Consider the following 57,671-nt stretch of genomic DNA (forward strand, 5'->3'; position numbering starts at 1 on the left):
CGGGACGCTTCGCTAGCTGTACAGCTGCGTACGCCGCGGCACCCGAAGAGATGCCTACCAGCAAGCCCTCTGTTTTGGCAAGCTGCCGGGTCGTTTGGAACGCATCGTCGTTTTTGACTTTATAGATCTCGTCAACGACATTCCGATTGAACACACTCGGGACGAAGCCGGCTCCCAGCCCTTGGATCTGGTGCGGTCCCCGCTTGCCCCCGGACAATACCGGAGAATCGAAAGGCTCAACCGCGACAATTTGCACGGACGGCTTCTTCTGCTTCAGCACTTCACCTACACCGGTCACCGTTCCGCCTGTCCCGACGCCGCTGACAAAAATATCTACGCCGCCTTCCGTATCGCGCCATATTTCTTCCGCTGTCGTCACTCTATGAATTTGCGGGTTCGCTGGGTTATCGAACTGCTGCGGAATGAACGAATGCGGGATTTCTGCTGCCAGCTCCTCCGCCTTTCTCATTGCGCCCGGCATGCCTTCCGAAGCCGGAGTCAGGACAAGCTCCGCTCCCAGCGCCTGCAAAATTTTTCTCCGCTCGATACTGAACGATTCGGGTAACGTAATAATGAGCTTATATCCTAAAGCAACGGCTGCAAAAGCAAGACCGATGCCCGTATTCCCACTGGTAGGCTCGATGATGACGGAATCCTTTTGCAGCAAGCCCCGCTCCTCCGCGTCTTTGATCATGGCAAATCCGATACGGTCCTTAACGCTGCCCGCCGGATTAAAATATTCCAGCTTGGCAATCAATGACGCTTTCAGTTGGTGCGTTTGGCCGAATTTGGCAAGCCGCAGCATAGGTGTATTTCCGATCAGATCGGTCAAGTTGTTGGCTATATTAGGCATGGAAACCCCTCCTGTGAAACTGCTATTATATGATTCCCTAATGTATGGTATTCAAATCTTAACACCAAAAAAATAGAAAGTAAAATCAGCTGTGCGCCAAGCCGAGTGAAAATGCGTACAAATCACCCGAAATTTCCGGGCTCATACGGTATCTACATGCCTGACAGGCATCTATCTTTCTACATCCGTCTCATCTTTTTACCGTTACCGCAAAAACACCTGCCGTCTTATGTAACATCATTCGAAGACTCTCCCCTTTCCGTTTGAATATAAAAAGCCCCGCTATGGCTGCAGAAGCCATAACAGGGCTGTTCAAACTGCTTTGCCCGCTTATTGCGGCATTAATCGGGTCGATACGCCGATCCGGTTCCATGCATTGATCGTAACGATCTGCATAATAATCTCAGCAATCTGCTTCTGATTGAAGTAGCTTTCTACTTCCTCATACACATCGTCTGGAACATGAGTCTCCGCCAGCAGGGTGATGGATTCCGTCAAAGCTAGCACTGCTCTCTCCGCATCCGTGAAGAAGGGAGTTTCCCTCCAGGCGTTCAATGCGTAAATCCGCTGCTCCGTCTCCCCGAGCTTGCGCGCTTCCTTGGTGTGCATATCGATGCAAAACGCGCAGGAGTTGATCTGGGAAGCACGGATTTTGATCAGCTCTCTCAATTTCTTGTCAATGCTTGTGCCTGATACATAAGATTCGAGCCCCAGCATCGCTTGGTATCCTTCCGGAATCACTTGATTCATGACCATTCTTGTTTTCATAAAATTGCCTCCTCGTCCCTTGTCGATAGGGGGTATTTTGTCTTTACAATTATTAAGACAATCGGGAAGCTATTTTGTGACATTGCAGCATGATCTATTCAACTTTTTATGCGCTTGCCGAATAAGCCGGTGCGGCTTTCCTGCGGCGGATCATCAGAAGGTAGCAGACGACGGAGCCCACATCCGCAACCGCTATGACAATCCCCATCGGCACGGCTGTGCCGCTGCCGCCCAATCCGACAAGAGGTGCGACAACGCCGCCGGCGATGAACGAGAGCAAGCCCAGAAGCGCTGATGCGCTGCCCGCTGCCTGCGCCTGGTTCTGCATCGCCAGCGCAAAGGAGGTTGCGCTTACGATCCCGACGCTGGACACGACGAAGAACAATGGTACCAGTATCGCGTACAAGCCTGCACCGATAAGAATCATTGCAAGCAGCGTTACGCCGCCGAGCATAGCCAGGACGAGTCCGCTAACCAGCAGCTTCTTCTCCCCGAGCTTCCCGGCAAGCCTTCCTGTAATCTGGCCGGCAATGATAATGCCAACCCCGTTAATGGCGAAAAACATGCTGTACATTTGCGGTGACGCTCCAAATATATTTTGAATGACGAACGGAGAGCCGGAGATATAAGCGAACATCGCTGAAATGACCAATCCTTGACAAAGCGCATAGCCCATGAACATCCGGTCTCCCGCCAAACTGCGGAAGGTCCTGAGCGTGTTTCCGATACCGCCCTTGGAACGGCGCTCTGCCGGCAACGTTTCGGGAAGACCGAACATCACCGCTATCAGCATTAGCAAGCCGAACAGGCTCAATACTATAAAGACGCCCGGCCATGCCGTTGCGCGGAGCAGCTGACCCCCGGCAATCGGAGCGAAGATCGGGGCCACACCGTTAATCAGCATCAGCAAGGAAAAAAACTTGGTCAGCTCCGTACCGGAGTACATATCGCGCACAATAGCACGGGATATGACGATCCCCGCCGCACCGGCAAAACCCTGAATAAAGCGAAGCACTAGCAATGCCCAGATGGAAGGGCTCCATGCGCATAGAAGCGAAGCAATCGTATAAACGAGCAATCCGACGATCAGCGGGGTGCGGCGGCCCCTGACATCGCTTAAAGGACCGGCGAGCAGCTGACCGAGCGAGAGCCCTAGCAAGCAGAAGGTAAGACTGAGCTGGGCGAGGGAAGTCGTCGTATGAAGATCGTCGGCCAGCGTCGGCAATGCCGGCAAATACATGTCGATCGATAGCGGCCCAAAGGAAGCCAGGGCCCCCAATATAAGAGCCATCCACAGCCTCCGGGCAGGCACGGATGATGATATGGCATCACTATGTTGTTCTTTCACAAAACCCAACCTTTCCAGTTCATTTTAATTAGGCATCTAATTACTTTGGTGTTCCGACTCCAAATTGCTGTGCATTTGCATCAGCAGCCGCCGGAACAGCATCTTTTCCTCCGGACGGAAATGGTCGAAGCATTTGTCTTCTATGACATGCAGCGCTTCCTTAACCTTCTCCGCGGCAAATCTCCCCTTGTCCGTAAGATACACCCTGGATATGCGCTGGTCGTCCGGATCGGGTCTTCTTTCAAGCAGGCCTACCTTCTCCATCCGGGTAATCATGACGGTAAGGGTCGCAGGCTGAATATGAATCCGGGAAGCCAGCTCCTTCTGAATCTGCCCGTCCTGCTCCGCTAGCCTTAGCAGCAGCGGCGGCTGGCCGGGATACACTTCATATTGCTGAATCAGCTTATCGACGTTTTGCCTATGAAGCTTCAGCACATGCTTCATCAAATGCGTCAATGCATCGGTATGTTGAAAGCTCAAGGACGCCCCTCCTCTTATAATTAGCCAGCTAACCAAATGTTAGTGTAGACCGAAGGAGACGTTTCCGTCAACCTTTTTCAAGCCGTTATTTATTAGTTTTCGCGAAATTCATGTGAGTTTTAGCTATGTTGGGACAGGTCTAAATTCGCTAAGCTTAGGGAGAAGACGCATGAACCCGACTAAAATCCCCCATCCGGCGTCTTACATCCTACCGGGAGGTGAGCTGTACTCGCACCACGCATTGCGGCAGTCCAAATTATTTTTTTAAGGAGGATGCTTAATGATGAAAAGCAATAAGAGAGTACTTGGCTGGCTCAGAAGCCGCGCGATATCGGTATCGGTTCTGTTCCTGCTGTGCTTCACACTGGTTCCGTTCTTCGCCGTCTCTACCGCTTTTGCAGCGACCAAAACCGTCCCTGCAGGCGATGTCGCAACGCTTCGCAGTTATCTGGCCAGCGCGCAGCCGGGTGATATTATTGAGGTTTCCGGTACCTACAATATTTCGAACGGTACGCTCAGCACTTCTGTAAGCGGTACCAACGGAAACTACATTACCCTTCGCGGGACAGGAGGAGGCGCTATGTTCAACTTCACCGCGTCAGCCGGCAACTCCGCTGTGTACATCAAACACAACTATTACAAGCTGGAGAACCTGACGATCAACTCCAACTCCAATTCCAACAAAGGACTTCTGATTGAAGCCTCCCACGGTTATGTAACGAATGTCACCGTGAAGAACACGCTGGCGGAGGGCTTCAAAATCCGTAAAAACAGCCAATATTGGCTGTTCGAGAATTGCTCCTCCCAATATACGGGACAAAGCGGCAAATTCGGCGAAGGCTTCTACGTCGGAGATGCGGATCAGAACTGGACCACTGCCCCCAACGCCGACCAAAGCGGCTATATTACCTTCCTGAATTGCAGCGCCATCCAAACGAAGAACGACGGCTTCGACTTCAAAGAAGGCACTCATGACATTAAAGTCATCGGCGCAACCATCGATTTCCAGAACACCATTCCTGAGAGTTCGGTAGGCAATAACGGCTTGTTCATCCGGGCCAATAACGTGCAGGTCATCAATACGACGATCAAAAATAACGCAGGTCCGGGACAGGGCATCCGCGCTAATAAAATGACCGCCTCGGACAACAATTCCTATGGCAGCAACCTGGAAATGAAGGCGCTGACCGGAATCAATTTAACGGGCTCTCTGATCTACAGCAGCTTCACCAACAACACCCTGTACACCGATTATACGACCACCAATGTAGCAGGCGGACTGTACGCCTCCGGCTCCAAAACCGCCACAACCGCGAGTCCGTCTTCGTTCGTCGAGAAAACCTGGAGCGGTGAAGGCGGCGGAACATACAGCAGCGGCACGACACCAACGCCTGCCAATCTGGCCTTGAATAAAACTGCCTCCGCTTCGACGGAATGGAGCACCACCTATGCGGCATCCAAAGCCGTTGACGGCACGACAAGCACCCGCTGGGCGTCCGCTTCCGGAACCAATGCAGGACAATGGTTGAGGGTCGACCTTGGGTCCAGTCAAACCTACAGCAGGGTCATCATCAAGGAAACCGACTTCGCCAATATTACCTCCTTCAAGCTGCAATCGTCCAATGACGGCACTACCTTCACGGATATAACCAGCGGCACTACTATCGGCTCTTCCAAAACAGTCACTTTTTCTCCTGTAACGTCCCGCTACATCCGCTTATATGTCGTATCCGCTTCCGACGAAGCGAACGTGAATGAATTTGAAGTATACGCTAATTAACCTTGCTGTAAAATGATTGAAGGCCGGTATTCCAAGGAGATTTCCTTGAGAGGATCGGCCTTCTTTTAGCTGCTGGTTCCGCATTTGCCCTTATAGACAGCGGTAGAAACCTTCGTCCGTGTGACTTCAGGCATAATTTCTCCATGCGGTAAGGCAATTACTTGCCGAAAATTCGGTCCAATCAAACTTTTTACTATTTATTACTGTAATCAAGTCAACTATAACTCTGCATTAAATACAATAATCAAGAATATTTATGCCCGAAAAACCCAAAAAAATAAGACATCCTCTATCTATGGCCCTCTGAAAAAACACATTTTTTCAGACAAGCATCAAATTGCACGATACTCCCGAAACACCTTCTGAGGCAAAGACACGGCCTGATTCAAGTTCAATTAACGATTATATATATGCTGACAGGGCAAACAGAGCGATGGTGATCACGTCCTCGAGATCTTCACGGCTGGCCCCGTTCACAGCTTGGACCGTCATGCCGGCCACGAGGGTTGCGACATACCGGGCCAGGGCGACAGGATCAGCGTGATCAGGCAAATCTCCATCTTTCTTTGCTTGCTCCAACCGGGTACTTAGCGCTTTTTCGATTTGAACGCGTAGATCGGTCAACAATTTTTTGATCGGATCGGATTCCTCGCTGCATACAAGGGCTCCTTTGATCATTAAACAGCCCGGAGAATGATCGGGATTGACCACCGAATCCGCCGTTGCACGAAGAAGTTTCTCGATGACTGATCGAGCTGTCGGTTCGTTCAGAGCAGCCACTGAAGCTTGAATCGGCCCTTCGTTCATGTATAAATCAAACGCCATGTGAAACAGTTTCTCTTTGCTACCGAAGGTCGCATAAAAGCTTGAACGGTTGATCTTCATTGCTTCGGTCAGATCGGACCACGAAGTCCCCTCATACCCCTTTTGCCGAAAAATCTCCAGGGCACTCTCTAGTGCTTGTTTAATGTCAAACGCCCGAGGACGTCCGGCTGCCATAACTATCCCCCCCTTTTCATAAATCAGATAAGTGATATTTTACTACACGGCTTAGAATTTGTAATGTTTTTCGATATGAAAAAGATCCAAAGTGCCCGGAAAGATCGTCGGCAATCCGACCTCCTGACAGTTTGGATCATTAACCTTGCATAAACCGTTCTTCTTTTATCCGGCCCTCGTTGAGACACCGTCGTTGTTAAACGCTCCCGCCTCCGTCAATATTCAGGCTTGCCCCGGTAATATATCCGGCTTCAGGCGAAGCGATATAAGCCACCATACTTGCAATTTCGGATGCCCTTCCGTATCTCCCCAGCGGAATCATTTGTGCGGCCGAAGCATAGGGGCCGTTCTCCGGATTCATATCCGTATCGATCATTCCAGGTTGAATGTTATTGACTGTAATACCTTGAGGTGCTAGATCGCGCGCCAGCGCCCGTGTCAATCCGGCTACCGCAGCTTTTGTCGAGACATACAGGCTGTTTCCAGGGAATGGATTAAATTCGGCTGCAACACTACCAATATTGATGACGCGACCGCCTTGTTTCATTTGCGGAGCGGCCGCTTGAACGGCAACGAATACTGCCTTCAAATTAATTGCAATCAATTGATCGAATTCTTCAAGGGTAAAGTGGTCGTAAGGCTTTAAGTTTGTAATGCCTGCATTATTTACAAGAATATCAATACCGCCAAATGCTTGGATCGTCTCTTCGATGGCGCCTTTCAATGCCCCGACATCGGCGCTGTCCGCGCGAATCGCCAAAGCTTGTCCGCCTGCGCTTTTTATTTCTTGTGCCAGTTCCTCTGCCTTGCTTTGTGAACTGACATAAGTAAAAGCAACCGATGCACCGTCTCCTGCGAGCCTTTTCACGATTGCCGCACCAATGCTGCGAGCTCCTCCGGTGACAAATGCTTTTCTGCCGGCTAAGGGTTTATTCATTGTGCTTGTCGTATTCAAATGTAAAACTCCTCTCATTTTAATTTTGAACTTTTTGGTTCAAAATTAAGTATGGGGCTATTATAAACCTTTTGGTTCAAAATTACAAGAAGCAATTTTATTCTCGTTAGTGGTCAATATGTATTCATGGAGGGCTTGGATGTTTTTGAGCCACTCGAGCGTCGCCCCGGAACCAGCTACGTGTTAGGTCAGCCTGATTGTCTTCTTCAGCTAGCCGCAGGCGGAGACTAGACAACGTATAAGAGTGAGCCCCTATCTCGGCACATGGGTGATGCTGAGCAGGAGCACGCTAGCAGGTTATTAAACTGCTACGCGTAGTTAGATGTACAGTTACCATTTAAAATGCATATTTATGCCGTACCTAAAATCATGCATATGCTTGCCAAAGCGGCATAATTATGATTAATTTTTCAATCCGGTATAATCCGATAAGTATCACCGCGGCCGTGTACCCCAGCATGAAACGTTTCCATGGGTTGCGTTTCGGGATGCTCTCTTGTTTTCCCCAAACCATACAGTTTCACGTCACTGCGTCCATAGTCCCAATCTGCGAAATAGGCCTTGGAAAAATGCAACATTTCGTCTAAGTGTGAGTCTAATAACATGTACTCTGTCGAAAAGGAGGTTATTGGATCTACATATTATTGCAAGTTTTACGTTAAGCGCTGTCAGCCGTTAAAGAGCTGCAGGGCAAAATTTCCACATGCTGCTTAAGGTCATAACGATTATTTTTATTTTAGAGGTGAATGATGAAGTTAAGGTTCATTACTACATTGCTATCGCTGCTGCTTATTGCCCTTCTGATACCTGCCTTCGCCTCTGCCGCTCCGCAAGGTTCGGCCGCTGGCATCCCGTTATACTTCAACGGGAAACAATTGAAGCCCGAGGTTGCGCCGCGAATTATTAAAGACGTGACCATGGTGCCTGTCCGCATCATTGCCGAGGAGCTGGGCTCCAAGGTGACCTGGGACCAGGCACAGCAACAAGTTACGATCACGAAGGATTCGCTGAACATACAAATGGTTATCGACAAGCCGTCAGCTACCGTGAACGGGGTCAAGCTTCCGCTGGATGCCGCTCCGCTGCTGATTGACGGAAACACCCTGCTTCCTGTCCGTTTTATTGCCGAGAACATGGGGATCGAGGTCAACTGGAACGACGTCGCCCGTGCGGTTTATTTGAAAGACAAGTCCGGAGAGACGGAAACCGTTCTGCCGCCTGGAGGCCAGCCTGCACCGGACAAGCCTGCCATCGATGCCAACGGCAACCCGCTGCCTGTCATTCAATCGATTGAAATGACTCCGAACCAGCTGTTAATTAAAGCCGACAAGGGCGCGCTTCAGCCTAGCTCATTTTGGCTGCGTGATCCGAATCGCATCGTTATCGATATTCCGAATGCCTCCTTGAACCCTTCCCTTTACAAAAATGAAGCGTCCAAAAGCGGGGACACGGTCTCGAATAACGTCTATGTATCGAATGTCCGCTATTCTTTATATAATAATAATCCGTATACCGTTCGCATCGTATTGGATATGAAGGAACCGGTCGATCTCAAATGGGAATCCGGCCTTAACACGGCCGCACTCGTCGGTGTTCTTAACAAGTCCAAATATAAAGTCGTCATTGATCCGGGTCACGGCGATCATGATCCGGGCGCTAAGGGCGCCAACGGCCGCAACGAGAAAGAATTCAACCTGATGATGGGGCTCAAAGTGTACAACCTGCTTCAGAAGGAGCCACAGATACAGCCATCCATGACGCGCAGCGACGATACCTTCATTCCTCTGGACGATCGCGGCAAATTCGCCAACGACCTGAATGCCGATGTATTTGTTTCTATTCACGGGAATAGTTATGTAGCAACATCGACGGGAACAGAAACGTATTATTATAAGGCGGATAGCGTTGAGTTCGCCAACATCATGCACAAGCATTTAGCGGCTGCGACCGGATTGCCAGACCGCGGGGTGCGTCAAGAAGCGTTCCGCGTGGTAAAAATAACAAACATGCCGGCTGTGCTGCTGGAAGTGGGTTACCTGTCCAACCCGGGGGAATCCGCGCTCATGTTTGACGAATCATTCCAGAATCGGGTCGCCGAAGCTATTGTGGCCGGCATCAAAGAGCAGCTCAACATTCAGTAAGGAATAAGGCGGTGAACGAAATGAACAAAAACATAGTAAACGGTTTGCTCCTTACGGGAGCAGTCGTATTGGCTTTATCCGGCTGCGGCCAAAAGCCTCTGGCCAATGGTGGAACAACCCAGGGCTCCGATAATCCGCCTGTCAATAATCAGGCGACACCGGCGCCGACTCCACAACCAACTCAGCAGCCCGCGAAGAAAGAGCCCATGACCAGCAAAATCAAGGTATACTATGGGGACGATCAAGCAACGAAGCTGGTGGAGAAGGAAGTCACCATCAGCTATAACGAGGATAAGGATAAGTACAAGGCGGCGCTGGAAGCTTTGAAGAAAGCGCCGGAAAACGGCAATGCAGTTCCTCTGGCTAAGGCTCTCGGCTATAAATCCGTAGTCTTTAAAGACGGTGCGCTGACCGTGGATGTGAGCCTTTCGGACGAAGGACGCCTTGGCTCCGGAGGCGAATCTATGCTTCTGCAGGCAATCCGGCAAACCGTGTTCCAATTCCCGGAAGTCAACTCCATTGATATTCTGGTGGATGGCCAAGCCGCAGAATCGCTGATGGGTCATATGGATTTGCCTCATCCGATCAAACGATAGCCGCTTGGGTTTCGGATTTCCAGGACAGTAATGAAAGCAGATTGCCTCGGCAATCTGCTTTTTTTTGGGCTGCAGCGGATCTGTGGATGAAAAAAGCTGGGGATAACCAATGCTGTGGATATGTTCATAAGTACATACCGATTTATGCACAGTCTGGCTTTGAGTATTGTTGATAATGTGGATAATGATGTTGATAACTGCATTTTCCTCCATACAGACGAGGTTCCATTATAGTACAAAAACGCTCCGTTTGAAAAGTAAAAATTTGCTGTGCACAGCCTGGGGAGGAATGTCGAAAAAGCGCGAATGACAGGCCTATTTATGTTAAAATAAATGTACTTCATCGCGAGGGTGATTGTATGACTATTCTGCTTATTGTGCTCATGATTGCTGCTATCGTTCTGTTCATTACGAAATCGCACAATCCGTCCGCCTATTGGATGGGCTTCGTTCTGGTCGGCTGGTTTCTCAGCATGGCCGGCTTGATCCTGTTCATAGCCAAGTACGGGGGATTTTACTATAAAGTCAATATCGTACTGTTCTTCAATGACAGCATCCGCAACTTTCTGCTTGATTTGCCTATCAAGATTGAAGGCATCAGCCGTATGATCACGATTGGACGATCTTTATTCGTCTTCAGCCTGATCGGGCTTTCCGTGACGCTTTTCTACTACCGTCCGTTTCAGCAGCTATGGAAAATATTCGCCCTCAACACGCTTCTTCCCATCGCGAATATTATTTTTTACGATCCTATCATTTATAAATGGGCTCTATCCGTCCTGGACCGCAATGTTACTTACATGATCGGCTGGGTCACTCGCGGCTGGCTCGTTGTCTCCCTTCTCGTTGCGTTGGCGCTCATGATAGGCAAGTACAGGAAAATGACCATTCCCTGGGTCAAGAAGCAGAGCAAGCACATTCTGTACGGTGTGGTCTCTCTGGTACTGTTTTACTTTTATCTCGGCTTTATGGGACCTCTTCAGGTGTTCGATGTACGCACGTATTATGTGCTTTATTCGGACTTTTCCAACTTTAATCCCCCTCTTACTTTGTTCGGCTGGTATGCCAGCATCGGCTTTACCGGTGTTCTTTCCGTCATCAGTATCCTTTCGATTTGGCGTTATACTGAAGTGGAGAAAACGATGGGCAAAAGCGATCTGCAGCTGCAGCGCAAGCTCAATACCGCCAATATGGGTGCCCGTGTCTTCACGCACGCTATCAAAAATCAGCTGCTCATGATTCAGCTGCTAATCCGGCAGGCTCAAGAACAGGCTGCGGCTCAAGGAGCTTCACCTGCAAACAGCTCCATGCAACCGCTTACGAAGGCAAGCGATATCGTCTCACACACTCTCGGCAGATTGGATCAGCTCTATGACTCGTTCAAGACGAACCAGCTTCATCTGAGACCCGTTGCGGTTCAATCGCTCATGCAGCAAACGCTCGAACGGCTGAAGGTCATCCCGGAGCATGTCGAGTTTGAGGCTGTCATGCCCGATGACGGCTGCATGGTATTGGCGGATGCCGAACACTTGTCGGAGGCTCTCTACAATTTGGTGATTAACGCCATAGAAGCGATTGACGAAGATAGCGGGGGTCTGGTACAGCTGAACAGCTATGTGGAGGAGAATTGGGTTATTATCCAGATTATCGATAACGGACCGGGGATTGAAGCCGAGCTGCAAGAAACGATCTTCGATCCGTTCTATACCAATAAGAATACGACCAAGAACTGGGGAGTCGGGCTCTCCTTCAGCAAGCATATCGTGCTGGGCCACTACGGCCGCATCCATCTGGACAGCAAGCCTGGCGAGGGAAGCACCTTTCAAATTATTGTTCCGCTCTATGTGTTGAAATCCGAGCAGAAAGAGAGTTGAGAATTCATGAATCCGATACGAATCCTTGTCGCGGAGGATCTCGATGTGCTGCGCGAGCATTTTTGCGAGCTGATCAGCCGCGAGACCGATATGACCGTTGTCGCGCATGCCTCCAGCGGAAAGCAGGTGCTCCAGCGCTTGCTAGAGCATCAAGCGGATATCGTCGTTATGGATATTGAAATGGATATGAAAAACGACGGAATCCTGACTGCCGAGAAGGTTCTTGCGCTGTATCCGCACATGAAAATTATTTTTCTGACGGTGCATGAGGATGATGAGACCGTATTTAATGCCTTTGAAACCGGGGCTGTCGATTATGTGCTGAAGACGAGCTCTCCCGAGGTCATCATCTCAAGCATACGCAATTCGTACGACGGGATTGTGCAGATCCGGCCCGAATTTTCATATAAAATCAAAAATGAATTCTCACGCATCCGCCGCAACGAGGAAAGCTTGCTGAAAGCCACTATCATTTTGTCGCAAATGACCCCTACCGAGCTGGAGATCCTGGAGCTCCTTCTTAAGGATATGAAAATCGCGGAAATCGCCAAGCACCGCCAGGTGGAGCTGTCTACGATCAAAACGCAAATGAATGTGATCCTGAAGAAGTTCAACAAAAAAAGGTCCAAGGAAGTCACTGCGATGCTGCGGGAGTTAAATGTACAGCACCTGATCCACAAAGTTAGAGGCCACAGCTAGCCAGCCTTAACGCAGCCGGGTACGGCTGCGATCTTTTTTATCCAAAAGCATTGACCCCAAATAAGGTTCAGTGATAAGATTGAAAAAATTTACCTATCATCCCCACCAAAATAATCCGAGGAGGAATGAATGAAGTGGCCACGTATTACTTGGAACCATCCCGCACCTTCAGCGAATTTCTGTTAATTCCGAATCTGACGACCAAGGACTGTACCCCGGCGAACGTTCGCCTGAGAACACCGCTCGTCAAATTCAAGGAAGGCGAGGAGCCGGCGATATCGCTGAATATCCCGTTCTCATCCGCCGTTATGCAAGCCGTATCCGACCACGGGATGGCGATCGCTTTAGCCCGGTGCGGAGGCATTTCCTTCATCTTTGGTTCGCAATCTATTGAGGAAGAAGCCGAAATGGTTCGCAAGGTCAAAAGCTATAAGGCCGGCTTTGTTGTCAGCCGCTCCAATTTGACACCGGACCATACACTCCAGGATGTGCTCGATTTGAAGGAAAAAACCGGTCATTCCACCGTGGCCATTACCGAGGACGGCACAGCCAGCGGCAAGCTGCTCGGGATCGTCACGAGCCGCGACTATCGTGTCAGCCGCGACCCTCTCACCAAGCCTATCCGTGATTTTATGACACCCTTCTCGACGTTAATTTACGGCCAATCCGGCATTTCGCTATCCGAAGCCAACGATTTGATCTGGGAGCATAAGCTGAACTGCTTGCCTATAGTCGATGAACAGCAAAAGCTGGAGTATCTCGTATTTCGCAAGGATTATGACGCGCACAAGGAAAATCCGCTGGAGCTGCTGGACAACAACAAAAGCTATATTGTAGGAGCAGGAATTAACACCAAGGATTATACGGAACGCGTCCCTGCCCTGGTTGAAGCCGGAGTGGACGTTCTGGTCATCGATTCCTCCGACGGCTACAGCGAGTGGCAGCGGGAGACGATTCAATATGTGAAAGCGAATTTCGATGTCAAAATCGGCGCAGGGAATGTCGTCGACCGGGAAGGCTTTATGTACCTGGTTGAATCTGGCGCGGACTTCGTCAAGGTCGGAATCGGCGGCGGCTCCATCTGTATCACCCGGGAGCAAAAGGGGATCGGCCGCGGACAAGCCTCCGCCATTATGGAGGTCGTAGAAGCAAGAGATCAATATTTCAAGGAAACCGGCATTTATATTCCTATTTGTTCTGACGGCGGTATCGTTCATGATTACCATATTACGCTGGCATTAGCCATGGGGGCCGACTTTGTCATGATGGGAAGATATTTTGCCCGTTTCGACGAAAGCCCGACCCGCAAGCTGAGAGTCGGTAACAACTTTGTTAAGGAATTCTGGGGAGAAGGCTCCAATCGCGCGCGCAACTGGCAGCGGTATGATACAGGCGGCAAAAGCAACCTCTTGTTCGAGGAAGGTGTCGATTCGTACGTCCCTTATGCAGGCAGCCTGCAGGAAAATCTGGACAAAACGATCGGCAAAATCAAATCGACCATGTGCAACTGCGGAGCCACCAGTATTAAGGAGCTGCAGCGTGTAGCTCGAATTACGCTTGTTTCGGCGACAAGTCTCGTAGAAGGCGGCGCTCACGATGTCATTCTGAAGGAAAGCAGCCTTTCCGAAGATAGCCATTGAGGAATGGAATAGCAAGAAGGAGGGGAGCTGTCCCCTCCTTTTTTTGACATGATGGAATTTCGTGCCCTGCGCAAAAGCACCTGAATCTGCTCGAAGCCAAGGTCCCGCTTTGTGGGGTTATTTTACGTTCAATCCTACTGTCCTACGGCTTTAAGAAACGGATTCGCCATCAGGAACTTGTCGGCTGGTGTAACTTCCTTCAAATTGCCGTTTTGCACGAACAGCTTCTCCAGGTTTTCATACCATTTTTTTGCGGTCCCGTCCTTGAATGCATCCGCAACACGTTTGTTATCGAGCCACTCCAATGCATCGAGCTGCATTCTCAAAGATTCCTCCGGCACTTGCGTATAAGCCGCCGTCATTTTTACCGCTTCGTCTTTATTTTTGAGCTTGTAATCGGTGGTTTTGGCAATCGCTTTCAGAAAGCTCTCCACTAGCTCAGGCTTCTCCTGCAAAAACTTCGGATTCACAACCCAGCTTGCCGGGAAAATATAATCCGGGAAGAAGTCGCTGTTATCCCCGAGCTTCACCATATTTTCCTTGCCTACCTGCTTCTCGATTTCCAGCGTGTAGGGAGACCAGATGGCAACGGCATCCACTTTGCCTGCAACATAGGCAGATACGGCTCCCGCTACATCCATGTTGACGATATTGACGTCGCTAGGCTTAAGACCGCCTCTTTCCAGTCCCAAATTCAGCACCATTTCGCCGGATGTACCTTTGGGGACACCGATCGTTTTGCCCTTCAAGTCCTTCCATTCCTTGATGCCGGACTTTTTGGTCGCGAATACCATATCGCTCTTGCCGAGGCTCACGATATCGATGATATGCCCTTTGCCCTGCGCTGCAAGGAAGGTGGCGCCGGGTCCGATGTAGGCGATATCAATATCGCCTGAAGCCATGGCCTGAAATTCCGGAGGTCCGCTCAAAAATTTGACCGCATTAACGTTAATGCCTGCTTCCTTGAAGAAGCCCTTCTCCTCCCCGATCACGATAGGCGTAGCACCGTTCATATCCGGCATATAAGCCACGTTGATGGTTGGCGTCTTCCCGGTTGGCTTATTAGGCTCAGGGGCCTGAGCCGGGGACGTACCGCCTCCGCCGCCCGAAGAGCAAGCGCCGAGCAGTAGCGTCAAACCGAGAACAGCAGACAGAACAGGAATGGATTTCCGTTTCAAAAGCATTGGAATCTCTCCTTTATAAGGTTATTTTGCCACTTCCAGATATTCGCGATACACCTTGGACCAAATCTCGTTCTTGATCTGAACAAAACGTTCATCGAGCTTTGTCGCTTGATCTCTCGGATAAGGAATGTCCACATCGATAATTTCCTTGATTCGGCCCGGACGCGCGCTCATAATAATGACCTTCTGAGCGAGAATGACGGCTTCCTCGACGTCGTGAGTGATGAAGAAGCAGGTCTTTTTCTCCGTCTGCCATGTTTTGAGCAGCTCCTCCTGCAGCTGTGCTCTCGTCTGCGCGTCCAGAGCGCCGAACGGTTCATCCATCAGCAGTACTTCCGGCTGCACCGCGTATGCCCGGGCAATAGCGACCCGCTGCTTCATTCCGCCGGACAGCTCCTTCGGATAAGCGTGGGCAAAATCCTTCAAGCCGACGATTTCCAAATATTTTTCAGCCGTTTCTCTCCGTTCCTGCTTGTTAAGGCCGCGAAGCTTCAAGCCGAACTCGACATTTTTCAGAACCGTCTTCCAAGGGAATAACGCATATTGCTGAAACACGACGCCGCGTTCCTTGCCCGGTCCCTTGACTTCCACGCCGTCTACCTTAACCGAACCGGATGTAGCATCCTCCAGGCCGGCGATAATATTGAGCAGGGTCGTTTTGCCGCAGCCGCTCGGGCCTACTACACAAACGAATTCATTTTGATCAATGGTTAAATCGGTGTTTTGCAGGGCCGTGACATCCCCCGTTCTCCCTTTATATACTTTCGACAGCTGGCTTATTTCGATTTTGGGAGGCACCGACGCTGCTCCATTGCTTTGCTTTTCTAGGTGTTGCGTACTTCCTGCCATCCGGTTAGCCTCCTCTCTAAAAAGAGCACCAATTTATCCATCGCCAAGCCGATAATGCCAATGACAATGATGCCTAAAATTACGACTTCCATGCGGAAGTACAAGCTCGCCTCCATAATCATGTTGCCCAGCCCCTTGTTCGCTCCCGTTAACTCGGCAGCTACCAGCGTTGTCCAGGCGGCGGCGAGACCGAGCCGGACACCGACCAATATATAAGGAAACGAGGCTGGCACGATGACCTCAAAGAAAATGTCCTTATCTCTCGCTCCCAATACCCGGGAGGCCCGAATTAAGGTCGGATCGACGTTGCGCACGCCCTGAAAAATCGAAATGACCATAACCAGAAAGGTCGATACGAAAATAACGGTGACTTTGGCGGACTCGCCGACGCCCTGGGCCACGATAACCAATGGAATCAAGGCGATGGGAGGAATGGTACGGAAAAATTGGATCCATGGCTCCACGACCGAGCGAACGACACCATACCAGCCCATCAGGAAGGCTACGGGTATCGCTACGATAAGACCGAGCGAGAAGCCTCCAAGCACCCGGAACAGGCTGGCTCCCACGTTCGTCCACATTCTTCCGCTGGCCGCTTCGGACACGAAGGTCTCGATGACGACGGTCGGATTGGTAATGATGGCGCCTATGGCCGGAATCGCCGACAGCAGATACCAGACGGCTATCCCCACTACGATGGAGATGACGGTAAGCATCCAGTGCGGTAATTTTTTCATGATGTGACCTCCTAAGAGCTTTCGTAGAAAGCTCGACTTCTGTAAGCATATCGGAAAATTTTTATTGTCATTTGCTTTATCGGGGTCATTTTCCAATAACAAAAGCTCTCGCTCCTACAGGGCTTACCCCACCTGCCGATATATAACTAATTTCCCGCGAAGACGGTTTTCTCAAAAGAGATAGCTTTCTTCGAAGCCCAGTTTCATTAATCAAAAGCTTAAAGCTTTCAACGGAAAGCTCTGCTGTGTTATTTAAAAGTCCTAGCCGTCGTAAGCCGGCCGAATGGCTTCCCTGCAGTAAGTGGCGCGCAGCTCATTAGCCGCCTCGCGCCAGCCCTTCTGGTCCAGTCTTCGTACCCAATCGTCGACGGTCAAGTATTTCCATGGGCCGGTCTCGATGACCTTTTGAAGCGGATCGGCCTTATAGCCCGGCTTGCGGGCCTGCTCATGCTGCCACTGGGACAAGCGATGATCCATCTCCTTGACGATCTCGGGATATTGCTCCGCTACATTCCTGGTTTGGTTAGGATCATTCACCATGTCGTACAAAGTGACTTCCTCAAAATGAAGATACAGGCCAGGATGGTAGGTGCGGATAAAGTACCAGCGATCATCGCGCACGGCTCTTTGACAAACATACAGCGCATGATCCATCACCAGGTAGTCTCGGCCCTGCCAATGCTCTCCCTGGAGTGCAGGGAGAAAGGACTTGCCGTCCCAGCCGGAAGGCACCTTCAGACCGACCATATCGGCAATTGTTGCGATGACATCCACATTGTAGACAAACCCGTCAATCGCCTTGCCAGGGCTCGGCATGCCGGGAGCCTTGATGATCAGCGGCAGATGGTGCACCGCTTCGGTAGCGCTTGCATGTTCGATGTAAATCCCCTGCTCACCCATCGATTCGCCGTGATCGGCACTTATAATGAAGCAGACCTCATCTTCGATGCCTAATTCGCGCAGCGTATCCAATAGCTGCCCGACATGCTTATCCATATAGCTGATCCCGCCGTCATAGCCGTCTACGGCATGCTTGAAATCGCTGCGGTTCGCGATTTGGCCGGGCATGGTTGCCGGGTATTTGTCCCCCCAGTGCAGGAACGGAGCCGACCGCGGGAAGCTGTGCTGCTGCTGGGAAGCTATCGTGGCTTCATCAGGAAAAGCTTTAACCGGGGCATCCTTCCACTGCTCCATATATTCGATAGGATAGGTATAGAACGTATGCGGATCCCAGTATTGAATGTGCAGGAAGTAGTTGTCTTCCTTCCCGAACTGCTTCAGCCATGGAATGACGGACGCATTGACTTCATCGGCATTCTCATTGCCTTCCTTAAGCGAATGGGTATGCACTTCGTTCCAGCCGGCAAAATACCACCAGGCATGGTGACGGTCTCCGAAGGAGGAGAACGTAACCGTTTTCATTCCTGCTTCACGCAAATACCGGGTAAAGAACGGAATTTCCCTGCTGTGCCCGTCCCCTTCGGGATATTGGAACTCCCCTCCCGGTCCCCAATGGGTTAAAGCCCCATGATGGATCCCGAAGCGTCCGGAAATGAAGCTGCCCCGTGAAGGAACGCAAGGAGAAGAGGCACAGTAGCAGCTGTTAAACCTTACCCCTTCCGACGCGATTTTATCGATATTAGGGGTCGTATTCCGATGATAGCCATAACAGCCCATATGATCCGGTCTAAGCGAATCGATATCCAAATAGATGATTCTCATGAATGCGCTTACCTCCTGTCTATGTTTCGTTCGTGAGATACTGTTATTATAGGGGAGGGAAGCCGCTCTCAAAAGGTTGAACTATTTTCAACCTTTTTTATGCATAACAAATAAGCTAACCGGGTTGTCCGAACGGTTAGCTTATAAAACCAGCGCTGCCCACAGCCATATGCTGTGGGCAGCGATCTATGTTAAGGGGGGTCGATTTCTATAGTAAAGCACAATTATTAAAAGAACCTGAACGTAAGATTATGTTAACATTAAATTTCCAGCCTGTAGGTCCCCTTTTTCCGCCATTGAATGAAAGCTGCCTGCTATTGGGAAGGTATTGAGCCCCTTCCGTGTTCATAATGAGCACAGCACACTACTCGCTAAACAGCTCGCCCAGCACCGCCTTTCTGTTCTCCATAAATCGTCGGGTGACGATATAATGCAGCGTCTCTTCATAGCGGATCGGCGCTACCGGAGTATGATCAAAATTCAATATTTGAGCATCCGGGTAGCCCAGTAAAATCGGGGAGTGTGTCGCTACGATAAATTGCGCCTCCTTCTCCAAATCCTTCATGATCCGCAGGAGCGCCAATTGCCGGGCGGGCGACAACGCGGCCTCAGGCTCATCCAGCAGATAGATAGCCCGTTTGCCGAAGCGGTGCCGGAATAGTGACAGGAATGCCTCTCCATGGGACTGCGCGTGCAGCGAGCGGCCGCCATAATACTTCAAGCTTTCCGGCATCTGGTCAATATGGCTTGCGAACTGGTAGAACGTCTCCGCCCGCAAGAAAAAACCGTTCGTTATCTTAGGCATCCAGGATAACCGGATATAATTGCCCAGGGAGGAGTCGGACGCATCGACCTCATAAACATTATTCCTCCCTCCTCCTGCGGTATTAAACCCGCATTGGTAAGCGATAGCCTCCAGCATCGTGGATTTGCCGGAGCCGTTCTCCCCGACAAAGAAGGTGACGTTGCCTTGGAAAGCAATCGACTTTGCTCCACGCAAGGCCGGGATACAAAATGGATAGGCTGCTTCATTCGGGAACTTCTCTTTCATGATTTCAACGCTTTTCAGAAACAAGAGATAATCCTCCTCCCATCATCTATGCTCAATCGAACAAGAACGTATGTTCCATATTATACCGCATCTAGGTTCATTTGGAAAGAAGCATCCGAGCTAATGTGTAGTCGGCATACCCTATATCCGAGTGGCCATTCCTTGTTCACGATCACAGAAAGTCTAGTTTAGATCCGAAATTGAGACCTGTCAGAGAATATGAATAGAAAACCGCTCCTGGAGGCCTCTTCCAATTTAAAGGCTCAAGTTCTTGTCCTTTGTCCAGAACAAAAGGCCATTTTCAAATTGATCGGGCATAATCAATATCTTTCCTCTCAGTAAACAATGTCTTGAATTCGTCTTAATCTTTACAGTAAACTCTAGATCTAGAGGCTATTGAACCCCGCTATTACATTAGGGTTATCCCTTAATAATCAATTATTCAAGCCACTAATATGGATATGAACGACGGAAAAAGTTAGAGTTTACTTTAATGACAGGAGGAGAAAGAAATGTCCACGATTAAAGAAATTTCGAAGGAAACCGGAATTTCCCCCTATACTCTTCGTTATTATGAACGGGAAGGTATCCTGCCGCACGTCAAGCGAGATTCGAGTGGCAATCGATCGTATGACGAAGAGAGTATGGAATGGTTGAATTTTATTTTGGCTCTGCGGGCGACGGGCATGCCGCTTGCCGAAATCAAGCGATATGTGGATTTGTACCAAGAAGGCGAGAGCACGCTTAAGATACGTAAACAAATGATGCTTAAGCATAAGGAAGAAGTGGAGAAGGACCTCTCGGAAACGATTAAATATTTGGAGCAAATCAATTACAAGCTGGCGTTATACGATCTGCAGGAAAAAGGATTAACCAAGATGCTGCCCTAGATCGATCGTTTTGCAATATTTCTCTCTAAGTGGAGCGCGTTCACTGGTTGGTAGGCGCGCTTTTTTGGGTGTATCCATTAGAGTAAACTATAAATAATTTTGTCTTATTCTTTTCCATATCACTCCACTTTGTGTGAATAACCACGGAATTATAGGATTTTCCGCCTGCACAAATGATTTATTAGCCAGGGCTTGACTTATAGTAAACTCTAATTGATAACCTAGAATCAAGCCAGCGACGAATGGCTAATAAATGAACAAAGGGGAAGTACACATGAATACAAAAGTAGCAATCATCACAGGCGCAAGCAGCGGAATGGGGGCGGCTACGGCCAAGCTTCTCGCTCAACACGACATTAAAGTCATGCTTGCCGCTCGCCGGGAAGAGCGATTGCAGCAGCTGCAGGATGAAATCCGCAATGCTGGAGGCGAAGCCAGTTACAAGGTGACTGACGTCACTTCGCGTGCCGACGTTGAAGCATTGGCGGATGAAACCATTCAAACCTATGGACAAATCGACATCTTGATTAATAATGCCGGGATCATGCCGCTCTCGTTTTTCAGGAATTTAAAGGTCGATGAATGGGAACGAATGATTGATGTGAACATTAAAGGTGTCCTCTATGGGATGGCAGCAGTGTACAAACATATGGAAGAACGCAATGAGGGACATATTATTAATTTCTCCTCCATTGCAGGGCACATCCTCTTCCCGTCGAGCTCTATTTATAGTGCTACCAAGCATGCCGTTCGGGTGTTAACGGAAGGCATGCGAACCGAACTGGGGGCTAAACAAAATATTCGGACGACCCTCATTTCCCCTGGGGCAGTAGAAACCGAGCTGTATGATACCATTACGGATAACTCGATTTATCCCGCGCTCGAGAAATTGGGGAGTCAGGAATGGAACCAACTTGACCCTAACGACATTGCCAAAACGATATTGTTTGCAATCCAGCAGCCGACTAACGTGACAATTAACGAGTTGATTGTCCGCCCCACATCGCAAAGCTTATAAAACGGTGCCGCCCAACTTCCATTAGTGGTGAAGTTGGGCGGCGATTTCATTACTACATAATTTTTAATTACGTGAAACAAAAAAAGGCATCCATGGCAGGATGCCTTCCTTCTACGTTTCCCCCTATAAATCAACTGCTCAAGCTTCTCCCCCGCGGCATGTCGGGAAGCTCATTTACAGAGACAATAGCCTCTGATTTTTTCTTGGGCCGCTTCCAATACTGCTCGTTTCCGGGCAAATCATCGAACCAGGCTGCATCCTTGGGGCAGTCCATTATCATGAATTTGCCGTATTGATCCTCGCGGGACTGATGATATTTTAAATAAGCCTTGCCGTTCTCTATCGCCAAAATCTCGATTTTTCCGGACGTGTGGCTCATGGATAACCGGATTCTTTTTCCCAAGCCGGAGGTTCTTGCTTTAGCCTGCTCGACAATCCGGTACACCTCCTGCAGCGAGAGGACAAAATCGCGATTCCCGGCAACGGGACGATTAATAAAGAAATAATAAGGAGTCACGCCTGCCCACGAGAGCTTGTCAAGCAGCTCGGCCAAGACGGCCGGGTTATCATTGATTCCTTTAAGAATCGGCGTTTGATTGACGACGATAGCGCCCGCCTGATGCAGCGCCTCGAAGCCCCGCTTGGCTTCAGGTGTGATCTCGCGAGGATGGTTAATATGAGCCATAACATAAATGCGCTTGTCGGCTGTGGAATATTGGCGAATGGTATCAAGCAACGCCTCATCCTCATAAATTCGCATCGGATTAAACACGGGGATTTTGGAGCCCAGCCGTATAATTTGCACATGCTCGATGGCTCTTAGCCGTTCCAGGATAGAGGCAAGCTTAGGCGTAGCAAGAATCAAGCTGTCGCCGCCCGTTAGCAGCACATTGTTGATTTCGGGGTGGGCGGCGATATAGTCCAGGCCCGGATTGACGTCGGACAGCGCTTCCTTGACATCGTTGCGAAACAACCGTTTGCGGAAGCAGTACCGGCAATAGGCACCGCACACCTCCGATACGATGAGCAGCGCCGTCGTCTTATACTTATGCTGGCACCCGGGGACCACATAGTTCGTATCCTCGTCGGATGCATCCCAACGGCCGTATTCGGACAATTCCCCTTCATTCGGAATGACCAGCTTTTTGATAGGATCGCTCGGGTCGCTCCAGTCTATCAGCTTCAGGTAATAATCGTTCACGCGAAACACGAACTTATCCGTTATTTGCTGCAGTTTCTTTCTATCCTGCTCCGGGATTTCCGTGATTTTGTTAATATCGGTAATATATTTCGGTTGCGGCATGGGGGATCCTCCTTGAATTGACAGATTGTTTAGGCTGCAGTGCACCTGCTTTCCTGCGGGCTTGGCTTCCTCCTTACTCTTTTCCCTGTACTAACTGAATGTCTGGCAGCATCCCTCCCTCGCTCTTAATATGAAAATTGTTTTTTTGCCATAATAAGTAAAATTTTATAATTATTGGTTTAGATAACAACAAAAAGACCCGAGCAGCAACAGGGCCTTTGTACTTTAGACTGCTTGCATGCAGTCCGGTACAACGCCGACTATCGCTCAATTCGGGTCCATTCAGCCAAAATAAAAAGACCCGAAACCACGGGTCAATGAATGCAATACAGCATGCATAAAAATTCAATTTGACCCATCCACTGCTGACGAGGTTAGCTGCCGGGCTCGGGAAAGATGGTTCCCTACATGCAAATCATGATTCGCCCCAAAAAGTGGTTCCCCCGCTTTCCGATGAATAAACCGGAAATTAAGCGTATTCTTATCATACACTACGGTCAAGGTTGAGTCAAATTGTATCAGGAGAATTTTGGGATCCCAACGGCTTCATTGCTCTCTCAGTACAATACCCCACAGGGTACATTGCCCTAATGAAAAGAGGCAGCCCCGGCGATCGGGACTACCTCTAATGTACCGTTTAGTTCAACGTCTTCAAAAACCGCTTGGCCTGGCCGCCCGGCGTTTCGAATAACTCATACACATTGACCGATATCGGGAATTCGAACTGCTCGCTCTGAATATTATTCGTTACAATATTTTGAATGCCGCTGACCAGCCTCTGCGCTCCGGTAAAGCTTCCATCCGCCGTTCCCAGCACACGGCCCAGCTTGTCGACGACCTCAAAATGCAGCTTGGAGAAATTGGAATCGACCACCACATTTTCCGCCTGCTTGATCTCCAGCTCCAGCTTCATTTTATAGGAGTATGAGCTGTTGGTAGCCAGGTAGTTCGTGCCTACCGTGGAATTAACCAGCCTGATGTCAAAAGGATACAGCTGCATCGTATCGGAATCCGTCTCCTTCTGCAGCGCCGTTTGTACGGAAGCGACAGCGACTTTGTACGGAGCCGCCGTCTGGCTGTCGAGCAGCCTCAAGACAAGCCCCTCTCCCGCTTCGGTTTGCGGCACGTTAAACGCATAGCTTACGACATAGCTCAACCCCGGATTCATTGAAGCGGATACCTCCGTCTGGCGAACACCGGAATAGGCTGCACCGCCGCTGCCCACAAGCTCCGCATCAAAGGCGGGTGTCGGTATCGGCTTATCGCTTGTGCTGGTAAGGATAAACTTACCGACCGCCGTTTTGTAGCCTTCTCCCGGATTCTGGGTCATATGAAGCTCCATCAGCGACACCTGCGTATGATCCAGAATTTTGGAGAGAGGATCTACCGCGATCGGCGTCCCCATAGCATAAGCCGATGACACAGCGGAACCGGCTTGATTCCCGTAAGGCAGCGAGACGGCCACTCTGCCGATGTCGATAGCGACTCCCGCTTTCCCGCTTGTTCCGGAAGCTTGAGAGCCGCTTGCCTGAGAGCTTGCAGGCAGGAACAGGTCGGTTGTCATCACGAGCAGCCGGGCCGGATTTACATTGCTTTCGAGCGGAATCGCAAAATGAATATATTGCTTCTCCCCGGGCTCCAGCCCGACCGCATCCTTTTCCGTCCTTACGCCGGTGTACGTCTTCTCTGCACGCGCATCGATTCGAAAATCAGGAATCGTTTCCCGCCCTCCGGCTGGATTCTCAGCCAAAAGCGTAACGACCGCTACGGGCCCTTTCTCCGTATTCTGTCTCTCATAACCGACCGGCGTATAGGTCAGGTCGGAGTTGATTCCAGGGATAGAGAAGGCTGTTCCCCACGCTAGTTCCTTGCCGGGAAGCGCGCTCCCGGTTGACGGGTACCATACTTCCGAGCCAAGCGGAAGACTCAGTAAGACGGTCTCCGCCTTAGGATAAGCATAAGGATCGACCTTCACAAAGGACAGTCCGGCAAGCTTCATTGAAGCCTTGCTGTCCACCGTGCTCATGTAGACCAGCTCGCCAATCTCCATAGGCTTGAGCGCCTTCTTGTTATCCGAGCTGGCATCCAGCGTGTATTCGACGCCATCCTGCGTCTGTACCCGAAGCTCGTAATCCGGTATACGCTGCTTCGCGGAGGCTCCGTTATACAGCCGCACGGTAACGGCAATACGGCTGCCGTCCGGCGTAGACTCTACGGAGACGCTTTTTACAGCAGCCTGGATCGCCTCCGTCAAATGGTTGCTTACCGCCTCCTCGGCAGATGCGGCAGAAGCCGCAGGAAGCTGGATGCCTCCCTGCATGAGGAGTGCTGTTCCCAGCACGACAGACGCCAGCGTCTTTTTCCATCGTTTGCTCATATGTCATGACCCTCGCTTTCTGATTATTTCGCCTTCTGCTGCTCTTGAGGAGCCGCTCCTGAAGGGGCAGGCGTTGCCTGGGTTGCAGCTTCGACTTTTTGCCCGTCCTTAAGCTGATGCTGTCCGGTCGTGACGAGCTTTTCGCCTTCCTTCACGCCTTCCAGCACTTCCTGATACGAGCCGTTGATTCTGCCGAGCTTTATTTGGCGCTTCTGGTACGTATCTCCTTGAAGGACGAACACATAGGTTCCGCCCTCTTCGCGGATAATGCTCAGCGTCGGCACAACAACGACCTTCTCTTCATCCTCTGTCGTCAATTGAACCATGACGCGCGTTCCCGGGGTGATGCGATGGTCCGGATTCGGTACCTCAAGCTCCAGCGTGTACGTTTTTGTCTGGGCGCTCATCACCGGAGCCAAGTAACTGATCTTGGCCTTCCCTTTATGATCAGGGTCGTTCGGACTGTAGAACACAAGCTCTTGTTTATTTTTGACAAGCTGCATATTCGTCTCGCTCAACTCGGTCTTAATCTTAACCGGATCGATTTGGAGCACCTGTCCCAGCTTGGAGGCCGAGTTGACGGTTTGGCCCGTTTCCGGCGTGAAATCCGTCAAAATGCCGCTGACCGGAGCCTTGACATTGTAATTGTCCAGCGAGCGGATCGAATCCTCCAGAGCCAGCTGATTGGTTTCGGCCTGCGTTTCAACAGAAGCAATCGTATTGTTATTATCGTTGGCGGCAAGCTTATTCTTGGCCGAATTCAGGGCCATTCGCGCATTATCTACCTGCTGCTGCGCTTGCTCCAGCTGATGGTCCGTCGCATTGCCGGAATCGTAATCATTACGCATCTTGTTATAATCCTGCTCGGCATTTTTCAAAGCGACCTCCGCTTTTTGCACCGCATCCGCCAAATCCTTCCGATTATTGACCTGATCGTCCTTGGCCTTTTGCAGAGATTCCTGGGAGCTCCTTACCGCGAGCTCGTTTTTCCGCTTGACGGATTCCGCATCCCTGCTGTCGATTCGGAACAGCACATCGCCCTTCTCCACGTAATCGCCGCGTTTTTTCAGCACCTCGATCACTTCGCCGCTGGCTTTGCTCACGATATCAATAGCCGTTGCGGCGGAAATATCCGCAACCTGCTCGGTCGGGCTGGCTATCCGCTGCTTCGTGATCGCCTCGGTCTTCACCGCTCTGACCTTAAGCTGCGCTTCCGCCATTCCCTTAGGTCCCCCGGGAGCCGAACAGCCGGCGGCCATTGCCGCCACAACTGCAGCCAATGTCATTACAGCCAGCACGCGTATAGGGCGAATCTTTGATTTTCTACTGCCCGCACTGATCCTTTTCATTGCTTTGCCTCCTCCATGCTTTTGCAAATCTCTATCTGATCTATAAGAATCACGCTTTTTGGATTTCTCAGAAGATCTATCCTTCCAGAGTCCCCTCATGGTTCATCGGAGGGTTCCCTCTATGGATTTTCCTCGAAATATACGCCTTAACTTCCTCTATAAGCTCATAAACGATCGGAACGACAATCAGCGTAAGAATCGTCGATGTCGTCAGACCGCCGATAACAACGACCCCGAGGCCCTTGCCGATCAGGGCTCCTTCTCCGGACAGCCCCATTGCCAGCGGGATCAGCGCCATAATCGTGGCCCCCGCCGTCATGATAATCGGCCGGAAACGAACCTTACCCGCTTCAATCAAGGCATGGCGCACCGTATAGCCTTCCTCGCGCAGCTGCTGGGCGCGGTCGATCAATACGATGGCGTTCGTCACGACGATCCCGATAAGCATCATAAAGCCGATCATGGAGGTGACATTGAGAGCCTGTCGGGTTATGACCAGCCCGATCAGACCGCCGATTGCGGCCAACGGAAGCGAGAACAAGATCGCGAAAGGCGCTGCGGCATTCCCGAAGGCAAGGACCATAACCAGATAGACCATAAAGACGGCAACGGCCATTGCCATGAATAATTGCGTGAAGCTCTCGTTAATGTCCTCATTAACCCCTCTGACTTCCGGGGTTACGCCGTCAGGAAGCTCAACCGAGCGCAATGCTGCAGATACCTTGGCGCTGACAGCATTTTTGTTTTCCGCCTTAATCTTTGCGGTTACTCTTACGAGCTGCTTCTGATCGTCGCGCCCTAAGGAAACGGCGCCCGGTACAAGGTTGATCTTGGCTACCTCTTTCAAATAGACGACAGACCCGTTCGTTCCGGTTAACGGAATATTGCCGAGCTTCTCGAGCGAGTTTTTATCGGATTTATCCATGGAGATCGTAGTCGTGTAAGTCACTCCGTCCAGCTTTAAGTCGCCGAGCCTTTGCTTCTGTATCCAGTTGCTCGCCGTTTCACGGACCGTAGCTGCCGTCAGGCCGAAGGCGCGGGCTTTCTTCTGGTCGACGGCAATTTCAACCTCTGTTTTCCCGTCGCTCAGGCTATCCTCAATCTCGCTTAGCTCCTCGAACTCCTGCAGCTTTGCTTTGACGATAGCTGCCGCCTGCTCCAGCCGGTCCTGATCCTCCCCTTTCAGGTTATAGGAGAAGTCGGTTCCGGATACGCCGTTACCTCCGCCTACACCCCGTGGCTGCACTTCCGAGCCTGCTGGAAGCTCAGAGAGAAGGAACTGCTTTACCTGCTGCATCACTTTGTCGGGATCCACATGCTCGTTCACCTCGACGTAGATTTGGGAAGCATACGTCACCCGGTCGGTGCCGCTGCCGTTATATCCGGCCAAGCCTTCTACGTAGGTGAACAACGGATTCCCCTGGCTGTCCTTCTCATCCATCAGCAGCTGCTCAAGCTCCTGTGTCTTCGCATTCGTAGCCTCGAACGCCGTTTCATTAGGCAGCTTCAACACGAAATACATCGTCCGGGAAGGCTTGCCGTCCGGAAGGAAGGAGACCCCAAGAGCCGGAATCGTTGCAGCCAGGGTGACGATGAATAGCACCGCAGCCATTAACAGCGATTTGATCCGGTGCTTCAAGGACCAATGCAAAATGTTCTCATAGGTTTGCATAAACTTGCCTTGCGGTGCTTCCTCATGGGAATGACCCTTACCGATCTTACTTCTCAATACCAGCAGCTTGGCCAGCATCGGGATGACGGTTAGGGCTACCAGCAAGGAGGACAGCAGAGCACAGGCAAGCGTGATCGCAAACGGACGGAAAAATCCGCCCACCACCCCACTGACCATCCCGATCGGAGCGAAGACACCGACTGTAGCCAGCGTCGACGATGTGATGGCCATCGATACCTGCTTGGTCGCAAGCATTATCACGGATTCATTTCGTTTCTGCGCTTTTTCCAGGGAGGTGTATATGTTCTCGATAACAACGATCGAGTCGTCCACAACCCGTCCGACGGCTATGAACATCCCGCCGAGCGTCATCGTATTGAGTGTTAAACCAAGCTGCCACATCAGCAGAAGCGTGATAAGAATGGACAGCGGAATCGACACAAGCACGATTAGCGTCATCCGCACATTGCGCAGGAACAGCAAAATCATGAACGAAGCAAGCAGCGCTCCGACCACGCCTTCACGAAGCATGCCGTTGATCGATTCTCTGATTTCATCTGCGCTATCATAGGTTGTTTTGAAAACCGCGTTAGGTATGGTTGTCTTCCATTGTTCCTTCAGCTTCTCAACGGAATCGGAGAAATCAACCGCGTTGGCATTTCCTGTTTTGTACAAAATCATGGAAATGGCCGGTTTGCCGTTGAAGCGCCCGACAAAATCCGACTCGGTGATCGATTTCACCTTGGCGACCCGGTCCAGCGTAATGATGTTACCCTTGCCGCCTGTAATTTCAATTTGCTCGATATCGTACACACTCTTAATATCGCCTGTAACCCGGGCGCTTTTATCGTTGCCGCTTACTTCCACGGTACCGATCGGACTTTTGGTCACAGCTGCCCGTATGGCCGAGGTGACTTGGTTCGGAGTCAGGCTGTAGGCGTTCATGGCATCGGCATCCAATTCGATATCCAGACTGGTATCCCGAACCCCGATGGAATCCAGGTGGTCGATGCCTTTGATCGATTCCAAATCCGGCTTGATCGTATCTTCATAGAGCTTATCCAGCTCGGTCTGACTCATTCCATTCTCCGCATTGGCTACCAAATAAATGGAAGGCATCGATGCCGCACCAAAGGTTGACGCCTTCGGCGTGCCTGCTGAATCCGGAAGCATGACCTCCTGCAGCAGACTCTCGATATCCTGTTTCTTTTTATCGGTGTCCACGTTCTGCTTGAACTGGAGCAAAATTCTGGCGTTATTCTCGCTCGAGGTCGATCTCATCGAATCCAGATCCTCGATATTGGCCAGCTTTTTCTCCAGAGGCTCGGTCACCTGCTCCATAACGTCCTTCGGCGAACCCGTGTAGGTTGCGCTTACCATGACGATAGGGAACGATACATTCGGCATGTTCTCTACCTTGAGCTTGCTTGTCGCAAAAACGCCGCTTCCGAACAAGAGAATCATGATGATGAACAAGGCCGATACATTTTTCATGGAAAACTGGGTTAATCGGTTCATTTCAGCACTCCCCTCGGTCCTTTCCTGGTTTCTTATTTCTATTTTTTTGCGTACGAATTCTAGCATAATATGGCAATATGAACTCAATATGAATTAACTCAAAATATCCCCACAAAGTGGGGCCTTGGCTTCGAAGCCCATTCAGGTACTTTGCGGGGAGCCCCGAAATTTATAAACCCTATAATGTTAAAAAAAGCACGTACTGCCCTTTTTTGGAAAAAATAAAAGGCCGTCCGTTGGGACGACCTGTACTTTTTTACCCGTCAAAGCCTCGAATAACCTCTATTGGAATAGGCGGTAATAACCTAGGAGAAGGCCTTCTTCTTCATCACGCCGGGCAGCATTACTTTAAATACAGAACCTTTGCCCGGCTTGCTGTCTACAGTAATTGCACCTTGATGCAGCTCAACGATCTTCCTGACGATCGATAAGCCCAGTCCGTTGCCGCCTACTTCCCTCTGCCTGGCCCGATCGGCCTTATAGAACCGGTCGAAAATATGATGGATTTCTCCCTGCGATATGCCGATTCCCGAATCGTGCACCGTCACCTGCACCCGATCGACCAGCAGCTCCAGCTTCACCTTGATTTTGCCGCCTTGCGGTGTAAATTTGATCGCATTGCTGAGCAGGTTGATCCATACCTGACTGAGCTGGTCCTCGTCCGCAATCAGCATGACGGGGGGAAGAGCCAGCTCCATCTGCAGCTGCTTGGCGCTCCAAATCGGCTCCTGTGATACGATGATCCGGCGAATTTGCTCGTCAAGACGATAAGCTATGGGGTGAAACGGATGATGCTCCGATTCCAAGGACGCCAGGCTGAGCAGATTGTCGCTTAACCGGGACAGCCGTTCCGATTCCTTCATAATGATCTCCAAATATTGATTGCGCTCCTCTTCGGGCAGCTCGGTATAGCGAATGAGCTTGGAGAACCCGGCGATCGACGTTAACGGCGACTGAATCTCGTGGGACACGCTGGAGACAAAATCCTGCCGCATCAGCTCAAGCTGCTTCAGCTCTCCAGCCATATGGCTGAAGCTTCGGGCCAAGTCGCCGACCTCGTCCTTGCGGTCCAGCCAGCTGAAGGTAATGTCGAAATCCCCTTTCGATATACGCTGAGTAGCCTGTGTCAGCAATTTCAGGGGTTTTACCAAATAACGCGCTGCAATAAGCACACATACGCTTCCTATAATTAAAGTAACGGCGAGCACGGTAATCAGAATGAATCTGAAATTGTCCTCCGTATTTCGCACGACCGGACGAACGAAGATCGCATAGCTATTGCCGTTGATTTTAAACGGATAGCCTACGTACTGCTCGGAGGGCTCCCCGGATTGTCTGGCAGCCTGACCGTTCAATACTTGCTGCACCACTGATTCCGGCAGGCTTACCCGGTCCTGTCGGGTACCGAACTCGCTCTTATTCAGCTTCGAATCATATAGCGTGACGAAGTACCTCTTGGCCCAGTGAAGGTTATGTAAATAAGCCTCCATATCCGTGCCCCTCATTTCCTGGAAAATAGCGACCATATCCTCCGACGCATTGTATAAATCCTTCTGCATTTCCGATTCGAACAGGTCTCTAAACCAGTAATTCGATGCGTAAAAAGCGATGCATAATCCCAGGATGACCGACACAATGAAGGTCAGTGCGACTCGAACATAAAGGGACCGGATCATATGGTAAGCTCCAGTTTGTAACCTAATCCGCGCACCGTCACAATCGAAAAGTCGGAAGCCTCATCGGCAAACCGTTCCCTAAGTCTCCTGATGTGAACGTCCACCGTACGTTCTTCCCCTTCATAATCCATCCCCCAGATTTGATCCAGCAGCTGCTGCCTTGTAAACACCCGGTTCGGCTGACCCGCCAGCGTGAACAGCAGCTCGAACTCCTTCAGGGGCAGGGTCTGCCTTTTGCCGTGCCGGTTCACCTCGAGATTTTTGCGGTTCAATTCCGTCTCTCCGATCACCATGACTTGGGAGGTGTTTATCCGGTACCGCTTCATCAGCGCTTTGACCCGCATGGCGAGCTCCATCGGATCAAACGGTTTGACCACATAATCGTCGGTACCGAGCTGGAAGCCCTTCACCTTATGGGCGGGCTCGCTCTTGGCCGTGACCATCAGCAGCGGCAGATCGGGATACCGGCTTCGTATTTCCCTGCACAGCTCCCATCCGTCCATCAAGGGCATCATAATATCAAGAATGACCAGATCGACTCTTGTCCTCTCCAGCAGCTCAAGCGCCTCCAGGCCATTGCCGCTGTCCAGCAGCTGCATCTCTTCGTTGCGCAGAGCCACTTTGATCAGCTGTCTAATAAAAGGATCATCATCCACAATTAACACTTTAGTCATCATCGTTCCCTCTTTCATGGATACACAGGACTGAAGCGCTTCGACTTTCTATATTCAATGACACCCCGCTTCTTAAATTCAAAAGACGGATGCCGTAGTTTCCACGTATGTAAGTTTGAGGCGCATTCCTATCCTATTGTATCATATCGGACGAATATGAACTGAATATGAACAAAATGGGGGTATGTGGCGATCTGTTTCCTCTTGTGTCCGGGAATTCAATCCACATGGTTCTTGTATTCGGTCGGTGAGAAGCCGGTATATTTCTTGAAGCATTGACTGAAATATTGCGGGTTGCTGTATCCGACCTTTTCCGCCACCTCGTAGGATTTCAAACCGCTGATTCTCAACAGCTCGGTGGCTGCTTTCATACGGGTTTGCAACAAAAAATCACTGAACGTAATATTTTTTTCCTTTTTAAACAGAATGCTTAAGTAGGTCGGACTGATGTGCACGTAACGTGCTACCTCCTGAAGAGATAATCCTTCTATCGCATAGTGACGTTCTATATAATCGGTTGCCTTATGAACCATGCTTTTCGTTTGAATCTCCCGTTCGCGGTTCGTAATATCTATGAAGCGATTGGCCAGCTGACGTATGGAGTCAAATATCTCCTGCACCGTTTGAAGCCGCTCCAGCTCATGATAGTACGAGTGGAAGGAATCGAAGCCTTCCAAATATTTGGCATTTCGTTTGACGATTTCCTCCAATTCCTTGAACATAAGAAGACTGATTTCGATGCCTATCAGCCGGACCTGGACCAGCGAGACGAACTTGATGTCCAGCACCCTTTGCTCAATGCTGTCCAGAATGGAGTGAGCCTCTCTTTCCAGCCCCAGCTTCACCTTCATAACAAGCTCGCTCTCAATGCCGTTTAACAGGATCTCAGTGGAGCAGGACGGAGGCAAGCCCGTATCGCCAACGGTTAATACTCTGTTCGTGCCGATCATATGACGGAATTCAATAGCTGCTTTCGCATCGCGATAAGACCTGGTCACGTCACGGGGGTGATCATAGACAAAGCCTATGCCGACCGTTACCGTTGTTTTCAAATATTTTTCTACATTTACCCGAATCGTTTCCGCAATTTGCAGCGCATGCTGTTCAAGCAGATCCGGCTCCCCATCCCCGTAATAAATGATGACAATCTCGCCTTCCTCCGAATCAAACAGGATGCCTTCATCCTCATACCCGCTTATCGTTTCTTCGGCGACGTTCAATATGCAGTATTTCAGCATTTCCTTCCCGAACCGGTTTTGATAATCGGGGTAGCTGTAATCGTCGGCCGCCAATAAAATTACGACATAACGGGCAGCCGGCAGCCGGCATTGGAGAAAGTCGCTATGGGAACGGATTTCATCCTCGGACAAGTTCTCCTTGATTAATTTCTCCAGAAATCTTTGCCGCAGCAGCGGCATGCCTTCGATGACCTTCCGCTTCATTTCGTTCTCGTATTCCAGCTCAGCCATTGCCCTTTTGGCCGTTTCCATAAGATGCCGTGAGTCGACGGGCTTCAATAAATAGTCGAACACCTTTAATTTGAGCGCGCGGTGAGCCAGCTCGAACTCGTCAAAGCTTGTGAGCATAATAATTTTCGTCTCGGGGAATCTTTCCTTGACCGCCTCCGTCAGCTGGAATCCGTCCATAAAAGGCATTCGGATATCGGTTAACAGAAGATGCGGCCGTACCTCGGCTATAAGACTTAGGGCTTCTTCCCCGTCTCTAGCCGTACCCGCAACAGTAAACCCGTTCTGCTCCCACGGAATCGTTCGTGTTAAGCCCCTTCTAATTATACTGTCGTCATCTACTATGACTACCTTCATCATCCCAGCACCCCCATGCTCATGATCCGTAAAACGGGATCCTTACCGTCACGATGATCCCTTCACCAAGCCGTTTTTCGTAAAGCAAGCCGTAAGATGCCCCGTAGTTCAATTTCAGACGTTTATTGACATTTTGGATGCCGAAGCCAAGCATGCTCTCCCCGCCCGACTCCTCCGTCAAGCTGCGATTAATCGCCTCGATCTCTCCTTCCGTCAGCCCCTTCCCGTTATCCTCGACATATAATCGTATTTCCTGATTGGATAACTGGCCCCAGATACGGATCAAGCCTTGGCCCCGTTGCTCCTTCATCCCGTGATAGATAGCGTTTTCAACAAGAGGCTGCAGAGTCAGCTTCACAATATTGCAATTCATAATCTCCGGCACCACATCGATTTCATAAGTGAAATCCTCCCCATACCGCATCTGCTGGATGTACAAATAATTGCGGATATGCTCGATTTCCAATGAGATAGGGATAATTTCATTGCCCTTATTTATGCTGATTCGATAAAAGCTCGATAATGCAGCGACCATTTCGGCGGCTTCCTTATGCTCCTCCATCTCGCAAAGCTGTTTAATCGAAAACAGGGTGTTATACAAAAAATGCGGCTTTATCTGCGACTGCAGCACAGCCAGCTCCGCTGAACGCTTTTTTTCCTGCTCTTCCTTGACTTCATCTAGCAAATTCCTGATTCTAAGCGTCATCTCCTGAATCCCTCTGCTCAAAATGCCGATTTCATTAGAGGGGAAGGTTTTGAACTTAATATCCAGATTCCCGTCTTCAATGCGATTCACTTTATGACTCAACTTAATCAGAGGCTTTGTAATGATATGAACGACAATATTGGAGAGTATGGCAGCAAACCCAATGATCAGAAGCATCGCCGTTATAATGACCAGGCCGATTGAATTAACCTTGTTAAACAGCTCGCTTTCCGGCACAATCGCAGCAATCTTCCATTTGTTGAGGCTCAGCGTATCATAGACGATCAGCATTTTCTCGCCGTACTTGTTTGTGATGTTAATCTGTCCTGAAGGCTCTTCAGCAGTCATCAGTTGTTTTTGCAGCATCGAATCCTCCACATCATAGCGCTGCTCCACATGTTTAAAGCTCATCACCCCGTCATTGCTTACGATGCATAAATAACCGTTGGTGCTGATCTTGGCATTGTTCAATAAATCACTGAAAAACCGGCTCTTCAAATTCATCATGAAGATGCCTTTGGTGTGCGCTTTGTCCTTTCCAAACATGCGGTACACACTAACGACCTGGGGGGTTGCCAAAGTAAATTCATCATGTATGTTAAGCCATTTGATTACGGATAGGCGATCATTTTCTAATTTGCGGGCATAGTCATCCAATGAAATGGTAACGGTTGTTGCTAAGGAATTTTGCTTGAACAACGACACCCGGCCGCCATTGTAATAGAACAATACGGAATCGAGCATGGAATAACGTTCAAAGTACGAATCCAGCGCTTTATTCATAAAAATGTAATCCTCCGGCTCTAGCGAGCTTTCCGGATCATCCGTCTTGTTCATAATGGCAACCCATTCGGATTTGTTCTCGAGGCCGATCAATTCTGCGATAAAGGCGGTTAATTTGTCGTTCAGCAAACTTTTGGTTTGAGCGATCGTGTCATTTAAATTGGTAAAAGAGTTCTCCTCCAGCTGCTGCGAGGCAAGAATAAAAGATATGGTTCCTGTGACCACTACGAAAAAAATAATGATAGGGATAAACAACCAAAGGATCGTTGATTTTAATGAGCGAAATACCGGCATGTAGATCCTCCCTTTAGAAGGCATTTAGGGGGAACTAAGCATCGTTCTCCCCAAATGCAATGGACGCTTGCTTATTTTTTCATTGCCGCATCATAATCCGCTTTTGCCTTCTCCATCGAAGTCGCCCAGCCTTTAACGAACTCATCGACTGTCATTTTGCCTGTAAGCACTTTTTGGAAATCAGGCTCGAGCTGCTGCGTCGTAATCTTCGTATAATCCGGAAGATGCGTAGGCAGGCTTAACGAAACCGTATCCTTATCCGCCAACACTTCCGCGCCTTGCTGGATATGCTGCGTATTTTTTACGTAGTCGCTTTTCAGTGAATCGGTGTTGGTCGGCATTTGGCCGATGCTTTGGTTCCAATACGTTTGGCTATCCGCGCTCATCAAGAAGCTGATGAATTTCCAAGCTTCCTCAGGATGCTTCGAATTTTTAAACATAACCAGCCCGTTGGCAACGGGAACGACAACTCTTTTGCCGTTAGCGGCTTTTGGCGGAATGACTCCTGCAAACTTGTCGTTACCCAGGTTGGTTAAGTGATCGTTATAGGAGCCGAAGTTATGCTGAATAATAGCGGATGTGCCTGTATCGAACGTGGCGTTCATTTCCTTGTTGCTGTTCGTTACGTCGCTGACAGGCGTGTTCTTTTTATATAGAGCGACATACTTGTTCAAAAATTCCGTGATTCTAGGATCTCTCACGGTTGCCTTACCGTCAGGCGTAAAGTACTCTGTGATACCGGAATAGGCATAAATCATGGAGGTCAGCTGATTGATGCTGCCCGAACCTCCGCGAATACTGAATCCGTAACGGTTATTTTTGATATCGGTCAGCTTCTCCACATCGGTGAAGAAATCATCCCAGGTCGCAGGCGGGTTCAGCCCTGCGCTCTTCACCCAGTCCGTACGATACCAGAGAATGTCCAGAAACATCGTATGCGGCAAATAATACAGCTTCTTATCCGCAGTCAGCCCCCGGTCGAATTGAATAATGTTGGAAGCAATTTTGTCTTTGTCGCTCCACTTGTCAAAATAAGGGTCCAGCTGCTGAACAGCGCCCTTGGCTACAAAATCGGATAACCAAACCATATTGATACCTGCTACGTCCGGGGTATCATTAGCCGCGATGGACACATCGTATTTTTGTTTGGCACCGCTGGCCGGGATCCCCACATACTCTACCTGAATGTTAGGGTTTTTCGCCTGAAAGCGCTTAATTAGCTCTTCATAGAAAGGAGTTCGGTTCGGTCCGGGGTTCTCATCCCAGAAAGTAATCTTCACGGTGTCCGACGCTTTGGCGGCCGGTTCCGATTTCGTCTCTGCGCTTGGCGCATCTCCCCCGGTCCCGCAGCCAGATAAGGTCAACGATAAGGCAGAACCCATGAGTAAGAGCAGCTTTAGACCCTTTTTGTGCACGTTAACATCTCCTTAGTATTATTAATATATGCTAAATCCCCTTTTGAATAAAGGTCCAAAAAGAGAATTAGTTCGCGAAATTTATCCTTTCACAGCTCCTGCGCTCATGCCCTGCACCAAAAATTTTTGAACGTAAGCAAATAAGATGGAGGCCGGCAATAAAGCGATAACGCTTCCGGCAGCCAAGGCGCCGTATTGAATGTCATATTCGCCCTGCATGTAGCGGAGTCCAACCGGCAAGGTGAATAGTGCTTTTTTGCTGATCAGCATGAGCGCGAATAGGAACTCGTTCCACGATCCGATAAAGGTGTATACCATGGTTGCAACGATCCCCGGCAGCAGAATCGGGAAGATAACCAGGAAGACAGATTTTAATCGGCTGCAGCCGTCCACCATCGCCGCTTCTTCCAGCTGCTCGGGAATGTTGGTAATAAAGCCGCTCATTAATATGGCGTTGAATGGAAGCTGGAACGTGCTGTTAATGATGACTAATGCCATTAAATTACTGGTGAGATGTAAGGTTCTGAAAATCTCGAACATAGGAATTAACAGCATTGCCCCCGGTATAAATTGCGTACATAACAGCAGCAGCATGAACAGCTTCTTGCCTTGAAACTTGAATCGGCTAATCGCATAGCCTACCAGAATGGAGCAGACAAGCACGATCACTACCGTCAGCGCCGCCACGATCAAGCTGTTGAAGAAATACTTGGAGAATCCTACGTTATTCCACGCGATCAGAAAGTTGTTGAATGTGGCCGGCATGGGCCAATACTTGATCGGGAGCTTCGTAATGTCGCTCTCTCTCTTAAACGCCGTGACCAGCGCCCAGAATAACGGAAATAAGGTGAACACCATCGCCAGAAGCATCGGGATATACAATAGTCCGGCTCTCTCCAGCAGTCTAGGGAGAATGGGGGGTGATTTCATACTTTGTGCACTTCTCATGCTACTCTTCCTTTCCATATCCGCTTATTTTCAGGTAGAACACCGCAAACAGCAGCAGGATAATAAAGCCGATCACGGTTAAAGCCGAGCCGTAACCAAAGTCTTGGGCAACCACCGCTTGCTTGACAATGTACATCGGGAGTGTTGTAGTCAGATCTATCGGTCCGCCTGTCCCATTAGTCATGACAAAGATTAAATCGACGTTGTTAAACTCCCACACCGCACGAAGCAATGTCGTTAAGATGATGGTTGTTTTCAAAAACGGGAGCGTAATATGGATAAACGATTTCCATCTTCCGGCCCCGTCCACCACAGCGGACTCGTACAAGTCGCCAGGGATCGTCTGCAAACCGGCAAGCAGTGCGATAGTGAAGAAAGGTATCCCTCTCCATAATTCGGCGGTTACGATAGAAGGGAATGCCGTATGCACCTCAGAGAGCCAAGCAATCTTGTGATCGATAAGGCCCAGCTTCATAAATAGATCGTTGATCGGCCCTATTTGCTCATTGAAGAGTATTTGCCACAAGGTGGAGGTTACTACCCCTGAGATCGCCCAGGGCAGAATCGCTGCCGATCGGAATATGCCGCGGAATTTGAAGGTTTGATTCAGCATGAGCGCAATCCCCAGTCCGCATGCGAGCTGCAGAACTACCTCGACAAATACCCATTTGGCCGATACCCATAAGGTTGAAAAAAACAGCCGGTCCGACGTAAAAATAGCTTTAAAATTGTCCAGCCCCACAAATCCGTTCTCGTAGGCTTTCGCAGGATTGAACTTCTGCAAGCTGTAGTAAAATACATTTCCGACAGGATAGAATAAAAAAACGACAATAAGAATAATGGCCGGCGCGATCAAAATGTAAGGCAACCACGGAATGCGCTGCTTTTGTTTTCTTGCGACCGATCGGTTTACAACGGTTGATGAGTTGGTAATCACTGGGTTTCCTCCGCTTCAGACTTTTATGATTCGTGTTGCTCGCTCCATACTTGAATTGTAAAATAGTTAGCCTGAACGGAGAATCAAATATCATTATCATAGTGTTTAAGTTCATTAACAAAATAATGTCTTAAAGCTTGAAGCTGATTCAGTTGCTTTGGAGAAGATACGGCTATTTTTAAATAAACAAGAGAAGCAGGGATTGCTCCCGCTCCTCTTGTTTGCAATGGGCTTTAACAATAGCTCTGTATTAGTTTGTTTTGGCAAGGCCAATAAAATCGAAGGATTGACCGCTTGCGGCGCCTGCAACCGTAAATCTGAAGGTGTGGCTGCCTGCAGCCAGTGCTGCGCTTCCGACTTTGGCCAGGTACATCCCTTGAGCGGCCGACGAACTTACCGTCTCACTTACTGAGCCCACATTGGTGCCATCGACAGTTAGCTGCATAGCAGCTCTATTGCCATTACTATTCTTGGAGCCGAACAGCACATCGTAAGTGCCGCTTGCCGCAACGTTTATCGTAAACTCGATGTATTGATTGGCAGCCCCAAAATTCACCTGCAAATGTGTACTATTCCATGCGCTGTTGCGGTCATGATTGCCGGCCGTATCATCGGCGCCAGTAGATTTGGTGTTATTGTTAGAAGTAGTATAGCTGCCTGCCGGGTCGATATCGTAAAGCACATCGACTATTTGGACCTTATAATAGGCGTTCGCTGACGCGTCCTGTGACGTTACTTTCAAGAGATCTCCCGTAACCAGAGGCGTGCTGCCTGTCTTGACCGTATAGACGGCGTCTGTGACGGAATAGGTCTGGTTCAGCCCGTCTGAGGATTCTATCTCCGCCAGCAGCTGGGCTGCGGTTATGCCCGCATTGGCAATAACCGACCGACTCGAATTATACACCGTTGCTACATGAGGATGTCCTGCTGCCCTCGCCTGCACATACGTGCTGGAAGGCAGAGCATTAATAGTTAGAACATACGCAGCTGTTGTGCCGTCCTCAGCCGTTACAATGAGTCTATCCCCATTTATGACGTTAGTTTTGGGTGCTCCTCCCGCCGCATTCGTAATGGTATAGGTTTGGGCGGTTCCATCCGTAGATTTCAACTGACCTGGAATGGAAGCAACCGGCGTTGCGGTCCCAGAGGTTGCAATTCTGCGGTCTGTGTTATGAATGGCAGCTATGGTCGTGCTGCCTGCGTTCAGCGCAATATTCGTATTGCTGCCGGCTGCTTGAGCGGCTTGGATTGCATAGGTCATACGCGTCTTTCCGTCCATAGCCGTTATAACCAATGTATCGCCTGCGGCCAGCAGCCCCGATACCTTCTCGGCACTGGCGGCATCATTGACGGAATAAGTCTGCACCGAGCCGTCGGAGGATACGATTTGAGCCTTGAGATCCGCTACGGTTGTGTTAGAAGCAACTTTAACTATCATGGCGTCATTATCAATGGCTGTCACATTAGGATGATTAGCCGCCAACTGAATATTCGTGTTGGATGATGGCCCTGCTTCAGATTCCTTGGCAAATTTGATGTAATCGATAACTATAGACCCTGCACTGGTGGCAACGAATCGCACCGGATAGCTGCCTGCAGCCCCAAAGGTCACTTGGCCAAGATCGGCCGGAGTAAACACATTGGCTGTCGCACTATTCTGATTGACCGGCGATCCGGCTGCATTGCCGTTGACATAAGCCTGAACGGTAGCCCTTCCCGCCGTATTCGTCTTGTATTGGTAGGACACACGATAGGTGCCTGCTGCTGGCACAGGGATGCTGAATTCGATCCACTCACCAACCGGTACGGCATTGGTTTGCAGATAAGTGATCCCATTCGTTGAAGACGTAGATAATGAAATGCCTGCAATGCTCTTTTTGACTGAATTGAGCTGCGTCTCGCCTCGAACCGTAATTTCGAGCGGAACCACAATACTGTATTTTTTCACGGTTGTTCCGTCTTGAGCAGTTACGACGAGGAAATCTCCCGTTTCCAGCATTCCGGAAGGTTTAGCTTTGTTCGAAGAGTCAACAACTGCATAAGTCTGTGTTGTCTCGTCCGTCGATTCAACTTGAGCCACAATGTCAGCCACTGTCGTTCCAAGCGCTGCCGTAATCGAATTATTTATTTTGTCCAAGCTTGTCAAATTCGGATGACCCGCCAGCTTTAATTGGATCGAAGTATTGTGCGGATCCTGCACCCTCGTATTTGGATAGGTTTGCTTAGTCGAAACCGTTACATTGTTTACATCTGCAAGAGCCGTCAGATTATTACCCCAAACATCCTTATAGTAGGAAGAATTCGTAATTGATATATTGCTTGCATTTTTCAATTGAATGACATTCGGGTTGCCAGTGCCGCTTACCATTTTCGTCTGGTCTATGGCGGCATTTTTCACGTCATCCAGTACGATGGCATACCGGTCATCATTTTTCTCAAAGTTGGTTGTGACATTGGTCAAGGTGAGCCCGTCTACATGTCTTGCCCAGAAGCCGTATGATGGTTGTTCACCAATATCAGCAACGTTATATTTGCCGACGCCCAGCTCCGGAGGACTGATCTCCGAATCGGCCAAGCTGTTGCCGCCCTTCACCAGAAGGGTAACATTCTCAAAATGCAGATTCTCAATGTAGCCTATATTGCGCCCGTCCGGCAGCACCGGTCCGCCTTCACCCACCTTGTAGCCCGCAATGATCGGCGTCGCCTTGTTCTGGTTCGTATATTTAACCCAGCGCTTGGAAGGATCGCCATATTGGCTTCCACCATAAACCTCTTCAATGTTAACATCCTTGATAAATACGTTCCTTACCTGCCCGATATTGACGTTCGTGCTCAGCAGTTCGTCTCTTTGAACACCGTTCTCCATAAATTTCATTCGTTTGGCATCGCCGCCGATCACGCGTCCTCTATTGGAAATAGAGATAAAGAACGGTGCCCGCGTACGTCTCATCTCGGACTTATGATGCACCGGACCTGTCATGCCGTAGTTCAAATAAATATTTTCAATATGACCGCCGTCGTTAGTGGATATGGAGAATCCGGCCTTATTGCCAGCGAGCACATAAATATTGTCCACGTAGACGTTTTTAATATCATCTACGGTTTCACTGCCGATTTGGAACAGGTTGCAGTTGGTGTCGCCAATGATATTGCGAACATAGAACGTCGTTGCCGGTCTGGTAAAGCCTAGCGAAGAGTCGCTGCCCGGCTTGACAATGTCATCGGAGGTGCCTTTAGCATAAATATTTTTTGCCGTTACGTAGCTAGATTGCATATAATCAAACACATCCCGAGCTCCGCCACCGCTTCCTTTATCATAATAAAAGTCATGCGTATTGATATAATCCGTACCGGTAGCCAGCATGGCAAAGTGGCCTGCTCTATCGACTCTGAGCATATTGCTGATATCCGTTAGTCTGACTTCATTGGTGCCGTCAGGATTAATGCTTTGAATATAGTAGGGCTCATCCTTCGTAGGGTTATTCGTTTCTTCATACCAAAGGTCCAGCCCGTTATCCAAACCGCCGAACTCGAAGTTCGTGCACAGCTTGACGGTCACCATTTTATCCGTGCGGTTATCCGGAGCATTATCCATAACGCCGTCACCGGTTACCAGATTTCCGTTGCCTGTGATTTTGCCGTTGCCGATGATTTTGATATTGTCCAGCCGTTCCCCGAAAAACATGCTGTTTCTAAAGTAATGATGCCCTACATCCTGCTTGGTCAAATAATTTTCAGGGTCCTTGTACGGCCCTGTTGCGGTTGGAGAAGTGCCTGACCGATATCCTTTATCCGAAAAGTACGTGGTCTCAGGAGCGTCCCCGCCCTTCAAGGCCGCAATAGTCGCATCCTTATGGATGTACAGGTACACATTGCTTTGGAGATGAACGGTTCTCACGTTAAACGTGCCGTTCTCAAAGAGCAGCGTTCCTCCGCCTAAAGAATTCAAATACATAATGGCATCGTTAATGGCTTGGGTATCGTCCGCTTTGCCATCGCCCTTGGCTCCCATGAGCTTGGCATTGAATTTGCCGGTATAAAACTTGGCAATATTCGAGTCTCCCGTATTCTCTCCGCCGTTAACGGCAAGCTTGAAGTAGTACTCGGTATTCGGAGTGAGGTTCGTTACCTCCACTTCTTCACCTTGCGCATTGACTGCAAACGGGCTCTCGGTCCATGTAGTTCCCTTATCCGTCGATTGCATCAGCTTAATGGAAGAAGCGTGTTTGGCCGCGCTCCAGCTGAACTTGGCCTTCGTATACGTATCGCTGGTCTCTTTGTAGGTAAGACTCTTATCCAATACCCGGTTAAAATTGCTGATGGTGCTGACCACGGTTAAGCTTACCGTACCGGTCGGGCTTTTTAACACTTCCGGCTCCGATGTTGTGTAAGAGGCTTCAAATGTATAGCCGCCCTGCTTCAAGTTCACGCCCTCGAATGTAATTTCGAGATCCGCTCCGTTGGCCGGTCTAAAGTCAAGCCCCTTGAAGTTGAGAACCTGGCTTCCGTCCTCTTGATGATCAATGGTCACCGTACCCACCTGCTGAAACCGGTATCCCGCTCCCGTTCGGCCTATGGATTGCGTTGCAAGCTCGGATAGCTTAACTTTCCCTCTTCCGATCACGTTTACGGAGGTGTTATCCATCGTGACTCCAACTCCCTGCGGAACCTTAAGCACAACCTCCGTTGCCGGACTTCTCATCCCTGCAAAAAAATTCAACACCACATCGGACGGCGTATCGGCCGTTATCGTGTTTTGGACAAGCTCCATCTTTCCTCTTAACGCGCCTTTGATGAAGTTAACCGTGTAGTCGCGGGCTGCCTGGCCTGCGGTTACCGTTAACACATCCCCTTGTGCCACAGGATCTGTCATTGATTTGGCTTGACCATTCGCTCCCTTGACTGCGTAGGATTGGGCGGCAGAGGTCTTGGCGGTGATTTGGTTCAGCAATTCTTCTACGGTATTGACTGTCAGCGTAGTAAGACCCGCCCCTTCAGCCGTATCCACTGTATAAATATAAGTATTGCCGGAGGTAATATGGATCACGCCATCGGTAATATCGTTAATATAGTTGTAATCCCCTCCTTTTAGTTGAATATCTGTCGGCGCGCTTTTCACTGGGACGACAACCTCCAAACTTGCCGTATCGGCTTTCGTATTGTCGGACAATCTCGTTACTTCCAGTACGAGATTTACCATAGTCTGAGCTGCCGGCGGCATGACCGTTCCATCAAGAGCTATGACGTTCGGGTCACTTGATGATTTGATCGCAACAGCGAACCCCGGCGGTACGGTCGGCAGCGTCAGTACCGCAGCATCCTGCGGTGGCGCGGCAATCGAGGTTATCGACTTTGCCACATCGGCTGCTGTTTGCTGCACTATACTTTTGGCAGGGACGACAACCTCTAGGCTTGCCGTGTCGGCTTTCGTGTTGTCGGACAATCTCGTTACTTCCAGTACAAGATTTACCGTAGTCTGGGCTGCCGGCGGCACGATCGTTCCGTCTAGAGCTATGACGCTCGGGTCACTTGTTGATTTGACCGCAACAGCGAACCCCGGCGGTACGATCGGCAGCGTCAGTACCGCAGCATCCTGCGCCGGCGCGGCAATCGAGGTTATCGACTTTGCCACTTCAGCTGCTGTTTGCTGCACTACACTTTTGGCAGGGACGACAACCTCTAGGCTTGCCGTGTCAGCTTTCGTGTTATCCAATAGTCTTGTGACCTCCAATACTAGACGGACTGTTGTCTCCTCCTTAGGCGGAACAATCGATCCGTCAAGTGCAATTACGCCTGGGTTGCTTGACGTCTTGATCGCCACAGCGAACCCTGGCGGTACAGTAGGCAGCGCCAGAGCAGTGACATCCTTCAACGGAGGGGTTATCGCGGTAATGCTCTCCGCAACCATTGCCGCCGTCCTGCTGAGAATGGGATTGCCCGAGCTTCTCCGTGAGGAGGTACCGCCTGCTGCTGCCGGTGTGTTAAGATCCGTCTTAACCCCATCTGCCACGACCACGTTAGTTGGTTTAGATTCTATTTTCACGTCATCCGCATTAATTAAAGCGGTTTCAATTTTACCCGGTCCTTTAATTTCCACCGGCGCATCGATCTGGAATTTCGTCACGGTCGAACCTGAGGCCATTTGTACGGATGTGCCAGCCGCCGATTTTTGTATGCCGATACCCGTCACTTTTCCACCCAAAAGCTCAATCAGTGCCTTTGTCCAAACGTTAAGCTGGCCCACATTTCCGTCCAGCATCCTCACGCTGGAGCCGACCGCTTTCTCTTGCACATCGATCGTATCGATGGAGCCCTTCGTCAGCTGTACCGTCACTCCAGGAGCTTCAATGGCAACCTGGTTAAATTGTCCACTTAGTTTAACGGGCTGCTCGGCCGTCTTCGTACCGACTACTTGAACAGTGCCGAAGCCTTTTCCATTTGTATCTGCCGTTTCCAAGATCGCCCCGGAAATCAGCTCTACGTAAGGTATTTCCGATGTTCCTTGCATAAGGATACGAACCTTGCCGTCGTACTTCTGAACGAGCAATGTCCCTGCCAGCTTGGAATTATCAATGACAATGCTGTGCTCGCCTCCGCCCCGGACGACCGTACGGCCTTTGACGGTGACATGCTCCAGGGACACATTGCCCTCTCCGACACCTGGAGTAATAAACAAATCGCCTGAGATATTCATGTCTTTCAAGGTTACGTCTTTGGTGTTAATAACCAGATTCGAGCTCACGTCTCCGGTATAAGTCCCCGCTGCGGACTTCAATTCGCCGGCCACACTGTCCATCATCTTCACGAATTCCGCTCTTGTAATGCTGGCCAACGGATCGAATCGGCCATTCTCGCGACCAGTGACGTACCCGCCTTCTGTCAATGCATTGACATATTCCTTGCTCCAGCTCGCTATAGCCCCGGCATCGGAAAAACGGTCCGACGCCTTCGGATCCTTCGCCTTCAAATCGAATGCCCGGGCAAGGACCACCGCCGCTTCCTGCCGGCTAATCTGAGCATCCGGATTGAAGTTCCCCTTATCATCCCCAGCCACGATTCCGGCAGCTGCGGCTCTGGATAGATCCTTTGCATACCAGGCGCTGGAGGCTACGTCAGGAAACCTTTGAGCCGATTCGCTTGAATACGCGAAAACCCGATTTACTACAGAGACAAATTCCGCCCTCGAAATAGGCACATCCGGCTTGAACGTCCCATCCTCATAGCCGTTAATAACGCCTTTCTGAGACCAGCTACCAATCTCTCTCGACGCCCAATGATTGGAATCATCCGAGAATGATACTTTGACTGTGGAGTCCGCTAAGTCTGCAGTCTCAGCATAGGCCGTCATTCCTGTCGTCGCCATTGAGAACACCATCGATAATGACAGGAACGAAGCGAGCGTTTTCTTCGTCTTGCATAGCATGACTAATCCCCCTTTATCCGTAATAGTTTCATTATAAGGATTAGCCCGTTCTTTTAACGTTTAATATTTTTATATGATTGTATAATTTCTTTTTTAGTTATGATCCCTTGGACTCGGGAAACGTTAAAGCTGTCCAAATTCAAAAGGACAGGTCCCAACGACCTGCCCCTGCTTTTCTAGACTAGTTTAAATTTCAACACTAATTCCTGCAGCTCTGCTGCCATTGTGCTTAAAGACTCTGAGGCGGCCGAAATTTCGCCCATGGATTCATGCTGGTCTGCAGCGCGCTTGGTAATTTGCTGCATCTCTCCAAGTGAGTGTCTGGCAATGCCGACAATCTCATTCATGGTCGCCGAAACCTCCTGCGTACTGGCGGACAGCTCCTCGGTAGCTGCTGAGACCTCTTCGATTTGTGCCGTGACCCCTTCCACAGCATTTACAACGGAGACGAATACCTCACCCACCTTTTCAACCTGGCTGACACTCGTTTGAACCTCAATGATTCCCTCTGCGATAGCTTTGGACGTTTCGGAAGTGGATGCCTGAATTTCGAGAAGCATACCTGCAATCGATCCGGTTGCTTGCGTTGTCTGCTCTGCCAGCTTTTTGACTTCCCCTGCCACTACGGCGAAGCCTCTTCCGTGTTCACCGGCTCTGGCCGCTTCAATCGACGCGTTCAGGGCCAAAAGATTCGTTTGATTAGCGATCTCCGAGATATAGCTGACAATCTGATTGATTTCATTCGATCTCGCTTCCAAAGTCTGTACGGTCTGGGCCGTTCTTTGTACAGCAGTACTTACATTTGTAATCTGATGAACCGCTTCTTGAACGATCGTTGACCCCTGTACGACTTGTTTGCTTACATGCTGGGCGTTTTCATTGACGATGCCGGAGGATTCGGCTATTCTCTGGATGCCGGCCGCCATCTCTTCCATAGCCAATGCAGACTGCGCTGACCCCTCATATTGCGTTTGAACACCATGCGTTACCTCCTCAGCCGATCTTGCTGTGCTTTGTGAAGCGCTTACGGAGCTGGAGGCGATAGCTGTTAACTGCTCTGACGATGCTGCTGTATGCTGTACTGCCTCAGAAAGCTTCATCAATGTAAACTTGAACGACTCCATCATCTCATCCATATGGCGCATCAGCTGCTGCAGTTCATCATGGCCTTTGGGATTCAAGCGATTCGTCAGATCGCCGCCAGCCGCTTTTTTCATCAGTTTCGTCATGAGGAAGATGGGCTTAAGCACATAGGAAGCTGCGAAGTAAGCCAATACGGCTACTGCCAGCAGGCATATGACGGTCACTATAAACACGGTTGTGTTGGACTGTTTAATTCCGCTCATGAGATCCGCTTCATCATTGGCAACGACTACCCTCCAGCCGGTTAACTCCACTTCAGCGAAGGAGGCCGCCTGCTGCTTTCCGTCCGTCCCGGAATAATGAACTTCCCCCGACTTATTCTTCAATACGTTCTCGTTGAATACTTGTGCGGTTGACTCGTTCTCATAGCTCTTAAGCTCCTTGCCGATTCGTTCCTGGGATGGATGGGCAAGGTAATTGCCGGTTTTTGAAAGCAAAAAGGCTGTGCTGGTCGTACCAATTTTGTTGCGGTTCAAATCCTCCAGAATGTTTCCCGGCGCCACAACCGCTTGAATAAGACCGCGAAATTCTCCGTTGCTGCCTGTCAGCGGAAAGTCCATGAGAATAATATTTTCCTTCGTATTGCCATCCGGTAAAATATCGGATATCCCTAACGATTTTTCCTGTCTGATCCGCTTGAAGTTATCAAAACCGGACAGATCGAGTTCATTTCCTTTATCATCGAAGGACTTCCCTGATTCGGAGGCATAGGTAAAGGATTTGACATCCGGACTCATCGCCTTCATTCCCTGGAGAAGCTCTAATATCCTCTTTCTATCCCCTTCCAAAAAGTCCTTGCGATATGTATTGACCATGCTTTCCATGGCCTTAGCCTTCCAGTCAAGAAAGGAGTTTAGTTGAACCGCATTCGCGGAAGCCACTGCCTGCTGCTGATGCTCCAGACCCGCTCTTACCACCTGCGTATACAAAATCATCATAATTCCAGCCACAACGATTACCGGTATAGCCGTTAACAGCAATAAAAATACTGTGAATTTCGTTTTTAAAGAAATGATACGGTTGCTTTTTCTCATGCTGTCGCTCCCTCCGAAACCTTCCCGTTTTGTATCCGATATTTCCTTTTTCATTCGACATCACAAGATCTTAACCTCTTAAATTCGACAGCAATTTCTAAAAAACTTATATGCATGACCCACAAAAGGGGTCTAGCTTCGAAGCTGGTTCAGGTACTTTGCGAACAACAGGCACGAAATTTTTGAAAACTGTACTGTCAAAATATCTTAATCCAATTTTCTTCAGGATACTCCCTCTTCCGAGACAGGAATATCCCCTCCGCAGTAGAATAGAATATTCAAAACTCTCTTAAAAACAGAAAGGAGATTATTCATGCCGCAAGAGCAAAATTACCATAATCACAAAAGAGTTCATCCGCTGTTCCACTTCATCGGCGCGCCCTTGGCCCTTATTACCCTTATCGGCAGCGTGGTGTATCTCATTACTTCGTTCTCCTGGGTTTCTGTACTTACCGTTCTCGCTTCGATTGGTCTATTGGTTACCGTTATCCTGACCAGAACCTATGCTGCGAAGCTGCAGGACCGCATCATCCGCGGCGAAGAGAACTTCCGCCATTATCTGCTGACAGGCAAGCCGCTGAATCCGCGTCTTACCATCAGACAAATCGTAGCGCTGCGCTTTGCCGGTGACGAACAGTTCCCCGCGCTATGTGAGCAGGCGGTCAATAAGAGCCTAACGCCAGTCGATATTAAGAAGGCAGTCACCCAGTGGAGAGGCGATTTTTACCGGGTATAAAGACGGTTGAACTTCGGATCGCTGAATGGTTCTTATGCCTTAGCCAAAATGAAAAGCATCCCATGAACGCCTTGGCGTGTACGAGATGCTTTTTTTTATGCGCTGCTTGTCTCATTGAAAATTACCGTGCCTTCTCCATTTCAACAATAGCATCGACGGCATTAATGGGGTGCAGCGTCCCCTTGAATGCAAACGAGGTTTTACCCGTTTCCTCCGATACGACAAGAACGAGCGCATCCGTGACTTCCGTAAGGCCTATCGCTGCCCTATGGCGGGTGCCGAGTTTTTTTTCTACGGCAATATGGGATACGGGGAGAACGTTCGCCGCCGATACAATACGGTCAGAGCGGACCAGCACCGCCCCATCGTGAAGCGGACTTCCCGGGAAGAACACCGACTCCAGGAGCGAGCTGGTCAAGGTCGCTTCCAGCTGAATACCGGAATGCAAGAACATGTCCAGCGGATCTTTTCTTTCCACTACAATCAGCGCCCCGTGTCTTCGCTCAGACAAGTGTTGGATGCTGACGGACAGATCCAAATAGTTATTCGTAAAGGAGGACAAGTAGCACTGCAAATAAAAGGAAGCCGCTATCGACTCCATCTTATTGAACGAATCCCGAATCTCATCAAACTGGCTTAGCAAGCAATGGTCTTCGTTATTGATATCTTCCAGGCTGCGGTGAATTTGGTCCGCGATTTGCTTCAAATGCAGTTTAAGCTCTTCTTTCATGGGGGACACATCACAATTGATCTGCAGCATTTTATCCACCTCAAATCATGAAGCTATTAGAAAAAACGGGAGCCCTTGCTAAAAAAGCAACAGTCATAATATGCTCATTCCTTCCATCAAGTATTACATAATTGTTTCCAGAGCAGCAGCCTATTGACAGCTGGAGATTCGTACTGTATTCTAATGTTGACTGAATGAATCAATCTATATTATTTCGCCTCAGTATTGACTAAACAAGTCAATCTTTATTTTTATCCTGATATTGACTGATTAAGTCAATCTAAAATTTCGAAGGAGTGATACTTATGAAAGAAATGCAAAAAAAGGGCACAGCTGTGATCATAGGCGGGAGCATTGCGGGCTTACTGACCGCGAGAGTCGTATCGGATTACTACGAAGAGGTAATCATGGTAGACAAGGACGAATTTCCTGAACGGCCGGGAGAGCGCAACGGCACTCCGCAGGCCTATCATCCCCATCGCTTCACTATGCGAGGCAAGCAGATTACGGCACGCCTGTTTCCCGGCTATGAAGAGGATTTATTGGCTCTCGGCTCCCCATCGTCTTACAACAAGACCATCCACAATATGAACCCATACGGAAGCATGGTTGGCAAATATCCGCGTCATGATGTTAAATTCAGCAGAGCCGCGCTGGAATGGGTACTTAGGGAACGGGTGAAGCAAATTGCCAACGTACGTTCGCTACCTCGTCATGATGTCCTCCAGCTTATGTCTACCGCAGATCGAAGCCAGGTTACAGGAGTTCTGGTTCGTGGGCGCGGAAACCAAGGGCAAGAAATGGTCTTACATGCCGATATGGTATTCGATGCAAGCGGGCGTTCCTCCAAGCTGCCTGCCTGGCTTACAAGCATGGGTTACGATGTCCCCGCTCCGGATGTACTGAAGGCCGATATCGGGTACAGTACCCGCCGTTATAAGCTGCCTCCCCATCTCACCCATCTGGCGGATGAATGGGATGTCATCGTCATGGCAGGGGACCCTGAGAACAAAACCTTCTCCGGCTGCTTTTCCTTTATTGAACATCAGGTTGCAGAGGTACTGTTGTACCGGCCGGGCGGTCACTATCCTCCCACTCAGGAGGAGCAGTTTAATCAGGCGTTGGCAGAGCTGCCGAGCCCGATGCTTTCGAACATTCTTCAGCAGCTGGAGCCGCTTGCTCCACCAAGAGGATTCCGCGTTCCGGAGCTGTACCGCCACCATTACGAACAAATGACGGAGTGGCCTGCCGGTCTTCTGGTATTAGGGGATGCCTTTTGCATCTATGATCCTATCTTCGGGCAGGGCATGACAGTCGCCGCCATCGAAGCAGAGACCTTGCAAAGCTGCCTGCAGCGGCAGTGGATTGATCCCCAGCCTCATTTTGAGCAGACCGCGCTTCAACAATTGCAGCAGGTCATTGAACCCGCATGGTGGCTGAATTGCGCCAACGATTTGCAATGGGAAGGCATTGAATATGTCGGGACCGAGCCTCTGAAAGGAATCGATTGGGGCAAAAAGTATCTAGCTCTGTTCCTGCAGTATGCTACAGAGACACAAAACTGGGAGCTGTTCGGGTTGTATTGGGCGGTCAACACGCTATCCGTATCACCGGCACAAATCATGAAGCCTGAGCTGGTAAGAACCGTGCTTCAAGCTACGGAGGACGGCAAGCGGCTGCTGGACGAACTGAACCAACGTTTCGGCGATTCACTGGAAGCCATATTGGAGCAAATCCTGCCGCAATTTTCGCAGGAGGTCTTTGTACCGCGCCCTCTTCAGTCTGAAGCGTCCAATCAAGAAGCTTCTTAAAAGAAAAGGCCAAAAATGGTATACTCCTAAGTAGATAATTCATCAGACATTAGCAGCAAGCCCATTATGGCAAAGGAATGAATGACAATTGGCGCCTTTAAACGATGAACAACTACACCAAATCCGCGATGAACGGAAGGAACAAATCATAGCGGCTGCCCTCAAGGTCTTTGCCCGGCGCGGCATCATCGGAACGAAGATGAGCATGATTGCAGCCGAAGCCGGAATCAGCCACGGACTCTTGTACCATTACTTCAAATCCAAGGAGGAGCTGTTCAACACTCTTGTTCAAGAGGCTATGCTGGCATCGCAGGACGCCATACGAAGCCTTTACGGGCTCCCGGGTACCCCGCTCGACAAAATTAGAGCTCTAACCGAAGATATTCTGGATGATAACGGAGCGCCCTACTTTATGCTGATTCACCAAGCCCGTACGTCGGACGGCGTGCCGGACAAAGCAAGGCAGCTCGTTGAGCAATACTCGATGAAATCCTTCGTCGATCAGCTGCTCCCCCTATTCAAGGAAGGGCAAGAGGCAGGAGAAATTGCCGCAGGCAAGCTGGAGGATTTGATCTCCTCCTACTTATCTGTGCTCTCGGGTCTCATGGTATTGAATGCGCAGGAGGGTTCGGGCTACAAAAAGCCTGAGATTGAAGTATTATTACGAATCGTCCGGGCTCGTTAAGCCAGACTGGCCCAGAAGGTTAAAGGTCATCCTCATGAGAGGGCGACCTTTAATCTTTCCTTGCGGCGGCCGCCAAGCATGGCTGCTGTCATTGCTACTTCTTCGGCCATCCGCCCCACAGGTGGAGCTTGTTGCCGTCGGGGTCATAGGCATGAAAGCTAATGCCGCAGCCCCAAGCTCTATCAAGGCCTCTGCGGGGAGCTGTGAAATATAAAAAGAGGCCTTAACGGCCTCCCTATTGCTCTACCAGCTTGCCCTTCCAGGCCGCAACTCCGCCCTGCAAATGAGCGACATCGCGCAAGCCGTTTCTAATCAGGACGCGAGCCGCCTGCTTGCTTCTCATCCCGCTTCGGCAGTACAAATAAACGCTTTTGTCGCGGGGAATCTCTCCCCATCTTCGGTTCAGCTGGGTCAGCGGAATGTTGACGGCGCCGGGAATAAATCCCTGCTTGACCTCTCCCGGTTCACGAACGTCGACCAGCAGCGCATTCGGATTCTCCTTCAGCTCCTGCTGAAAGTCATCGGAATTCAATGTCTTTAATCCCTTGACCCCTGCAAAGCGCGAATACAGGAACCAGACCAGACACGCGACAGCAACAATTTTGATAATAAGCTGTATATCCACCGTTCTACCTCCCCCTCACCTGTATTACCGGCTTTTGACCAGCAGGTCCACCGCTTGCTTAACGACTTTGCCGGAATCTCTGCCCGCTTCTATTTCTTCTATAATGCATTGCTCCAAATTCACAGCCACAATATAGGCTATGGCTTTATCCGCGGCGCTTCGCACTGCAGAGATTTGGCTTACGACATCCTTGCAGTCCTGCTCCTCCTCCATCATCTTCAAGATGCCGCGGATTTGGCCTTCCATGCGTCTTAATCTTTTTTTCACATCGTCATCGTATTTCATGGACATGCGAATCCATCCTTTCTGCTATACCGGTATAGGTATATTATCTCCGATAGAGAGCACGAATACAATACATGGAGAGCTTTCCCGTAAAGGGAGGGCCATCATTGAAGTTCAAGGGGGATAGCTGAAAAAAAGGTTGTCGTTCGCGTTCCCGCTACACCCCTTTGGCAACGGCAAACAGGCGTAACTTCATGTCCGCATCTTGATGCATCCATCGGTTCCGCCTGGTTCCCTTCTCCCATCGCACCGATTTCTCGATTTTTGACAAATCTTACGATGCTTATCCGTTTCTGCTTCCCGCATCTGTTCTGCCGCACAAAAAGCGCAGGCTGCCTTCTGCAGCCTGCGCGTTGGATTGATCCACGGGATGATGCAATCAAGCCTGAACCTGGGCGGCCGCGGCACCGGCCTTAGAAATCCGGATCGCCATCATCGCTGCGAACAAGCAGACGAAACCCGCCGCGATAAAGGGAACTGTGTAGCTGCCGAACCATTCTCTCATCGCTCCGGCACCGTACGCCGCGACCGAGGCGCCTACCTGATGGGCCACAACCACCCATCCGAAGATCATGCCGGATTTCTCCTTGCCGAATTCCTGGGCGGCGAGCTTCACGGTCGGCGGTACCGTTGCAATCCAGTCCAGACCGTAGAAGATGGAGAACACGAGCAGCATATTGGGACCTGCGCCGAGGGCATAAGGCAGGAACAGCAGAGAAAGCCCGCGAAGCCCGTAATACCAGAACAGCAGCTTCCGGCTGTCGAACCGGTCCGATAACCAGCCTGACAGCGTCGTTCCCACCAGATCGAACATCCCCATCAGGGCCAGCAATCCGGCAGCCATGACTTCAGGAATCCCATAATCTCCACAGGCCGAAATGAGATGCGTGCCAATCAGCCCGTTCGTTGAAAATCCGCAAAAAAAGAAGGTGCCTGCCAATAGCCAGAAGGTCGTGTTCGTCATCGCAGACCGAAGTGCCAATAACGGACTAAGGAACAGATTTCCTTGAAACGGCACCGGCGGAATTACCTCCTCCGATCCGTAAGGAGCAGCCCCAACGTCGTAAGGATGGTTTCGCATCCATATGGCGACGGCGATCAATACGATCACAATAGCCGCAACAGCCGTATAGACGGCATATCTCCAGCCGGCTTCAACCATAATTTTTGCAAGCATAGGCAGGAACAGCAGTTGACCGGTAGCGGCACTTGCCGTCAGCAAGCCGACGACCAACCCCTTACGCTTCACAAACCATTGATTGCTGACCGTAACGCCAAGCACATTCGCCATCATTCCCGTAGCGAGACCGGAAACAATCCCCCACAGGATCTCATACTGCCAATAGGCTATCATCAGCGGGGTAACCGCCATACTGACCCCCAATACGGACAAGGTGATGATCAGGACTCTGCGAATTCCATACTTTTGCAGGACGGCAGCCGAGAACGGACCTACCATCCCATATAAAAAGATTCCTGTAGAGATAACTCCGGATATGCTGCCCCGGTTCCAGCCGAACTCTTTTTCGAACGGTACAATCAGAATACTGGGCATGGAACGAACCCCGGCGGAAATGAGCAGTGTTACAAAGGTAACAAGGATCACTACCCAGCCATAATGAAATCGAGGTGATTTGAGATGACTCTCCATCTGTGATTCACTTCCTCTTTATTTTAATTTAGTTGTACATACAATAATATTTTTAAAAAATTATTTCTTTTCCAGCTGTTCGCTTGAAAGCTCAATAAGAGAAGATAGCTGTTCGGCTGCCTCTACACCGAGGATGGCTTCATAGCGTGCGCGTAAATTTTTCGAAGCTTGACGGATCGTGCCCTCCAGAGCAATTCCTTTGTCGGTAGGGTAGACCAGAACGGTCTTTCCTTGCCCCTTCCGCTCCACCAGCTGCTTGCCTTCCAGCTTATCGATGAATCTAGTAAGCGTTGAAGGTGTGATGGACAGCTTCTCGGACAATTCCTTCTGCGTAATGCCAGGGGTTCCATTCACCAGGCGAATCAGGTATCCGTACATAGGCGTCAATCCGGTCGGCGCGAATTCTTCCTCGGCTATTTTGGTAATGGCGCGGCCTAATCGATTGGCGGTAAAAAATAAGCAGTCGTGTAAAAAGCCTTCGTCCATTATGGTGATCCCCTTTCGATTTATTTTGTATGTACAACAAATATATGTGGAGGAGCCGCCTTTGTCAATCATTTCTTTTATGAGAATAAAAAAAGGGGCTTATAGCCCCCCGCGGTTAAACCATGGTAAGCAGCTCACCCAGCGACTTAAGTATTCTGTGAGGGACAGCAGTGGCGCCAGCAGGTACGCCTGCTCCCTTATGATCCAGCCAGATGCCGCGGATCCCCAGACGCTGAGGCGCCGCTACCTCCCACTCGAAGTTATCTCCGACCATCCAGGCTTCCTCTGCAGTTACTTCGAGCCGCTCAAGCGCATGCAGATAGATGCGTTCATCCGGCTTGCCGATGCCGAATTCGCCTTCGACCAGGACGCAGTCAAAGAGCGGTGCCAGCTCAAAACGATGAATCTTCGCCCATTGGGGCTTCGCATTCCCATTGGTCAATAGTGCGAGCTTGATCCCCTTTTGCCGCAAAGCTTGGATGGTGGCGATAGAGTCTGGGAACAGAGCAACGCACTTATCGCGTTCTTCTCCGTAAGTATGGGCGATGGTGTCAACAAGCGGGGCATTTTCAACGTCCAGCTTTTTCATGGCCATGCCAACGATGTCTTGTCTAGCCTTATAGAGATCCAGCCTGCCTATTCGATGCCTCTCGGGATCGCTCCAATACCATCGGGCCGCTGCTTTAATCTCAGCCAGCAGATCCTCAGGGTCACATCCCGGATTACTGCCGAAGGATCTCCGCCAGCACGAATCCGTGTCCACCCCGTGGTCATAAGATAAAATGGTATCGTCCATATCTAATAAAATGGCTTTGGGCATCTCGTTTTCGCTCCTCCCCGTTCCATCAAGGATGATGATCTCAACCTTTTCCCCCCTATTATACCTTAATGTTACCGACCAAACTGCGAAGATCTTCAGCCATCCTGGACAAGGAAGATGAAGAGGTAGCGATTTCCTCCCGAAATGACCCTCACGATATTCTCGATTTCCTCCGAATGCTTTTCCATTTCCTCAATTACAATAAAAAAACGCAACACGAGGAGGTTTCGCATTGCGCCGCTGGTATATTTTGTGATATGATCGTAAGCTTGCTCAGTCCTTTTTGTGCTTTACTTTTACCGTAAACAGGCTCAACACCAGGGTTAGGATGACATAGGTCCAGAACCCGTGAATTTCAAATCCGTACAAGTATTTATCGAGAAGCCATAATTTGATTGGTGTTAAAATAAGCGAGACCAGCATCAGAGCCGGCGTCGTCAGACAGCCGATCCCTACTGTAATCAGCAGCACGGAGAGAACCATCGCAAGACTAAATAGAAAGCTGATCACAAACATTAGAACCGAAGCAATGATTAAAGTCTTGGTATCCTTAATGGCAACATATTGGTGGAAATATTCATTTCCGATCCAAAATACAAGCAGGGTTACTAGGAAATTGAGGAGATTTCTCACGATTATGTTCCTCCCTTTGCATCTAAGCGGATCTCCCGAGCCTGGGTGCTTCTATTCACATACTACCCATCAATGGCCCCGTTCATGTCCGCTAGTTAAATGAATATTTTACTGTCCGAATAGCTTAATACAATGGAATCCCCTAAACGCGAGGCTTTAATATTTAAAGAGGATAGTCTAACGAATACAATATGATCCCTTGTAAATAAGTAGGCAGATGCATGGTACGCCGGTTCCTTGATCCACTCTCTCTGTTCCTGTTTGGGCAGCTTGAATACAATAGATTCCCCATGCAGCTCCATATAATGTTTAAAGACCCTTGCCTGAATAAAATCATCCCCGTCCAGCGTAAAAAAACGGTACGTTTCATTGCGGGACTCATACACTTCGAAATCCGATGAGCTAACGGTGTACTCCTGTACTTGCTGTGTTTGGCTAGTCAGTTGGTCCGGCAGCTTGCGTTCGATCTTCTCGAGAAGCTCCACGATTCTTCCCAGCGCCATCAAAAATATTCCGCTCACAATTGACCCGCCGATAAATGGGAGCCCCA

Annotated in this window: 43 protein-coding genes and 1 riboswitch (2 of these 44 running past the window's edge); of the genes, 11 read left to right on the forward strand and 32 right to left on the reverse strand. The window is 49.8% G+C overall.

What is annotated here, in order from left to right; translation table 11 throughout:
- From cysK to ABEA66_RS10710, 4 genes are all read right to left on the reverse strand, one after another.
- Positions 1 to 853, reverse strand: the 5' portion of a protein-coding gene (gene cysK, locus ABEA66_RS10695; protein ID WP_345587544.1) for a cysteine synthase A. The gene continues 77 nt to the left of window position 1, outside the view; the window shows 853 of its 930 coding nt (coding positions 1-853); it begins with the start codon at positions 851 to 853; its stop codon lies off the left edge, out of view.
- A gap of 330 nt (positions 854 to 1,183) precedes the next feature.
- Positions 1,184 to 1,621: a carboxymuconolactone decarboxylase family protein gene (locus ABEA66_RS10700; protein ID WP_079912297.1), complete on the reverse strand. Its 438-nt coding sequence runs from the start codon at positions 1,619 to 1,621 to the stop codon at positions 1,184 to 1,186.
- A gap of 106 nt (positions 1,622 to 1,727) precedes the next feature.
- Complete coding sequence (locus ABEA66_RS10705) at positions 1,728 to 2,912, reverse strand: multidrug effflux MFS transporter (protein WP_345587545.1); 1,185 nt, start codon at positions 2,910 to 2,912, stop codon at positions 1,728 to 1,730.
- Between the two features lie 93 nt (positions 2,913 to 3,005).
- Positions 3,006 to 3,449: a MarR family winged helix-turn-helix transcriptional regulator gene (locus ABEA66_RS10710; RefSeq protein WP_225948057.1), complete on the reverse strand. Its 444-nt coding sequence runs from the start codon at positions 3,447 to 3,449 to the stop codon at positions 3,006 to 3,008.
- A 280-nt stretch (positions 3,450 to 3,729) separates the two neighbouring features.
- Between ABEA66_RS10710 and ABEA66_RS10715 the strand changes: the two genes are divergently transcribed.
- Positions 3,730 to 5,229 carry a discoidin domain-containing protein gene (locus tag ABEA66_RS10715; RefSeq protein WP_345587546.1) on the forward strand — a complete coding sequence of 500 codons (1,500 nt, stop codon included), beginning with the start codon at positions 3,730 to 3,732 and terminating at the stop codon, positions 5,227 to 5,229.
- A gap of 402 nt (positions 5,230 to 5,631) precedes the next feature.
- On the opposite strand, the gene ABEA66_RS10720 is transcribed toward ABEA66_RS10715, so the two are convergent.
- Together ABEA66_RS10720 and ABEA66_RS10725 are read right to left on the reverse strand one after the other, a co-directional pair.
- Positions 5,632 to 6,228, reverse strand: coding sequence for a TetR/AcrR family transcriptional regulator (locus ABEA66_RS10720; protein WP_079912293.1), 597 nt, complete (start codon positions 6,226 to 6,228; stop codon positions 5,632 to 5,634).
- A gap of 196 nt (positions 6,229 to 6,424) precedes the next feature.
- A complete protein-coding gene (locus ABEA66_RS10725) occupies positions 6,425 to 7,183 on the reverse strand; it encodes a 3-oxoacyl-ACP reductase family protein (RefSeq protein WP_345587547.1) in 759 nt (252 codons plus the stop codon).
- 746 nt (positions 7,184 to 7,929) lie between these two features.
- Here ABEA66_RS10725 and ABEA66_RS10730 point away from each other — a divergent pair.
- The 5 genes from ABEA66_RS10730 to ABEA66_RS10750 all read left to right on the forward strand — a co-directional run bounded on the left by ABEA66_RS10730 (position 7,930) and on the right by ABEA66_RS10750 (position 14,133).
- Positions 7,930 to 9,324: an N-acetylmuramoyl-L-alanine amidase gene (locus tag ABEA66_RS10730; protein ID WP_345587548.1), complete on the forward strand. Its 1,395-nt coding sequence runs from the start codon at positions 7,930 to 7,932 to the stop codon at positions 9,322 to 9,324.
- A 20-nt stretch (positions 9,325 to 9,344) separates the two neighbouring features.
- Positions 9,345 to 9,920 (forward strand): GerMN domain-containing protein, encoded by a 576-nt coding sequence (locus ABEA66_RS10735; RefSeq protein ID WP_345587549.1) that lies wholly within the window; start codon positions 9,345 to 9,347, stop codon positions 9,918 to 9,920.
- 359 nt (positions 9,921 to 10,279) lie between these two features.
- Complete coding sequence (locus ABEA66_RS10740) at positions 10,280 to 11,794, forward strand: sensor histidine kinase (protein ID WP_192701913.1); 1,515 nt, start codon at positions 10,280 to 10,282, stop codon at positions 11,792 to 11,794.
- Positions 11,795 to 11,800: 6 nt separating this feature from the next.
- A complete protein-coding gene (locus ABEA66_RS10745; protein ID WP_345587550.1) occupies positions 11,801 to 12,493 on the forward strand; it encodes a response regulator in 693 nt (230 codons plus the stop codon).
- A 134-nt stretch (positions 12,494 to 12,627) separates the two neighbouring features.
- Entirely contained in the window at positions 12,628 to 14,133 is a 1,506-nt protein-coding gene (locus ABEA66_RS10750) for an IMP dehydrogenase (RefSeq protein ID WP_079912287.1), read from the forward strand.
- A gap of 134 nt (positions 14,134 to 14,267) precedes the next feature.
- Here ABEA66_RS10750 and ABEA66_RS10755 read toward each other — a convergent pair whose 3' ends face one another.
- The 5 genes from ABEA66_RS10755 to ABEA66_RS10775 all read right to left on the reverse strand — a co-directional run bounded on the left by ABEA66_RS10755 (position 14,268) and on the right by ABEA66_RS10775 (position 19,700).
- On the reverse strand, positions 14,268 to 15,317 hold the full coding sequence (locus ABEA66_RS10755; protein WP_345587551.1) for an ABC transporter substrate-binding protein: 1,050 nt from the start codon (positions 15,315 to 15,317) through the stop codon (positions 14,268 to 14,270).
- A 21-nt stretch (positions 15,318 to 15,338) separates the two neighbouring features.
- Positions 15,339 to 16,166: an ABC transporter ATP-binding protein gene (locus tag ABEA66_RS10760; protein WP_345587552.1), complete on the reverse strand. Its 828-nt coding sequence runs from the start codon at positions 16,164 to 16,166 to the stop codon at positions 15,339 to 15,341.
- Positions 16,142 to 16,903 carry an ABC transporter permease gene (locus ABEA66_RS10765; protein ID WP_079914887.1) on the reverse strand — a complete coding sequence of 254 codons (762 nt, stop codon included), beginning with the start codon at positions 16,901 to 16,903 and terminating at the stop codon, positions 16,142 to 16,144. Before ABEA66_RS10765 ends, ABEA66_RS10760 begins: the two co-directional genes overlap by 25 nt.
- 261 nt (positions 16,904 to 17,164) lie before the next feature.
- On the reverse strand, positions 17,165 to 18,625 hold the full coding sequence (locus ABEA66_RS10770) for a sulfatase family protein (RefSeq protein WP_345587553.1): 1,461 nt from the start codon (positions 18,623 to 18,625) through the stop codon (positions 17,165 to 17,167).
- Between the two features lie 364 nt (positions 18,626 to 18,989).
- Complete coding sequence (locus ABEA66_RS10775; RefSeq protein ID WP_345587554.1) at positions 18,990 to 19,700, reverse strand: AAA family ATPase; 711 nt, start codon at positions 19,698 to 19,700, stop codon at positions 18,990 to 18,992.
- Between the two features lie 488 nt (positions 19,701 to 20,188).
- Between ABEA66_RS10775 and ABEA66_RS10780 the strand changes: the two genes are divergently transcribed.
- On the forward strand, positions 20,189 to 20,566 hold the full coding sequence (locus ABEA66_RS10780; RefSeq protein WP_345587555.1) for a MerR family transcriptional regulator: 378 nt from the start codon (positions 20,189 to 20,191) through the stop codon (positions 20,564 to 20,566).
- Positions 20,567 to 20,840: 274 nt separating this feature from the next.
- On the forward strand, positions 20,841 to 21,584 hold the full coding sequence (locus ABEA66_RS10785) for an SDR family oxidoreductase (protein WP_345587556.1): 744 nt from the start codon (positions 20,841 to 20,843) through the stop codon (positions 21,582 to 21,584).
- 130 nt (positions 21,585 to 21,714) lie between these two features.
- On the opposite strand, the gene ABEA66_RS10790 is transcribed toward ABEA66_RS10785, so the two are convergent.
- From ABEA66_RS10790 to ABEA66_RS10850, 13 genes are all read right to left on the reverse strand, one after another.
- Positions 21,715 to 22,887, reverse strand: coding sequence for a KamA family radical SAM protein (locus ABEA66_RS10790; RefSeq protein ID WP_079914882.1), 1,173 nt, complete (start codon positions 22,885 to 22,887; stop codon positions 21,715 to 21,717).
- A gap of 348 nt (positions 22,888 to 23,235) precedes the next feature.
- Positions 23,236 to 23,373, reverse strand: a riboswitch (cyclic di-AMP (ydaO/yuaA leader).
- 151 nt (positions 23,374 to 23,524) lie between these two features.
- Complete coding sequence (locus ABEA66_RS10795; RefSeq protein ID WP_345587557.1) at positions 23,525 to 25,264, reverse strand: hypothetical protein; 1,740 nt, start codon at positions 25,262 to 25,264, stop codon at positions 23,525 to 23,527.
- Between the two features lie 23 nt (positions 25,265 to 25,287).
- Positions 25,288 to 26,613 (reverse strand): efflux RND transporter periplasmic adaptor subunit, encoded by a 1,326-nt coding sequence (locus ABEA66_RS10800; protein ID WP_345587558.1) that lies wholly within the window; start codon positions 26,611 to 26,613, stop codon positions 25,288 to 25,290.
- A 76-nt stretch (positions 26,614 to 26,689) separates the two neighbouring features.
- Positions 26,690 to 29,803 carry an efflux RND transporter permease subunit gene (locus ABEA66_RS10805; protein ID WP_345587559.1) on the reverse strand — a complete coding sequence of 1,038 codons (3,114 nt, stop codon included), beginning with the start codon at positions 29,801 to 29,803 and terminating at the stop codon, positions 26,690 to 26,692.
- Positions 29,804 to 30,108: 305 nt separating this feature from the next.
- Complete coding sequence (locus ABEA66_RS10810; RefSeq protein WP_079914878.1) at positions 30,109 to 31,479, reverse strand: HAMP domain-containing sensor histidine kinase; 1,371 nt, start codon at positions 31,477 to 31,479, stop codon at positions 30,109 to 30,111.
- Positions 31,476 to 32,153 (reverse strand): response regulator transcription factor, encoded by a 678-nt coding sequence (locus tag ABEA66_RS10815; protein WP_079914877.1) that lies wholly within the window; start codon positions 32,151 to 32,153, stop codon positions 31,476 to 31,478. Before ABEA66_RS10815 ends, ABEA66_RS10810 begins: the two co-directional genes overlap by 4 nt.
- Before the next feature lie 218 nt (positions 32,154 to 32,371).
- Positions 32,372 to 33,979, reverse strand: coding sequence for a response regulator (locus tag ABEA66_RS10820; protein ID WP_345587560.1), 1,608 nt, complete (start codon positions 33,977 to 33,979; stop codon positions 32,372 to 32,374).
- A 16-nt stretch (positions 33,980 to 33,995) separates the two neighbouring features.
- Entirely contained in the window at positions 33,996 to 35,759 is a 1,764-nt protein-coding gene (locus ABEA66_RS10825; protein ID WP_345587561.1) for a sensor histidine kinase, read from the reverse strand.
- A gap of 71 nt (positions 35,760 to 35,830) precedes the next feature.
- Complete coding sequence (locus tag ABEA66_RS10830; RefSeq protein WP_345587562.1) at positions 35,831 to 37,174, reverse strand: ABC transporter substrate-binding protein; 1,344 nt, start codon at positions 37,172 to 37,174, stop codon at positions 35,831 to 35,833.
- 81 nt (positions 37,175 to 37,255) lie between these two features.
- Positions 37,256 to 38,122, reverse strand: coding sequence for a carbohydrate ABC transporter permease (locus ABEA66_RS10835; RefSeq protein WP_345587563.1), 867 nt, complete (start codon positions 38,120 to 38,122; stop codon positions 37,256 to 37,258).
- 1 nt (position 38,123) lies between these two features.
- Positions 38,124 to 39,059, reverse strand: coding sequence for a carbohydrate ABC transporter permease (locus tag ABEA66_RS10840; protein ID WP_144028102.1), 936 nt, complete (start codon positions 39,057 to 39,059; stop codon positions 38,124 to 38,126).
- A gap of 250 nt (positions 39,060 to 39,309) precedes the next feature.
- Positions 39,310 to 46,482, reverse strand: coding sequence for an S-layer homology domain-containing protein (locus tag ABEA66_RS10845; RefSeq protein ID WP_345587564.1), 7,173 nt, complete (start codon positions 46,480 to 46,482; stop codon positions 39,310 to 39,312).
- Positions 46,483 to 46,658: 176 nt separating this feature from the next.
- Positions 46,659 to 48,659 (reverse strand): methyl-accepting chemotaxis protein, encoded by a 2,001-nt coding sequence (locus ABEA66_RS10850; protein WP_345587565.1) that lies wholly within the window; start codon positions 48,657 to 48,659, stop codon positions 46,659 to 46,661.
- A gap of 313 nt (positions 48,660 to 48,972) precedes the next feature.
- Here ABEA66_RS10850 and ABEA66_RS10855 point away from each other — a divergent pair, with 313 nt between their 5' ends.
- A complete protein-coding gene (locus tag ABEA66_RS10855) occupies positions 48,973 to 49,395 on the forward strand; it encodes a DUF6526 family protein (RefSeq protein WP_345587566.1) in 423 nt (140 codons plus the stop codon).
- Between the two features lie 121 nt (positions 49,396 to 49,516).
- On the opposite strand, the gene cdaS is transcribed toward ABEA66_RS10855, so the two are convergent.
- Positions 49,517 to 50,155, reverse strand: coding sequence for a sporulation-specific diadenylate cyclase CdaS (gene cdaS / locus ABEA66_RS10860; RefSeq protein WP_345587567.1), 639 nt, complete (start codon positions 50,153 to 50,155; stop codon positions 49,517 to 49,519).
- Positions 50,156 to 50,430: 275 nt separating this feature from the next.
- Between cdaS and ABEA66_RS10865 the strand changes: the two genes are divergently transcribed.
- Complete coding sequence (locus tag ABEA66_RS10865; protein WP_345587568.1) at positions 50,431 to 51,936, forward strand: NAD(P)/FAD-dependent oxidoreductase; 1,506 nt, start codon at positions 50,431 to 50,433, stop codon at positions 51,934 to 51,936.
- Positions 51,937 to 52,024: 88 nt separating this feature from the next.
- Complete coding sequence (locus tag ABEA66_RS10870) at positions 52,025 to 52,621, forward strand: TetR/AcrR family transcriptional regulator (protein WP_345587569.1); 597 nt, start codon at positions 52,025 to 52,027, stop codon at positions 52,619 to 52,621.
- A 235-nt stretch (positions 52,622 to 52,856) separates the two neighbouring features.
- On the opposite strand, the gene ABEA66_RS10875 is transcribed toward ABEA66_RS10870, so the two are convergent.
- The 7 genes from ABEA66_RS10875 to ABEA66_RS10905 all read right to left on the reverse strand — a co-directional run.
- On the reverse strand, positions 52,857 to 53,246 hold the full coding sequence (locus ABEA66_RS10875) for a rhodanese-like domain-containing protein (RefSeq protein WP_079914868.1): 390 nt from the start codon (positions 53,244 to 53,246) through the stop codon (positions 52,857 to 52,859).
- A 24-nt stretch (positions 53,247 to 53,270) separates the two neighbouring features.
- On the reverse strand, positions 53,271 to 53,537 hold the full coding sequence (locus tag ABEA66_RS10880) for a metal-sensitive transcriptional regulator (RefSeq protein WP_079914867.1): 267 nt from the start codon (positions 53,535 to 53,537) through the stop codon (positions 53,271 to 53,273).
- A gap of 373 nt (positions 53,538 to 53,910) precedes the next feature.
- Positions 53,911 to 55,182, reverse strand: a complete 1,272-nt coding sequence (locus tag ABEA66_RS10885; protein WP_345587570.1) for an MFS transporter — start codon at positions 55,180 to 55,182, stop codon at positions 53,911 to 53,913.
- 60 nt (positions 55,183 to 55,242) lie between these two features.
- Entirely contained in the window at positions 55,243 to 55,668 is a 426-nt protein-coding gene (locus ABEA66_RS10890) for a MarR family winged helix-turn-helix transcriptional regulator (RefSeq protein ID WP_079914865.1), read from the reverse strand.
- Positions 55,669 to 55,783: 115 nt separating this feature from the next.
- A complete protein-coding gene (locus ABEA66_RS10895) occupies positions 55,784 to 56,488 on the reverse strand; it encodes an HAD family hydrolase (protein ID WP_079914864.1) in 705 nt (234 codons plus the stop codon).
- A 273-nt stretch (positions 56,489 to 56,761) separates the two neighbouring features.
- On the reverse strand, positions 56,762 to 57,121 hold the full coding sequence (locus tag ABEA66_RS10900) for a phage holin family protein (protein WP_345587571.1): 360 nt from the start codon (positions 57,119 to 57,121) through the stop codon (positions 56,762 to 56,764).
- Between the two features lie 95 nt (positions 57,122 to 57,216).
- Positions 57,217 to 57,671, reverse strand: the 3' portion of a protein-coding gene (locus tag ABEA66_RS10905; RefSeq protein WP_345587572.1) for a hypothetical protein. It continues 73 nt past the right edge of the window; only the last 455 of its 528 coding nucleotides appear in the window; the start codon falls outside the window, past its right edge; the stop codon is at positions 57,217 to 57,219.

This window comes from Paenibacillus vulneris (assembly GCF_039543185.1).
GTDB lineage: Bacteria > Bacillota > Bacilli > Paenibacillales > NBRC-103111 > Paenibacillus_S > Paenibacillus_S vulneris.

Excerpts from the sequence above, each read along its gene's own strand:
- ABEA66_RS10745 (WP_345587550.1), top strand. The coding sequence starts at position 11,801 with ATGAATCCGATACGAATCCTTGTCGCGGAGGATCTCGATGTGCTGCGC.
- ABEA66_RS10700 (WP_079912297.1), bottom strand. The coding sequence starts at position 1,621 with ATGAAAACAAGAATGGTCATGAATCAAGTGATTCCGGAAGGATACCAA.
- ABEA66_RS10815 (WP_079914877.1), bottom strand. The coding sequence starts at position 32,153 with ATGACTAAAGTGTTAATTGTGGATGATGATCCTTTTATTAGACAGCTG.
- ABEA66_RS10800 (WP_345587558.1), bottom strand. The coding sequence starts at position 26,613 with ATGAAAAGGATCAGTGCGGGCAGTAGAAAATCAAAGATTCGCCCTATA.
- cdaS (WP_345587567.1), bottom strand. The coding sequence starts at position 50,155 with ATGCTGCAGATCAATTGTGATGTGTCCCCCATGAAAGAAGAGCTTAAA.
- ABEA66_RS10730 (WP_345587548.1), top strand. The coding sequence starts at position 7,930 with ATGATGAAGTTAAGGTTCATTACTACATTGCTATCGCTGCTGCTTATT.
- ABEA66_RS10790 (WP_079914882.1), bottom strand. The coding sequence starts at position 22,887 with ATGCCGCAACCGAAATATATTACCGATATTAACAAAATCACGGAAATC.
- ABEA66_RS10795 (WP_345587557.1), bottom strand. The coding sequence starts at position 25,264 with ATGAGCAAACGATGGAAAAAGACGCTGGCGTCTGTCGTGCTGGGAACA.
- ABEA66_RS10865 (WP_345587568.1), top strand. The coding sequence starts at position 50,431 with ATGAAAGAAATGCAAAAAAAGGGCACAGCTGTGATCATAGGCGGGAGC.
- ABEA66_RS10720 (WP_079912293.1), bottom strand. The coding sequence starts at position 6,228 with ATGGCAGCCGGACGTCCTCGGGCGTTTGACATTAAACAAGCACTAGAG.
- ABEA66_RS10735 (WP_345587549.1), top strand. The coding sequence starts at position 9,345 with ATGAACAAAAACATAGTAAACGGTTTGCTCCTTACGGGAGCAGTCGTA.
- ABEA66_RS10825 (WP_345587561.1), bottom strand. The coding sequence starts at position 35,759 with ATGCCGGTATTTCGCTCATTAAAATCAACGATCCTTTGGTTGTTTATC.
- ABEA66_RS10855 (WP_345587566.1), top strand. The coding sequence starts at position 48,973 with ATGCCGCAAGAGCAAAATTACCATAATCACAAAAGAGTTCATCCGCTG.
- ABEA66_RS10755 (WP_345587551.1), bottom strand. The coding sequence starts at position 15,317 with ATGCTTTTGAAACGGAAATCCATTCCTGTTCTGTCTGCTGTTCTCGGT.
- ABEA66_RS10895 (WP_079914864.1), bottom strand. The coding sequence starts at position 56,488 with ATGCCCAAAGCCATTTTATTAGATATGGACGATACCATTTTATCTTAT.
- ABEA66_RS10780 (WP_345587555.1), top strand. The coding sequence starts at position 20,189 with ATGTCCACGATTAAAGAAATTTCGAAGGAAACCGGAATTTCCCCCTAT.
- ABEA66_RS10885 (WP_345587570.1), bottom strand. The coding sequence starts at position 55,182 with ATGGAGAGTCATCTCAAATCACCTCGATTTCATTATGGCTGGGTAGTG.
- ABEA66_RS10890 (WP_079914865.1), bottom strand. The coding sequence starts at position 55,668 with ATGGACGAAGGCTTTTTACACGACTGCTTATTTTTTACCGCCAATCGA.
- ABEA66_RS10835 (WP_345587563.1), bottom strand. The coding sequence starts at position 38,122 with ATGAGAAGTGCACAAAGTATGAAATCACCCCCCATTCTCCCTAGACTG.
- ABEA66_RS10760 (WP_345587552.1), bottom strand. The coding sequence starts at position 16,166 with ATGGCAGGAAGTACGCAACACCTAGAAAAGCAAAGCAATGGAGCAGCG.
- ABEA66_RS10785 (WP_345587556.1), top strand. The coding sequence starts at position 20,841 with ATGAATACAAAAGTAGCAATCATCACAGGCGCAAGCAGCGGAATGGGG.
- ABEA66_RS10715 (WP_345587546.1), top strand. The coding sequence starts at position 3,730 with ATGATGAAAAGCAATAAGAGAGTACTTGGCTGGCTCAGAAGCCGCGCG.
- ABEA66_RS10765 (WP_079914887.1), bottom strand. The coding sequence starts at position 16,903 with ATGAAAAAATTACCGCACTGGATGCTTACCGTCATCTCCATCGTAGTG.
- ABEA66_RS10880 (WP_079914867.1), bottom strand. The coding sequence starts at position 53,537 with ATGTCCATGAAATACGATGACGATGTGAAAAAAAGATTAAGACGCATG.
- ABEA66_RS10810 (WP_079914878.1), bottom strand. The coding sequence starts at position 31,479 with ATGATCCGGTCCCTTTATGTTCGAGTCGCACTGACCTTCATTGTGTCG.
- ABEA66_RS10820 (WP_345587560.1), bottom strand. The coding sequence starts at position 33,979 with ATGATGAAGGTAGTCATAGTAGATGACGACAGTATAATTAGAAGGGGC.
- ABEA66_RS10805 (WP_345587559.1), bottom strand. The coding sequence starts at position 29,803 with ATGAACCGATTAACCCAGTTTTCCATGAAAAATGTATCGGCCTTGTTC.
- ABEA66_RS10850 (WP_345587565.1), bottom strand. The coding sequence starts at position 48,659 with ATGAGAAAAAGCAACCGTATCATTTCTTTAAAAACGAAATTCACAGTA.
- ABEA66_RS10770 (WP_345587553.1), bottom strand. The coding sequence starts at position 18,625 with ATGAGAATCATCTATTTGGATATCGATTCGCTTAGACCGGATCATATG.
- ABEA66_RS10740 (WP_192701913.1), top strand. The coding sequence starts at position 10,280 with ATGACTATTCTGCTTATTGTGCTCATGATTGCTGCTATCGTTCTGTTC.
- ABEA66_RS10705 (WP_345587545.1), bottom strand. The coding sequence starts at position 2,912 with ATGGCTCTTATATTGGGGGCCCTGGCTTCCTTTGGGCCGCTATCGATC.
- ABEA66_RS10845 (WP_345587564.1), bottom strand. The coding sequence starts at position 46,482 with ATGCTATGCAAGACGAAGAAAACGCTCGCTTCGTTCCTGTCATTATCG.